General features: G+C 56.0%; 41 protein-coding genes, 1 tRNA gene and 2 pseudogenes. 18 read left to right on the forward strand and 26 right to left on the reverse strand.

Features of this window, described 5'->3' with window-relative positions; all coding sequences use genetic code 11:
- Positions 1-295 precede the first annotated feature (295 nt).
- From mtnP to VAE57_RS10520, 4 genes are all read left to right on the forward strand, one after another.
- A complete protein-coding gene (gene mtnP, locus VAE57_RS10505; protein WP_322821834.1) occupies positions 296-1,162 on the forward strand; it encodes an S-methyl-5'-thioadenosine phosphorylase in 867 nt (288 codons plus the stop codon).
- Positions 1,163-1,168: 6 nt separating this feature from the next.
- The gene (gene cofE, locus VAE57_RS10510) at positions 1,169-1,924 is read left to right on the forward strand and encodes a coenzyme F420-0:L-glutamate ligase (protein ID WP_322821835.1); all 756 of its coding nucleotides are present in this window, start codon (positions 1,169-1,171) and stop codon (positions 1,922-1,924) included.
- A gap of 4 nt (positions 1,925-1,928) precedes the next feature.
- Positions 1,929-2,531 (forward strand): nitroreductase family protein, encoded by a 603-nt coding sequence (locus VAE57_RS10515; RefSeq protein ID WP_322821836.1) that lies wholly within the window; start codon positions 1,929-1,931, stop codon positions 2,529-2,531.
- 312 nt (positions 2,532-2,843) lie between these two features.
- Complete coding sequence (locus VAE57_RS10520; RefSeq protein WP_322821837.1) at positions 2,844-4,757, forward strand: monovalent cation:proton antiporter family protein; 1,914 nt, start codon at positions 2,844-2,846, stop codon at positions 4,755-4,757.
- Positions 4,758-4,769: 12 nt separating this feature from the next.
- Here VAE57_RS10520 and VAE57_RS10525 read toward each other — a convergent pair whose 3' ends face one another.
- Together VAE57_RS10525 and VAE57_RS10530 are read right to left on the reverse strand one after the other, a co-directional pair.
- Complete coding sequence (locus tag VAE57_RS10525) at positions 4,770-5,687, reverse strand: ABC transporter permease subunit (RefSeq protein WP_322821838.1); 918 nt, start codon at positions 5,685-5,687, stop codon at positions 4,770-4,772.
- 394 nt (positions 5,688-6,081) lie between these two features.
- On the reverse strand, positions 6,082-6,981 hold the full coding sequence (locus VAE57_RS10530) for an ABC transporter ATP-binding protein (protein ID WP_322821839.1): 900 nt from the start codon (positions 6,979-6,981) through the stop codon (positions 6,082-6,084).
- 157 nt (positions 6,982-7,138) lie between these two features.
- Between VAE57_RS10530 and VAE57_RS10535 the strand changes: the two genes are divergently transcribed.
- Entirely contained in the window at positions 7,139-7,699 is a 561-nt protein-coding gene (locus tag VAE57_RS10535; RefSeq protein ID WP_322821840.1) for a hypothetical protein, read from the forward strand.
- A 150-nt stretch (positions 7,700-7,849) separates the two neighbouring features.
- On the opposite strand, the gene VAE57_RS10540 is transcribed toward VAE57_RS10535, so the two are convergent.
- Positions 7,850-8,974: an FAD-dependent oxidoreductase gene (locus tag VAE57_RS10540; RefSeq protein ID WP_322821841.1), complete on the reverse strand. Its 1,125-nt coding sequence runs from the start codon at positions 8,972-8,974 to the stop codon at positions 7,850-7,852.
- Positions 8,975-9,234: 260 nt separating this feature from the next.
- Between VAE57_RS10540 and VAE57_RS10545 the strand changes: the two genes are divergently transcribed.
- The 5 genes from VAE57_RS10545 to VAE57_RS10565 are packed head-to-tail and all read left to right on the forward strand — an operon-like array spanning position 9,235 to position 13,068.
- On the forward strand, positions 9,235-10,266 hold the full coding sequence (locus VAE57_RS10545; protein WP_322821842.1) for a lysylphosphatidylglycerol synthase transmembrane domain-containing protein: 1,032 nt from the start codon (positions 9,235-9,237) through the stop codon (positions 10,264-10,266).
- Positions 10,263-10,670 carry an HIT family protein gene (locus VAE57_RS10550; RefSeq protein WP_012259444.1) on the forward strand — a complete coding sequence of 136 codons (408 nt, stop codon included), beginning with the start codon at positions 10,263-10,265 and terminating at the stop codon, positions 10,668-10,670. The genes VAE57_RS10545 and VAE57_RS10550 overlap by 4 nt, the downstream gene beginning before the upstream one ends.
- A gap of 10 nt (positions 10,671-10,680) precedes the next feature.
- On the forward strand, positions 10,681-11,541 hold the full coding sequence (locus tag VAE57_RS10555; RefSeq protein ID WP_322821843.1) for a hypothetical protein: 861 nt from the start codon (positions 10,681-10,683) through the stop codon (positions 11,539-11,541).
- A gap of 28 nt (positions 11,542-11,569) precedes the next feature.
- The gene (locus VAE57_RS10560) at positions 11,570-12,040 is read left to right on the forward strand and encodes a hypothetical protein (RefSeq protein ID WP_322821844.1); all 471 of its coding nucleotides are present in this window, start codon (positions 11,570-11,572) and stop codon (positions 12,038-12,040) included.
- A 29-nt stretch (positions 12,041-12,069) separates the two neighbouring features.
- The gene (locus VAE57_RS10565) at positions 12,070-13,068 is read left to right on the forward strand and encodes a ribose-phosphate pyrophosphokinase (protein WP_322821845.1); all 999 of its coding nucleotides are present in this window, start codon (positions 12,070-12,072) and stop codon (positions 13,066-13,068) included.
- A 44-nt stretch (positions 13,069-13,112) separates the two neighbouring features.
- On the opposite strand, the gene radC is transcribed toward VAE57_RS10565, so the two are convergent.
- The 4 genes from radC to VAE57_RS10585 all read right to left on the reverse strand — a co-directional run bounded on the left by radC (position 13,113) and on the right by VAE57_RS10585 (position 18,050).
- Entirely contained in the window at positions 13,113-13,802 is a 690-nt protein-coding gene (gene radC, locus VAE57_RS10570; protein ID WP_322821846.1) for a RadC family protein, read from the reverse strand.
- Positions 13,803-13,877: 75 nt separating this feature from the next.
- A complete protein-coding gene (locus VAE57_RS10575; protein ID WP_322821847.1) occupies positions 13,878-15,590 on the reverse strand; it encodes a universal stress protein in 1,713 nt (570 codons plus the stop codon).
- A gap of 114 nt (positions 15,591-15,704) precedes the next feature.
- A complete protein-coding gene (locus VAE57_RS10580) occupies positions 15,705-15,905 on the reverse strand; it encodes a hypothetical protein (protein WP_322821848.1) in 201 nt (66 codons plus the stop codon).
- Positions 15,906-16,451: 546 nt separating this feature from the next.
- Positions 16,452-18,050: an NADH-quinone oxidoreductase subunit M gene (locus VAE57_RS10585; RefSeq protein ID WP_322821849.1), complete on the reverse strand. Its 1,599-nt coding sequence runs from the start codon at positions 18,048-18,050 to the stop codon at positions 16,452-16,454.
- 626 nt (positions 18,051-18,676) lie between these two features.
- On the opposite strand from VAE57_RS10585, the gene VAE57_RS10590 reads away from it, so the two are divergent.
- Both VAE57_RS10590 and VAE57_RS10595 read left to right on the forward strand, forming a co-directional pair.
- Positions 18,677-19,468, forward strand: a complete 792-nt coding sequence (locus VAE57_RS10590) for a TatD family hydrolase (RefSeq protein WP_322821850.1) — start codon at positions 18,677-18,679, stop codon at positions 19,466-19,468.
- Positions 19,469-19,473: 5 nt separating this feature from the next.
- Positions 19,474-21,861: a transglutaminase TgpA family protein gene (locus VAE57_RS10595; protein ID WP_322821851.1), complete on the forward strand. Its 2,388-nt coding sequence runs from the start codon at positions 19,474-19,476 to the stop codon at positions 21,859-21,861.
- Between the two features lie 429 nt (positions 21,862-22,290).
- On the opposite strand, the gene VAE57_RS10600 is transcribed toward VAE57_RS10595, so the two are convergent.
- The 9 genes from VAE57_RS10600 to VAE57_RS10640 form a co-directional block, all read right to left on the reverse strand.
- Positions 22,291-22,785 carry a cyclic nucleotide-binding domain-containing protein gene (locus VAE57_RS10600; RefSeq protein WP_322821852.1) on the reverse strand — a complete coding sequence of 165 codons (495 nt, stop codon included), beginning with the start codon at positions 22,783-22,785 and terminating at the stop codon, positions 22,291-22,293.
- 27 nt (positions 22,786-22,812) lie between these two features.
- Positions 22,813-23,862: a lysylphosphatidylglycerol synthase transmembrane domain-containing protein gene (locus VAE57_RS10605; protein ID WP_322821853.1), complete on the reverse strand. Its 1,050-nt coding sequence runs from the start codon at positions 23,860-23,862 to the stop codon at positions 22,813-22,815.
- Between the two features lie 121 nt (positions 23,863-23,983).
- Positions 23,984-24,262, reverse strand: a complete 279-nt coding sequence (locus VAE57_RS10610) for an acylphosphatase (protein WP_322821854.1) — start codon at positions 24,260-24,262, stop codon at positions 23,984-23,986.
- Positions 24,263-24,447: 185 nt separating this feature from the next.
- Positions 24,448-24,852, reverse strand: a complete 405-nt coding sequence (locus VAE57_RS10615) for a hypothetical protein (RefSeq protein ID WP_322821855.1) — start codon at positions 24,850-24,852, stop codon at positions 24,448-24,450.
- Positions 24,853-24,901: 49 nt separating this feature from the next.
- Positions 24,902-24,976 (reverse strand) — tRNA-His (locus VAE57_RS10620).
- Positions 24,977-25,031: 55 nt separating this feature from the next.
- A complete protein-coding gene (locus VAE57_RS10625; RefSeq protein ID WP_322821856.1) occupies positions 25,032-25,859 on the reverse strand; it encodes a class I SAM-dependent methyltransferase in 828 nt (275 codons plus the stop codon).
- Positions 25,860-26,323: 464 nt separating this feature from the next.
- Positions 26,324-26,716, reverse strand: a complete 393-nt coding sequence (locus VAE57_RS10630; RefSeq protein WP_322821857.1) for a response regulator — start codon at positions 26,714-26,716, stop codon at positions 26,324-26,326.
- Positions 26,713-28,377, reverse strand: coding sequence for an ATP-binding protein (locus VAE57_RS10635; protein ID WP_322821858.1), 1,665 nt, complete (start codon positions 28,375-28,377; stop codon positions 26,713-26,715). Before VAE57_RS10635 ends, VAE57_RS10630 begins: the two co-directional genes overlap by 4 nt.
- Before the next feature lie 2 nt (positions 28,378-28,379).
- Entirely contained in the window at positions 28,380-29,468 is a 1,089-nt protein-coding gene (locus VAE57_RS10640) for a PstS family phosphate ABC transporter substrate-binding protein (protein ID WP_322821859.1), read from the reverse strand.
- A 214-nt stretch (positions 29,469-29,682) separates the two neighbouring features.
- Here VAE57_RS10640 and VAE57_RS10645 point away from each other — a divergent pair, with 214 nt between their 5' ends.
- The 4 genes and pseudogenes from VAE57_RS10645 to VAE57_RS18800 form a co-directional block, all read left to right on the forward strand.
- Complete coding sequence (locus tag VAE57_RS10645; RefSeq protein ID WP_322821860.1) at positions 29,683-30,066, forward strand: metalloregulator ArsR/SmtB family transcription factor; 384 nt, start codon at positions 29,683-29,685, stop codon at positions 30,064-30,066.
- Positions 30,067-30,148: 82 nt separating this feature from the next.
- Positions 30,149-31,477, forward strand: a complete 1,329-nt coding sequence (locus tag VAE57_RS10650; RefSeq protein WP_322821861.1) for an FAD-dependent oxidoreductase — start codon at positions 30,149-30,151, stop codon at positions 31,475-31,477.
- Entirely contained in the window at positions 31,468-32,691 is a 1,224-nt protein-coding gene (locus VAE57_RS10655; RefSeq protein ID WP_322821862.1) for an MFS transporter, read from the forward strand. The genes VAE57_RS10650 and VAE57_RS10655 overlap by 10 nt, the downstream gene beginning before the upstream one ends.
- A 120-nt stretch (positions 32,692-32,811) precedes the next feature.
- Positions 32,812-34,091, forward strand: a pseudogene (locus VAE57_RS18800) (FAD-dependent oxidoreductase); the annotation flags it as partial.
- Between the two features lie 152 nt (positions 34,092-34,243).
- On the opposite strand, the gene VAE57_RS10670 reads toward VAE57_RS18800, so the two are convergent.
- The 4 genes from VAE57_RS10670 to VAE57_RS10685 all read right to left on the reverse strand — a co-directional run bounded on the left by VAE57_RS10670 (position 34,244) and on the right by VAE57_RS10685 (position 38,227).
- Positions 34,244-34,495, reverse strand: coding sequence for a hypothetical protein (locus VAE57_RS10670; protein ID WP_322821863.1), 252 nt, complete (start codon positions 34,493-34,495; stop codon positions 34,244-34,246).
- Positions 34,496-34,607: 112 nt separating this feature from the next.
- A complete protein-coding gene (gene rpoD / locus VAE57_RS10675) occupies positions 34,608-35,804 on the reverse strand; it encodes an RNA polymerase sigma factor RpoD (protein WP_322821864.1) in 1,197 nt (398 codons plus the stop codon).
- Positions 35,805-35,879: 75 nt separating this feature from the next.
- Entirely contained in the window at positions 35,880-37,028 is a 1,149-nt protein-coding gene (locus tag VAE57_RS10680) for an acyl-CoA dehydrogenase (RefSeq protein ID WP_322821865.1), read from the reverse strand.
- Positions 37,029-37,054: 26 nt separating this feature from the next.
- Complete coding sequence (locus tag VAE57_RS10685; protein WP_322821866.1) at positions 37,055-38,227, reverse strand: carboxylate-amine ligase; 1,173 nt, start codon at positions 38,225-38,227, stop codon at positions 37,055-37,057.
- 366 nt (positions 38,228-38,593) lie between these two features.
- On the opposite strand from VAE57_RS10685, the gene VAE57_RS10690 reads away from it, so the two are divergent.
- Together VAE57_RS10690 and VAE57_RS10695 are read left to right on the forward strand one after the other, a co-directional pair.
- Positions 38,594-39,778 carry an MBL fold metallo-hydrolase gene (locus tag VAE57_RS10690; RefSeq protein ID WP_322821867.1) on the forward strand — a complete coding sequence of 395 codons (1,185 nt, stop codon included), beginning with the start codon at positions 38,594-38,596 and terminating at the stop codon, positions 39,776-39,778.
- A gap of 184 nt (positions 39,779-39,962) precedes the next feature.
- A complete protein-coding gene (locus tag VAE57_RS10695; protein WP_322821868.1) occupies positions 39,963-40,574 on the forward strand; it encodes a biotin transporter BioY in 612 nt (203 codons plus the stop codon).
- A 962-nt stretch (positions 40,575-41,536) separates the two neighbouring features.
- Here VAE57_RS10695 and VAE57_RS10700 read toward each other — a convergent pair.
- The 6 genes and pseudogenes from VAE57_RS10700 to VAE57_RS10725 form a co-directional block, all read right to left on the reverse strand.
- On the reverse strand, positions 41,537-41,842 hold the full coding sequence (locus VAE57_RS10700; RefSeq protein ID WP_322821869.1) for a hypothetical protein: 306 nt from the start codon (positions 41,840-41,842) through the stop codon (positions 41,537-41,539).
- A complete protein-coding gene (locus VAE57_RS10705) occupies positions 41,839-42,090 on the reverse strand; it encodes a hypothetical protein (RefSeq protein WP_322821870.1) in 252 nt (83 codons plus the stop codon). Before VAE57_RS10705 ends, VAE57_RS10700 begins: the two co-directional genes overlap by 4 nt.
- A 97-nt stretch (positions 42,091-42,187) precedes the next feature.
- Positions 42,188-42,700, reverse strand: coding sequence for a CRISPR-associated protein Cas4 (gene cas4, locus VAE57_RS10710; protein WP_322821871.1), 513 nt, complete (start codon positions 42,698-42,700; stop codon positions 42,188-42,190).
- Entirely contained in the window at positions 42,697-42,924 is a 228-nt protein-coding gene (locus VAE57_RS10715; protein ID WP_322821872.1) for a hypothetical protein, read from the reverse strand. Before VAE57_RS10715 ends, cas4 begins: the two co-directional genes overlap by 4 nt.
- Positions 42,924-44,090: a M50 family metallopeptidase gene (locus VAE57_RS10720; RefSeq protein WP_322821873.1), complete on the reverse strand. Its 1,167-nt coding sequence runs from the start codon at positions 44,088-44,090 to the stop codon at positions 42,924-42,926. The genes VAE57_RS10715 and VAE57_RS10720 overlap by 1 nt, the downstream gene beginning before the upstream one ends.
- Positions 44,091-44,252: 162 nt before the next feature.
- Positions 44,253-44,572: pseudogene (locus tag VAE57_RS10725) on the reverse strand (hypothetical protein); the annotation flags it as partial.

Below are 44,572 nucleotides of genomic sequence, written 5' to 3' on the forward strand. Positions count from 1 at the left end.
ACGATCTGGCACGTGTCACGTCGTTGACCCGGCTGGTCACGCGGGTGCCGGGTGTGCTCGTCACGATCAAGGAATCGGTCGGCAATGAATGAGATACCTTCATAATAGATGTTTTTTGAAACAGGTTCTCGTCACAGGTGCCATCCCCTCGTGCGCACAGCTTCTCTGCCACCCGCAGGCAATCGTAGCACGGCACCACCCCGGTCACGGTACTTCACCCCGTCACCTTGTCACCCCGCGCCCCCTGCGGTATACTGCTCTATGGCGTAGTCTGCTAGACAAAGGAGCATTCCCCATGCATAGCGCAACAATCGGTGTGATTGGTGGTAGCGGTCTCTATGCCATGCCCGACCTCAAAAACCCGGAAGAGGTTCGCCTGACGACACCGTTCGGCGATCCGAGCGATGCGTTTATCATCGGTGAACTGGAAGGGCGACGGGTGGCGTTCCTGCCGCGGCATGGGCGTGGTCATCGCCTGAACCCCAGCGAAGTGCCGGCACGGGCGAATATCTATGCGTTTAAGCTGTTGGGAGTGCGGGCTTTGATCTCGGTAAGTGCAGTTGGTTCGCTCCGCGAGGATTATGCCCCCGGCCACGCCGTGATCCCCGATCAGATTTTTGATCGCACCAAGGGCATTCGTCCAGCAACCTTCTTCGAGGGCGGCGTAGTGGCGCACGTAGCCTTTGATCGCCCCTTCTGCCCTCATCTGAGCAATATTCTGCTGCACGCGGCACAGGCTGCCGGTGCGGTTGTGCACCAGGGTGGAACACTCGTGGTCATGGAGGGGCCGCAATTCTCGACCAAAGCTGAGAGCGAAGAGAACCGTCGCCGTGGTCATAGCCTGATCGGGATGACGGCACTTCCCGAAGCAAAGCTGGCCCGTGAAGCCGAGATCGCCTACGCCACTCTGGCCATGGTGACCGACTACGATGTCTGGCATCCCGAACACGATGCCGTGACTGCCGATCAGGTGATGAAGGTGCTGAGCACAAATGTAACCCTCTCGCAGCAGATTGTGCGTCACGCTGTGGCCCAGATTGATGAGCACTTTACCAGTCCGGCGCATGATGCCCTACGCTATGCTATCGTTACTCATCCCGATTACATTCCGGCAGCCGTGAAAGAGCGTTTGGCCCCAATCGCCGGACGCTACTGGTCGTGAGGCGTTATGCAAGGTGAGATACGGATTTTGCCGTTGCGCGGGATCGGTGAGGTGCGGCCGGGTGATGACCTGGTGGCAATACTGGCTACGGCTATCGATGCCGCAGGCGGCCTGGAACAGGGCGACATTCTGGTCGTCACGCAGAAGATTGTCTCGAAGGCTGAGGGTCGCCTGGTCGATCCATCAACCATCGAGCCATCACCCTTTGCGCAAGAGATCGCCCGTACCGCGAAGAAAGATGCCCGTTATCAAGAGGTGGTGCTGCGCGAGAGTAAGCGCATCGTGAAGATGGCGAATGGCGTCCTCATCACCGAAACCCGTCACGGTCTGGTGTGTGCCAACAGTGGGGTTGACGAGTCAAATGTGGATGGTGGGCGGCGGCTGGCGTTGTTGCCGCTCGATCCCGACGCCAGTGCCGCGGCCTTGCGCGAAGGGTTGGCCCAACGCTACGATTACGCACCGGCTGTGATTATTACCGACACCTTCGGTCGGCCATGGCGCGAGGGGCAGGTGAATGTGGCGATTGGGGTTGCCGGAATGCTGCCGCTCCACGATTTTGCTGGCGTCGCCGATCCGTATGGATATACGATGCAGGCAACGTTAATCGCTGTTGCCGATGAACTGGCTGCCGCCGCCGAGCTGGTTATGGGCAAGATTGATCGGGTGCCGGCGGCGATTATTCGTGGCTATCACTATCTACCCAGTCAGACTGCTACTGCTCGTCAATTGATCCGCGATCCGCGGTTTGATCTCTTTCGGTAAGCCAATGGATTTTTTTACGCTTGTTCAGATCCGGCGGACGGTGCGGTCGTTCCGTCCCGATCCGCCGCCGCGTGCGGCGATTGAGCAAATCCTCCTCGCCGCCAGTTGGGCACCATCGCCACACGGTCGCCAACCCTGGCGCTTTGTGGTAGTTGAGTCGCTCGAACGGAAACAGCTTCTGGCGCAGGCGATGGGGGCAGCCTGGCGTCATCACCTGGCCCTCGATGGTCTTGATCCGGCAACTATCGAGGTGCGGTTACAACGCTCGCAAGAGCGCGTGCTGAACGCGCCGGTCATTATTGTGCCCTGTCTCTACCTGAACGATCTCGACACCTATCCCGACGCTGAGCGTCAGGCTGCCGAGACGACGATGGCGATCCAGAGCCTGGGTTGTGCTGTTCAGAACATGTTGCTGGCCGCGTTTGCCCTTGGCCTGGCCGCAGGCTGGATGTGTGCCCCGCTGTTTGCACCGGCAGCCGTGCGTACTGCACTAGCCTTGGCCGACGATCTGCATCCCCAGGCGCTGATACCGATTGGCTACCTTGCCCACGAACCAAAACGGCGTCCGCGCCGTCCGCTGCACGAGTTGATCGTTCAGTGGTTGTAATGCTCTGGCTGGTTACGTCGCGGTCTAACCGAAGATGGTGATGATCGTCGCAGCATACAGCTTAAACATCGTCGAAATCAGCACTGTATGGCGTAATCGCACAAACAACGTGGTGAGCAGCCAGTTGCCATAGACGTGCTATGTTGCGTCTCACGGCAGCAACCTGGGTTCTACCCATCCTCTGTGTCCTCCGTGTCTCTGTGGTGACAAAGGTAGCAACTTGGGTTATGGTAGGCGCTCCGCCTATACTCATCCAACATCACACGTCTGATCGTGCCCGATGTTCAGTTTTTTGCAAAGGAGGTTACAGGATTGCAGACACTGATCTACCTGGCAGGTTTTGCTCTGATTTGTCTCGCATCGCACCGTATCGGACAGTGGTTTGCTCGGATACGCCTGCCGTACATTACTGGCTATCTCTTTACCGGTGTATTGGTTGGCTCATTTGGCTTACAACTCCTGCCCTCAAGCGCTGGCGAGAACCTGCGTTTCATCGATCAGATTGCGCTGGCAGTGATTGCATTTGTCGCCGGCAGTGAGTTGTTCTACAAAGACCTGCTCAGCCGTCTGCGATCTATCCTGTGGTCGCTGGGCATGATCGTTGTTATCGCACTGGGCTTCATCGGCACCACGCTCTTTTTCCTGCTCGATATTATCCCGTTCACGCAGGGGCTGAATATCGGTGACAAGATCGCCGTCGCACTCCTGGGATCGACCATTCTGCTGGCGCTCTCGCCACCGTCAACCATTGCGGTCATCAAAGAGCTACGTGCGCGTGGCCCGGCAACTCGCCTGATCCTGGGCCTGACCGTGGCAATGGATGTTGCCATCATCGTCATCTTTGCGATCAGTTCGTCGTTTGCCGTAGCTCTGGTTGAGGGTAGCGGAGTTAATCTCGCCTTCCTCGCATTGTTACTGCTCGATCTGATCCTGTCGGGTATTGCCGGTTATGGTGTCAGTCAGGTGCTGCAAGTTATCTTACGCCAAAGCTGGTCGCGATGGTTGAAGCTGACGCTTATCGTTGCCCTGGGGTACGGCATCTTTGCCGGTGCTGACTGGCTCAAGACGGTTTCGGCAGCGAGCTGGTCGATCAAAATCGTGATTGAGCCACTCCTCGTCGCGTTGATCAGTGGTTTCCTGATTACCAATTTCTCGCCGTACCGTGATGAGTTTGCTGAATTATTGCATGATATTAGTCCGGTCGTGTATGTTGCATTTTTTACAGTGACCGGTTTAGGGCTGAAGCTCGATATTCTGTTGACGGCACTGATCTTTGCTGTGGTTATCTTCCTCGTGCGTGCACTGGCAATCTTTAGCGGGAGCATGCTGGGCTTAACGATTGCCGGTGAGCCGGCACGTTTTCGGCCACTCCTCTGGCTGGGCCTGATCACACAGGCCGGCATCGCACTGGGTCTGGCGCGGGAAGCCTCGCTGCTGCTGCCGATGTTGGGCGATGCCTTTGCCACCTTGATCATTGCTGTGATCGTGCTGAATGAAATCTTCGGGCCGCTTACATTGCGCTTTGCCTTACAACGCCTGGGCGAAGCCAATCTGCCCGAACCCGGCATTCGCGAAGATGTTCGTGATGTACTCATCCTCGGCGTCGAGCAGCAATCTATCGCCCTGGCTCGCCAATTGAGTGCGTGGGGCTGGCAGGTACGGGTGGCGGATACGGATCGCGATCACGTGCAACGTCTGGCAGCCGAGGATGTAGACGAGCGCTACATTCCAGAGGTTAGTTTGCAGACGTTGAGTGGTCTGATTACACACGCCACCGATGCAGTGGTGGCTCTGTTGGAAAAAGATGAAGACAATCTGCGTGCCTGCCAGATCGCACTGGAAAAGTTTGGTGTGCCGCGTCTGATCGTGCGGCCCAACCGTTCTGAATTACGCGAGCAGTTTCGCGAGTTAGGTGCGATCATCGTCGATCCGGCTACGGCGATGGTGAACCTGCTCGAACAGGCGGTCCGTGCACCCCAATCCCTCTCGCTCCTCCTGCATACCGATCCGGTGTACGACGTGGTACAGATGACCGTCACCAATCGCGAGATCGATGGTCGTCTGGTGCGCGATCTGCGGCTCCCACCCGACGTATTGTTGCTTGAAATCAGCCGTGACGGTCAGGCAATCGTTCCTCACGGCTACACCCGGCTACGCCATGGCGACGAGCTAACCATTGTCGGCAAGCCTGATAGTCTGCGTGAAGTTGGTCTGTGTATTGGTTGACAATAAATATTGTTAGTTCGCCCCACCAATATCTTGCCGGGAGAGCGTGCGGTAGGCGCTGTAGCCAAAGATAGCACTGTAGACTGCGACAATGATCAGCGCCTGCCACTGCGATGGCAACAGACTGAGGTCGAGTGCCGAGGTCAGCACACTTTGATCGAGGCCGAACATTCGACTATTCTCGACGACCAGTCGGTTGATATTAGGCTGGAGCAAGAGATTGACCAGCGTGCGAATAAGCGGATCAACTACGCCGATGGTGTTGAGCGAGCCGGCACTCACATCAAAGGCAAGAAAGATCAAACCGCCACCGACGCCGGCGATCACCGAGCGGCCAAAGATAGCGCTGGCGCCGGCAATCAGGGTGTAGGGCAACATTACCACCAATGCCCGCAAGATACCGACCGGTACGAGGAGCACCTCTAAGAACCCGATGCGTTGTGGCAAACCAAGTACCGCACCGAAGAGCAGTGCCGGCAGGGTGCCGAGAACAAGCGTGATAAGAATCGCGACCAGCAATGCCAGTTGCAACGCTACCAGTTTGGCCAGCAAATAGGCACCTCGATGCGGCGCTCGCGTCAACAGAATACGCAGCGTTCCCCAGTTAAAATCGCTCCCAAAAATCCCGGCGGTGAGGATAATCGCCAGAATGCCACCGGTGCCGTTAATCGCACTCAGCATCGCTCCGAACACACCGGGCAAACTGAGCTGGAGTTTGATCTGTGCAATCGCTGCATCACCGAGCAGATTAAAGGTGACCTGCCCACCGCTGAACACACCCTCCTGCAACGCCACCACCAGAAACCAGAGGGTCTGTTGCAGCGCGGTCAGCAACAGAAAGATGCCCAACAACAGCAGTGCCATCGGTCGGCGTGAAATCTTGAGCCATTCCGCCGCCAGCAGATTCACAAACATGGTCCGAGTATTCATAAGCGATGACCCAATGTTGTATCTATCTTTATTCCGTCACTACCTGTCGGTAGTGTTGTGGTCTGTCTCCAGCAGATGAACCCCTGTCTGAGTTCGGGCAACGCTTCGTCTTGTAGCAGCACTCTCCCGTGTTGCCGATAGCCGTGGTGATCTGCGTACCAGATACTCGCGTTACCGGTGGCAGCACTGGCAACCATCACAATCACTCGCCGGGTTGCTTGCCTTGCCTGCCCGTCATGCGCGTTTCGCGTCGTGTGGCGTGCGGCAGCCATGCTGCTGCACCAGCCGTGCTCACGATCCGGTGCGTGTCACACTGTTAACCCTGCCGGTCACGGCGATGATGGGTGTACTCGTCGCGATCATGTCAATGCATGAGAGATTTGACATCACACCCCTACTCAGCTTTAGTCACAGTCAAGAAAAATTCCTCTAGCGAGCTGTGACTGGCGCCAATCTCGGCTACGACAATATCGGCCCGGATCAAGAGCGCATTGATCTCTGCTGTTCGATCTGCAGGGGCATCGATCAGGATCGCGTCTCCCTGCACGGTTACGCTATTGACCCACGACAACGTGCGCAAGAGACTTACTGCCGGCCCTGGATCGCCTTGCACTCGTAGTCGTACCCCTTGCCCACGGTGCAGCAACGTTGCCACATCGCCAGCGGCGATTAACTTGCCCTCTTTTAAGATGGCTACCCGGCTACAGAGCTGCTCAACTTCGTACAGCAGATGACTACAGAGCAGGATCGTTCGGCCACCGGCGGCCAGTTCACGGATCAAATTGCGAATTTCAACCGTACCTGCCGGATCGAGGCCATTGGTTGGCTCATCGAGCATGATCAATTCAGGATCGGGTAATAGAGCAGCCGCAATCGCCAGCCGTTGCTTCATACCCTGCGAATAGGTTGCTACCTTATCGCGGGCACGGTCACTCAATTCAACCGTTGCCAGTACCTGACCAACCCGCTCAGCCGGAATACCGCCGGCACGGGCCAGAACGTGGAGATTGTCGGCACCACTGAGGTATGGATAGAACGCTGGTGCCTCGATCATTGCCCCCACCCGGCGCAACGCCTCCGCCGGTTCCCGCTGGACATCGTGTCCAAGCACGATAGCCTGTCCCTTCGTCGGTCGCACCAGCCCCAACAGCATGGCGATGGTCGTGGTCTTGCCGGCACCGTTGGGGCCGAGAAAACCGAACACTTCCCCTTTGCCGACCGTCAGATTGAGCCGATCAACGGCAAGCCGTTTACCATACCGTTTGGTGAGTTCGATGGTTTCAATCGCATTCATATGACGTGTTCGTTGGCAATCTTGCTTTGTTGCATAATAACACACTCGCACCGGAATAGTATAAAAGTAATGTGTCCGTCGATTGACGATGACGGTTCGCGAAAGATATACGTTGTCTCGGTTAGTGCTCCCGTCTATACATATAGAAAGGAAAAGCATGAAACCGGGGCTTATCCTGTCTCTCCTGTTCCTCTTGTCGTTCGGTTGGTTGTCGTCTCCGATCCAGTCCGCTTCCCCCACTGCAACGGTAGCTGCTCTCCTTCCCGGTGATGATCCTTGTGTTTATCGCCCCTCCGTTCTCCGTTTTTTCTGTGATACCAACCGTAGTGGTGGCGATGCTGAATTTGTGCTTGTGTTCGGAATTGCCGGTGATACGCCCCTGCTCGGTGGTGTAAATGGTGATGGTCGTGATGACCCGTGTGTCTATCGCCCCTCGGTGCAGCGTTTCTTCTGCGATACTGCTCGCAACGGTGGTGACGCCGAGCAAATCATCATGTTCGGGATTCCTGATGACATCCCCTTACTCGGTGATCTCTACGGTGATGGCCGTGATGAGCCGTGTGTCTATCGACCCTCGGTGCTGCGTTTCTTCTGCGATACCGCCCGCGATGGCGGTGATGCTGATCTGATTATTGCATTCGGAATCGCCGGTGATGTACCGCTGATCGGGAGCGTTGCCCGTCAGTTCGGGGTTTATGTACCAATCGTGACCCGGTGAACGTCTCTTGTGCGCTTGCTGATCGGTTGGGCCGGGTAGCGATCTGTCGCTGCCCGGATCTGGCTCCACAGTGAGGATGGCCAGTTTCGACTCGTTATTGGTTGTAGGGGCAACTCAAGCGTCGACCCTACTGTCATACCGATGAGCAGATCAGCCATCTCTCCCCAACAAATCCAGCAACTGCGTTTGTCCACGGATCGCGGCATATGCTACCGCACGACCACAGAGCGCACCGATCACGTTGCCGGTGCCATTGTAGGCACCGATAGCCCACACGCCGGGGCGAACCTGGCGGGCAATCGGCAAGATGCTATCGCGACGGTATGCCACCTGAGCGGCCCAGCGCCGTTCAATCGCTGCCTGGCTACCGATCCGTTCCCGCAGTATCTGTTCGAGCGCGGCCTGGACTGCCGGCGAGGGTTGTGGCGGCGCATCCCATTCGCTCTCCGCAAAGCGGTCACGACAACCGCCCAGCGCAATCCGACCATCGGGAAGTTGCTGCCAGTAGTCGTAACCCCAGCGGGTGTACACGGGCCGGGGAATAGTGCAATGCGGATCGGGTGCTGTCGCCAGCATTTGGAGGCGGGTGGTGCGCACGGTATCGCGGAGTTCGGGCAGTAATCGCTCAAGACCACCGTCAACGGCGACGATGACTTGGCGGGCATGGATGGTGCCTTGCGGACAATGAACCGTTGTCCCGCTGATATCTAAAGCTGGTGTGTGCGTGAACAAGAGCACACCGCCGCGCTCGGCCTGCCGGGCTAGCCAGATGCAACGGTGTAACGGCTGGAATGCACCATCGGTTGGTATCAACAGACCCTCGCCTTCCGGCCCCCGATACGCTTCAACCGGCAGATCATCGGCACGCATTGCTGCCATCTGCGCCGTACAATCGGCCAGCTCCTCTGGCGACACGGCGATACGCAACGACCCCACTTGGCGCACAATCGTCGGCATCAGTGCTGCCATCCGTTCGATTTCACTGATTGTTAAGCGATAAATGGCAGCCGCCCGCTCACGACCGAGTTTGGCTACTGCGTCGTGGTAGAACGCGGCCAGACCGGCAAGTAAAAAGCCACCGTTCCGCCCCGCCGCCCCACCACCGATAGTCGAGGCATCGATACCGGCCACACGAGCGCCAAGGGTCAGCAATTCATAAATACAGCTTAACCCCGACCCGCCCAACCCAATCACACATACGTCAACCGCAATCTCATCGTTGAGTGCCGGAAAAGAGGGAATTGTCCCATCATTCCAAATCGGTTCGTTGTGCATCAGCGGCTCCATTGCTTCCTGCGCAGGGTTCCTTCTCCCTGAACCTGATGAAAAATTATACGCGATGATGACCGGGTGGCCCGGCAACGCATCCGGTCTGAGGGTGCGCAGGTTGCCCATGGCGCGGGCTTCCAGCCCGCATGCCAGCATCCTCGCCATCGCCGTCAGGTAGTTAAAGCCTGATCACTCACCCCGTTCGCACGCGCTGGTATGTCAACAGCACATGAACATCATAGCCTCTATGCTATAATTGAGCCGCTATGGAACAAAAAGCACCTGCAACTTCGCTGCGCACTAGCCTGCGCAAATCAATTCTCACCTCGCTTGCCATCGGTTTGGTGGTCGTGATCGCGATCAGCCTGTTCAGCGACCTACGGGCCGTCGGCAACGATCTGCTGTCATTCGACTGGATGCTGTTGCCGCTGATCCTGGTTGGCACCATCATCAATTACTGGCTACGCTGGCTGAAATGGGATTACTATCTACGCTACCTGAAGCTTGACCGCAATATCGACCGCTCGACCAGCGGTCTCATTTTTACTGCCGGTCTGGTCATGTCGGTAACCCCGGGCAAGATGGGGGAAGTCTTGAAGTCATTTCTGCTACGCCAGCGCAACGGCACCGCGATCAGCCGGTCGGCGCCGATTGTTCTGGCCGAGCGTTTGACCGATGGCATTGCCATGCTTCTCTTAATGGGATTGGGGCTCACGCTCTACCCGCCAGCGCGACCACTGTTTGTCGTTCTGGTACTGCTGACAATTGTCGGGATAGTGATTGTACAGCGTCAGTCGCTGGCGCTCTCGATCATCAGGTTCGTTGCCCGCTTACCATTTGGGCAACGTGTGGCCCCTCGTCTGGAAACAATCTACACAACCACCGCGCAATTGTTGCATTGGCGCATTCTGCTGGTTTCTACCCTGATCAGCGTGGTTTCATGGGGTTTTGAGTGTGTTGCTTTCTTCTTCGTGTTGATGGGAGTAGGCAGCGATCCCTCGTGGTTATTACTGTTGCAGGCAACGTTTATCTTTGCTGCCAGCACCCTCTTCGGCCTGGTCTCATTTCTGCCCGGCGGTTTGGGTGCATCAGAAGTCAGTAGCGTCGGTTTACTGGTAGCTCTGGTTGGCTTAAGCGCCAGTGCCGCAACGACGGCGACGATTGTGATCAGGTTCTGTACACTGTGGTTCGGGGTATTGTTGGGAGTGATTGCACTGGCCTGGCTGAGCCGTCGTTCAGCCACAGCAGGTGTGCAAGACGATGTAGCTTCGCTGAGTGATGTTTCGGAGGTGCTATGACATCGGTCTTTACGCGAATTGTACGCGGTGAAATTCCGGCGTTCAAGCTGTATGAAGATGATCTGACCCTCTCGTTTCTTGACATCAATCCAGCAGCACGCGGTCACGCGCTGGTGATTGCCAAGCCCGAATTACCCGGCCTCCTCGACTTACCTCCTGAGTTAGTCTCTGCCGTGGCTCTCACAACGCAACGTGTTGCACGAGCAATTGTTGAGGCGCTCAAACCGGATGGTTTCAACGTCATTCAAAATAACGGCGCAGCCGCCGGGCAGGTTGTTTTCCACTATCACGTACATATTATTCCGCGCTGGGAAGGGGATCGCTCGGTCAAGCTGTGGCGTCCCGGAACGATGAGTATGGACGATCTGCGGGCCGTTGCTGACGAGATACTCGCTCATATTTGAGGTGTGGCCGATGAGCGAACCTGTTTCTCCTCCGCCATCGTCAACGAAAACTGAACCGAATAGTGCTACGCCGTCCACACCGGCACCGGCGGCCGAGGCTGCGGCAACAAGGCCGTTGCGGCAGCGTCCGGCCCGTAACAATCGGTTACGCACCGGCATGGTCGTAGCACTGGTTGTGCTCTTGTTCATCATTCTGGCACTGATCATCGCCGGGATCGGTGATTTTCGCCGTCCATCCTCTGCCCAAAACCGGCTCACACCACGCGATCTGATTTTGCAACCGACGACCCTTGCCACCACTGTTGCTCTCCAGTCAAGTGCATCAACTACCGTTGTTGACATCGCCCCCCGCTTTGCTGCTGCCTACGAACAACTTGGCGGTTTGCGCCGGCTTGGACTACCGATCAGTCCCATGCTGCTGTTAAACGGGCGTGAGGTGCAGTGGTTTGAACGGGCTAGAGTGGAATACTGGCCTGAGCTGGCCGGTACACCCTATGAGTTTCAGATTGGCCTGGTGGGCGTAGAGTACGTTGCCGGACGCACCTTCTTGCGCCCCGAACCGTTTGAGTCACGTCCAGATTTACGCTATTTTCCCGAAACCGGCTTTGGTGTTGGTGGTCTCTTCCTTCAGTTCTGGGAAGAGAACGGCGGTCTGATGTCGTTTGGGTATCCTATCAGCGCTGAATTCGACGAGGTGCAACCAGATGGTCGGGCGTTTCGAGTCCAGTATTTCGAGCGTGCCCGCTTTGAACTGCATCCTGAAGCTGCCGGTACACCCTATGTGGTGCAATTAGGTCTCTTGGGTTCGGCTCTCTACTTTGGTGAGCCGCGGCCACAGACTGTGCAACCTCGTCCGACACCGGTACCGTAATACCTCTACGAGCGGGAACGGAGCAGGTATGGCGTCAGCACAACTCGATCTGGCTATTCTGGCGGCTGTCGTGCGGCAAGTGGGAGGCGAATCAAGTCAGGTTGCGCATGTGTTAGAATTGTTTCGCCGCCGGCTCATCGCCGATGGTCAACAACCAGTGCAGACGCTGTATGTCTATCGTTCTGCCGGTTCGGCAGAGCGTTCATCGGCGCCTCCTGGCCCTGATGCAATACCGCCTGCCCGGCCACGGCTGCTGCTCGCGTTTCTTAGCGCCGACGCTGCTGTCGGTTTTGCCCAACGCACCGGGCTGTCACGTTCACCGCGGTTGCTGACCATTTCACCAGCACGTGCACTGGCAGTTCTCCTGCAACAGTCGGGATTGAGTGCGTTGCATATCGCATACGATGATATGCCGGCTCCTGATGGACTACCGGTAGGCTGGCGATTGTCGCGGACTGAGCTGTTGGCGATGTTTGCAATCGACTCAGGCGTTGTTTGAAAGGTACCTCGCAGGCTAAGGAGGAAGGAATGGGAAGCCGCTTCGACGAGATGCGGATTTTTGCCGGCAATGGTAATCTACCACTGGCCAGGGCCATCAGTGAGCGCCTCGGCGTTCCGCTGGGTGATGTTACCATTGTGAAGTTTAGCAATGAGAATATCTTTGTCAGGCTTAATGAAAGTGTCCGTGAAAAGGATGTCTTCGTTATTCAATCACTGTCAATGCCCGATCTCAGCGATCGGATTATGGAATTGCTGATTTTACTCGATGCCTGTAAGCGTGCCTCTGCCGGGCGGATTACCGCTGTCATTCCTTATTACGCTTACGGGCGTACTGATAAGAAAGATCAGCCCCGTGTACCGATTACCGCCCGCTTGCTGGCCGATATGATCCAGGTTGCCGGTGCGCATCAGGTGATGACCATTGACCTGCACGCCGGGCAGATTCAGGGCTTTTTCTCGATCCCGATGGATGAACTGACAGCCATGAATCTGCTGGTGCGCTATTTTGCCGATAAGGGTTGGAACGATTTGATAGTCGTTTCGCCCGATGTCGGTTTCGCCAAGCGTGCCCGCAACTTCGCCGAAGCCCTGAACGCGCCGCTGGCGATTGCTGAAAAGCGACGGCTGCAACACTTTGATCGAAACGATGGTTCACTCACCGTTCCAGAAATTCTGAATCTGATCGGTGATGTGCGCGGCAAGCGTTGCCTGATTGTAGACGATGAAATTGCAACCGGCAGCTCGATTCTCGAAGTCGTGCAGTTGCTCGAAAAGGAGGGGGCGAGCGAGATTTATGCCTGCTGCGTTCACCCGGTGTTCGCCGGGAATGCTATCGAGCGCCTGCGAGCAAGCTCGATCCGAGAGGTTGTGGTGACCGATACATTACCGGTTGCTCCGGAACGACGCTGGCCCGGCCTGACAATCCTCTCGGTCAGTACGTTAATTGCTGAAGTCATCCAGCGCATCCATAGCGGCGTGAGTGTCGATACGATATTTCAACATCGTCGCCATCCAGCATTAAGCTAAGATTGCAGGGTGCGACCTCATATACCGGTGTCGCACCCCTGTGCTTACTCGAACCCCAGACCTCGTTCACGTAAACTGACGTAGCGACCATTTCCGATAATCAGGTGATCGACTACGTCAATATCCAGCAAACGACCGGCGGAAACTAATTGCCTGGTGATCTCGATATCTTCCATCGACGGTGTCGGTTCGCCTGATGGATGGTTGTGGACAACGATGATTCCTGCACTGTTACGCCGCACCGCCTCTTTGAATACCTCGCCGACACGTACATTAGCCGAATTGAGGCTGCCAATATACACCGTGGTGATCTGTTGCACTCGATTCTTGGTGTCGAGTAAAATCGTGCGCAGATGCTCCTGATCGAGATGACTCATTTCGACTAACAGCAATGTCGCCACATCAGCCGGTGAGCGGATGGGAAACCGCTCTTCGATGGCGCTTCTGGCCAGGCGACGCCCGATCTCAAGCGCGGCTTTGACGCTGGCCGCTTTACTCACCCCCATCCCATGCAGCCGACAAAGCTCTTGAAAGTCCAGGCGTTGCAGTCCTTGCAGCCCACCACTTTCTGCGAGCAGTTGTTGCGCCAACTGTAAGACGTTGGTGCCACTGGTGCCAACCCGCAATAGGATCGCCAGTAATTCGGCATCGCTTAGTGACCCTGCCCCCTGCCGGGCCAGCCGCTCTCGTGGTTGATCGTGGATCGGTTGTTCGTGAATTCGTAGTGAGATCATGCATCCCTCGCGCTGAAATGACGGCTCTATTATATATACCGTTGAGAGATGCCAAAAGGTTCACACGAATTTTTTTCACTGGCAGATAATTGTCGGTAGCCGACGGGTACGCAGTAGGGCTTCGGTGGTTGAGCCGATTACCAGATCACTTAGTGGATCGCGATGACCGTAGCCTCCCATCACCACCAGATCACTGCGGGTCTGCTCGGCAGCACGGATAATCGCTGTCGCCGGTTCACCCCGTTCAAGGATATAACCAGCGGCAATGTTATACCGTTCGAGATAGCGAAATGCCCGTAATCGTACCTGTTCCGCTTCAGCTTTCCCTTCAAGAATAGTGACCACATTGAGTGACAATTGCCAGCGTGCAGCCAGGTACGTGGCCAGGTATAACGCTTCTTCAGCTTTGCGACTACCATCATACGCCAGCAACAGCCGCTCAATATGCTCTACCGCATGCGGCACTGTCAACACCGGGCGCACCGAGCAGCGGAGAATAGTGCGTAGACCAGACGTCAGCCTGGCCAGCGGCGAGCGTCCGGGTGGGTGATTGATCTGAATCGCTACCAAATCGACCAGGCGGGCACGCTCGCGAATAGCCCGGTCGATAGTACCGACGTCAATCGCACACTCGCCGTGGACACCGGCAGCAGCGCAGCGTTCGATAAACTCACGGGCTATCGCCTGAGCGGCTGCTGAATTGCGTTGATTGACACTACGTACCACGTGAAGGCCGAGTGGTCGTATCGGTTCGCGTTTTGCCCAGGCCAGAATCTGTTCGAGAACCTGCCACCCATCAGGTGTGCCGTTTACCGGCACCAGCACCTCGCGGAAGAGCCAGGATGCCGGATCGAGAGTACGGTTTCGTCGCCAGACACCGGCTGGAACTGCCGGTTCGAGGTTGTCGGGGATCATCCGATCAAGCAGTTGTTCAGCCCGTCCTGGTGAATCTACCAGGTCTTCGATTGCCTGAGTAAGGCTAATGTCCCAGCCCAACTGTTTGCTCAGCTCATCGCGGTGATCGCAGAGCCAGAGATAGAGGTCGGTGGTGCTGCGCTGTGGAAAATCGCGCAACAGACCGCGCTCGTGAATCAGATCGGCTATTGGCCGATAGACCTGATCGTACCAGACGCATGCCGCTTCAGAGAGCGATGGTGTGTAATCGGATGTCGCTAATCGCTGTTGAATGTGCTCGATCTGCTGGCGCAACTTGTCATACTGACCGGCAACCGTGACCCGCAAATCACAGCCGGGACGTAGTTCATCGAGGCGTGTAGCTTCGAGAAAATCGGCGTATTCACCGGCAATAATGATCTCTTCCAGAGTCATCGACGGGTCAACTGGCGCTCGTGCTTTCAATGGCACAACATACGCCTGGATGTGATCCATCCCTATCTGACGGGCAACGGAGACTCGGTGATTGCCATCGATAACGAAGTAGGCGTCGCCAATCTGGTAGACTTCAATCGGTGGCCAGCCGTGCAAACTGTCGACGGCTGCCATCACCCGCGACCAGCGTTGCCAGTCATCATCGCGACGTGGCAAAAAACTGCGGTTGAAGTCGTGATACCGACCAACACTGCCGACAATCGCATTCAGAGGAATCTCGCGCAGTTGGCGTTCACCGGCCAGTTTCGCGTGTACACGTTGGCGCACTTCTTCAAATGACAACAAATCGTCTGACCGGCCTTGCAAACGGGCCAGCAGATGCTCAAGATCGGCACGCCAGCGCAAGCGCTGAAAATCGTATAATGCCGCAACAATGCGTCCATCGGCTGATTCTTCCATAGCAGGAGATACTATACCATAGAACGTTGCTGGAGTAACCGGGTGCCACTTATTCAGAACGTAAGAGCCGTGTTGTTGTGCTCCCAGACGTTCACCCAGGCGCATGCACGCCTGTCAATCGCCAACGACAGTATATCCTGCTCCCAGGCTGTCGGTATCGCAGCGAGAAGTGCTACCGCCAATCGCCGGTGCCATTCCATGCCGGATTGGTTGTCTTGCCCGTTCATTATGCGTACGTCGCCCAGTATGGAGTGCGGCAGTCACGCTGCCGTAACTGGTGTCAACCACGTGCGGATCAGCGGGTATGACCGCCATGGGTGCTGCCTTAGGCGACTGACCCGGTGGCAGCGCACCGCTCCAGCCGTGCCAGCACGTGCGGGATGAGGTGCCTTCCCCGTGCGTCATGCCCGTGTCGCGGCGTGTGGAGTGCGGCAGCCATGCTGCCGCAGCAGCCGTGCTTCCGATCCGGTGCGTGACACACCGGTACCCCTCCTGGTCACGGGGAAGCTGGATGTGCTCGTTTTGATCATCGCGTCGGGCAGGCATGCATACGATGCCTGCTCGTAGACGTGGTGTTGTAAGCGGTTCCCGCCTGCGCATCATCGGCCACGGCCGGCACCTGACGACAGTGGCGATGATGCCTGTACGCCGGCTGGCAGCCCACACCACGGAGAACGCTGTCGAGCACGCCCGTCCCCACTCCCCCAACGGGAACGGGGAAACATTTCATAAAAAACACCCTCCCCCAGCGGGGTATCCCTACATAAAAAACACCCTCCCTCAGTGGGGTATCCCTACATAAAAAACACCCTCCCCCAGCGGGGGAGGGCAGGGGTGGGGGCAATAACTTACAACCCGACGCTACCACCCAATCAACTGGGCTGCGGCCTGCACTGCCGGCGTCAAAGCGTCAACCATACCCTGAACAGAACCGGTAGTACCACTCAGCAGCAGGTTGGGGAACAGGCCGAGAACAACCATAGCCGCTGCCAACACACCCAGGGTCAGCAGCTCACGGCGCTGCAAATCCGGTAGATCGAGATGAGCGGTATTGCGGACTTCACCCATAAAGCCCATGTGGAACGCCCGCAGCGCGTAAACCGCAGCCAGAATAATCCCAATTGCTGCCCCGATGGCAAACGGCCATCCCAACAGGGGAGAGGTAAAGATGCCCTGAAGCATCGTGAACTCACCGACAAACCCGCTCAGACCGGGCAGACCGGCCATCGCCAGCAGGGTCAGTAATGTCAAACCGGCGTAGACAGGGGTCACCTGCCACAAACCGCCGAGGGTGCTGAAATCGCGGCTATCACGGCGCTCCTCAATCACAGCCACGATCAGCAAGAGCGCAGCCATCATAACACCGTGGGCCACCATCTGGAACAACGCTCCATTGATACCGATGGTATTCAGTGCCATAACGCCGAGGGCCACAAAGTTCATGTGGCTGATCGAGGCATACGCGATCATCCGCTGCATATCGCGCTGCGTGAAGGCGATCAATGCGCCGTAAATGATCCCGATCACGGCCAGTACAGCGACAACCGGGGCTACCCAGGACATTACTTCGGGGAATAGGGTGGCATTGAAGCGGATCAAACCGTAGACACCGAATTTTGCCATCAAACCGGCCAGAATAATTGCGACCGGAGTCGGGGCCACGCTGTAAGCATCAGGCAGCCAGGTGTGGAATGGCCAGAGCGCCAGTTTGATTGCAAATGCCACAAAAAATGCCCCGAACAGCAAACGGGCAACCAGCGGGTCAAGCGTGAAGAGACCGGCCCGCAGATCGGCCACAATCTGGTTCAGCGCGAACGTACCGGTGTAACCCGGCTCAACCGCTGCTATCGCGTTGCGATGCAGAATGTGCAGACCGATAATCGCCAGCAGCATCAGCAGTGAACCGCTAAAGGTGTAGAGGAACAGCTTCAAAGCTGCTGCGGCTCGACCGTGGCCACCCCACATCCCAACCAGAAAGACCATCGGGATCAGGGCCAGCTCGTAGAAGACGTAGAAGAGCAGCATGTCCTGGGCAAGAAACACACCCAGAAACGCCGTCTCGGCCAGGAGCAGCAATGCCAGCAGCAAGCGCAAGCTGCGCGTTTGTCGTTGCCAGGTCGCTGCAATCGCGAATGGCGCCAGAAATGCAGTCAGACCAATCAGCCACAAATTGATCCCATCAACCCCAATGAAATAGCTGGCGCCAAATGCCGGTAACCATGCGACTGAGTCGACAAATTGCAGTGGTGGGCCTACGACGACACCGGAGGCAGGGCCGTATGGGCCAGTGTATAATAGACCAATAACAGTTCCCGCAACAACGAATGTCGCCAGAGCTGCACTCATCGCTGTCCAGCGGTAAAGAGCAGGACGACCAGCCGGCTGCAACAGGATGATGAGAGCACCAAGCGCCGGTAACCAGAGAAATAGTGATAGGATGGGTAGGCCGAGCAGATTCATGACGCCAGACCTTCTTTCTTTTACATAAAAAACATAAACCTACGCTGCGACCGAAGTACGATGTCGCAAGTCAACAGCTAACGCAGCTTCGTTACCTCATTAGGACAGCTTTGTCGAGGGAAAAAATTGTGTTGTGTGTAGAACAGTGTTGTCAGTTTGATACTGGTATCGAGATACCAGACGCTGTGTTCTACCACTGTGATATGAGGCTAGACCAAGGCAGCCACTCCCTTTTGTGATAAATATCACGTGTGCATGCCGCCTGTAGTGTTATACTCCAATTCTGCTTTCTTGTCAACTACCTTCTTTTCGGTTCTGTACGGTTCTCTGAGAGAGATTTAGTGTCAAGACATGATTTAAAGGGTCAGAACGGTTCATTAAATTGTGACCGTTGTCACAACAATCTTGCGAAAGATTAATGTCTTTGAGAGATATACGCCGCTGTCGCTGTAGAATGACTATACCCCGGCTATCGGTGCATCTGCTCACGTTCGTGTAATCATCACGATTCGGCACAGTTGCTTATGTGCTCTGAGTCGGGCTGTGCTTCTGCACGTCTTACCGTCTCCCGTTATAATACGCCTGATCTGGTATGGGCATGTATGCTACAATGATGTGGGATGCCTATGAAATCTACACTACGCTTAATTGACGCCCATCTCCACCTCGCATCGGAACAATTCAATGAGGATCGCAGTGCGGTCATCTTGCGGGCCATCGATGCCGGGGTCGCAGTGATGATCGAGATTGGCTACGATCTGGCATCCAGTCACGCAGCAGTCGCGCTGGCGAATGCGCATCCGGCGGTCTTTGCGGTTGTTGGGATTCAGCCCAATCATCTGCACGATCTGCCAGGGGATTGGATTGACCAGATACGCAGGCTGGCCGCCCATCCAAAGGTGGTCGCGATTGGTGAGATTGGTCTCGACTACTATTGGATGAAATCGCCACCAAGTGAGCAGGATGCGGCGTTTCGCGCCCAACTGACGCTGGCCAGTGAGTTGGGCTTGCCAGTTGTGATCCACGCTCGGGATGCGATGGCCGAGACGATTGCCGTGTTGCGCGATGCCGCTCGTGGGCCGGGGATCATGCATTCATTCTCAGGCGATTGGGCTGCTGCACAGGAGTGTTTGGAATTGGGCTTTTATCTCTCGCTGTCAGGCCCGCTGACGTTTCCCAAATCTGTTGCATTACACGAAGTGGCTCGTCTGGCACCGGCGGATCGGCTGTTGATCGAGACCGATAGCCCTTACCTCAGTCCCCATCCACACCGTGGGCAGCGCAATGAACCGAGTCGACTGGTGCATATCGGGCAGAAACTGGCCGAACTGCGTGGGCAGACGCTGGACAATCTGGCACCACAGCTCTGGCAGAATACGTTACACGCATTTCCCCGTCTGTCCACTGCTTTAGGATAGCAAGTATGAACCGTTCTTCGTTGTCAGTTTCAACCGGTTCGCTGAACATCTGGTGGATGCTACCGGGTCTTGGGCTGATCGGGTTTTTAACCGGTTCGGTTATTCGTAGCCTGACTATCTCCGGCTGGGCTGCAGGGCTGTCGATTTTGCCCGCGGTCGGCACGATGGCGTTCGTGGTTAGCCTGGTGTTGGTAAACTGGCAACGTCTTCATCGCTGGGCGGCCCACACGGTCTCGTTCCTGTTGGCGTGGGTCTGGATTGTGCAACAGGTCGGCCCCTTGCTCGATGAGCGACTGACCAGTTGGCGCGATCAGGCTGCCGAGCTGGTCATTCGGATTATTGGCTGGGTCCGTGTGCTCGCCAGTGGTGGTCGTGGCGAAGATATTGTGCTGTTCGTCGTCGCACTTGCCTTTCTCTCCTGGTGGCTGGTCTACGCAACGGTGTGGGCAGTCTTTCGCCAACGCCGTCCCTGGCTGCCTGTGATCGTGAACAGTACGGTATTTCTGGTTAACTATACCTATGTCCTGCCTAAACCGGATACAGAAGCACTGGTGTTGATTGCCAGCGCTTTGTTGTTGCTGGTGTATCACCACGTGATGCAGCGTCGGGCTGTTTGGGAAGCCCAACAGATCAGTTATCCAGACCTGTTGCCCCTCCGGGCAATGTGGGCGGCAACGGTTGTGGGGGTAGTGCTCATCCTGCTGACGGCTTTTCTTCCCTCGACCATCACAAGCGAACGTGCAGCGCAAACATGGGAGACGCTACGCATCCCGTTTCGCATAGCTCGTGCCGTGTGGGAAGATGCCTTTAGCACCATTAATGCCCCACCCGGTGCCGGGAGCATCTCGTTTACTGCCCGCACGGCGCCGCTCGGTGGGGCGCGATCACCGGGTCTCGATCTGGTGATGACGGTACGCTCATCACGCCTTGAATACTGGCGAGCTGTTGCGTTTGATCGCTACGACGGTTCGGGCTGGGTTAATACGACGGGGGAATTGGCTCGTTCGGCCCTGGGTGTCGCTACTGCCGAACAGGCGCGGACACCACTGGCTGCCGGTGAAACGCTGCCGGTGACAGATCGGCGAGCGCGGCGATTGATTACTCAAACGATCACGCTGGCTCAAGAACGGAATGATGATCTGCTGTCTTTTGGCGGGACACCATTACAATTCAGCTTGCCGGCTCAGGTTGAGCACCTGGTTGGCCGTGACGAGAATGGCGGTATCACGCCGATTTACGATGATGTGTCACTGGTCACCTCGCTGACGCCACTCAGCGCAGCAACAACATACACGGTGACAGCGTTGGTTTCGGTTGCTGATGTGCAGAGCCTGCGGAATGCCGGTACCGATTACCCGCAATGGGTTCGGGAACGCTACCTGCAATTACCGCCTAATTTGCCGGCGCGCGTGCGGGCTGAAGCAGCGCGGGTGATTGCCGCAGCTAATGCCGAAACGCCCTACGATCAGGCGATTGCGATTCAGGATTACCTGCGCCGTCTGACCTACAGCGAGGACATCCCTCCGCCGCCCAGTAATGTTGATCTGGTCGACTGGTTCCTCTTCGAGCAGCAATCCGGCTATTGCGACTACTTTGCCTCGGCGATGGTGGTGATGCTGCGTTCGGTTGGGGTTCCGGCGCGGTGGGTGCGTGGCTACGCCAGTGGTGATTACGACCCTGAACAGGGTATCTACCTGGTACGCGAGAACGTTGCACATAGCTGGCCCGAAGTCTACTTCCCCGGTATTGGCTGGGAACGATTTGAGCCAACAGCAGCGAGTTATACTTCGCTCCCAGAGCGGCCGTTGCAATCGGCGTTTGGTGATGAAGAAGAGGGGGTTGCCGGCAGCTTTAGCGGAACGGTGCCAGACCCAGGTCGCTTCGAGGAGCTTGAAGACGATTTCACGGCCACTGGTGTGAGTAGTGGCGCGGCTAGCTCGACAGCAGCGAACAATCCCTCTTCGGTTGGCAGTAGTCCACTGACCAGCTGGTTTTCAGTGATACTGGTCATATTGATGGGGATTGGCCTGATTGTGATCAGTGTCCGGTTGTGGCTTGCGCACGAAGTGCGCGGTCTGCGCCTGTCTGCTGCGGCCTATGCAGAGATGGGCTGGCTGGCCAGTATTGCCGGTCTGGCTCAACAACCCTGGGAGACGCCTTCAGAATATGCGCATCGCCTGGCCCACCTGTTTCCCGAACACGCAACGACCATTTACGGTATCGCAACTGCCTATGTTGCCGAGCGTTACCGACGTGGTGCGGTTGCCCGTGTACCAGGCGAAGACCATCGTCAGGCATTGCGACGGGCACTCACTCGTTACGCTGTTCAAAACGCTTTACAACGCCTTTGGCTGCCGTTACACAGGGGAGATCGGGTGGCAAGGCGACCGTAGTAGAAGTCATTGCCGCTATGTACCGCCACCACGCGGCGTCCTTAAGCGATCCATCGGTGTACGCAAGCCGGTATGCCCTGGAAGTACGTGCGTGCGGCGACCGGTGGTGTGGCAGACGCACCACAGCGACACAGAGAACACAGAGCGGTGAGCGATCTTATGCACCGTCCGGAGGGGCAGGTGCTGAACCTGTCCCGCCGGAACCTGCCTATCTGTATCATACAGGTGATCACCATAATCGTTACGTCAGATCGGTTATCGTGCCCGTTTGTCATGCGCATGTCGCAGCGTGTGGAGTGCGGCGGCCATGCTGCCGCACCAGTCGTGCTCACGAGCCGGCGCGTGTTATGCCGTTGACCCGGCTGGTCACGGGGATGCTGTCCGTACTCGTCCGATCATGGCGTCTGTCAGTAATGAATGAGCTACCTTTCAACGCTTACCCAACTCACCCTGCTGCCAGCGAATATTGCCGCGTAGCAGCAAATTCGATGAGCGAAGCTTATACGCGAGATCGGCAGCCATATTGCGCATCACCAGATACCCGATCCGCGGGTTACGTTCGCACAACGTGGCAAAATCGCGTTCACGAATGACCAGTAGCACGCATGGATCAACACAGACCACCGTTGCTGAGCGCGTGGCACCTCCGAGAAGTACCATCTCACCAAAACTCTGACCACTGTAGAGCAGATTGATGGTTGAAGGCGTGAAAGTTCCGTCAGGGCCACGCGTGTTGATCACAATGCGCACACAACCCTCATGAATGACGAACAGCTCATCACCTTCATCACCCTCGTTGAATACGTGCTGGCCGCTGGCAAGTCGTCTCACCTTACAGATGGTCGCAACCTGCAACAGCTCTTCATCGCTCAGACCGCTCAACAGCTCAACCCGCCGCAGATTCTCGACGACACTTTTGTGCATAACCCCCCCTGTGCGTCGGCTGGTCATTTAGTCGTGTGACGATACCTCTAACGAACCGGTACGCACTTTTGAACTGCGTACCAGTGGTGTTACAGGCTCGTGCATTAGCCAGTGGTAACAAATTGCGGCAATAGGAGCGGCCAGCCAGTAGTTGAAGAGACGGAAGATGATCGCAGCCGGCACTGCTGCCGGGCCTACTCCCATCTGGCTCAGTACGGCTACCAGCGCAGCCTCAACCGTACCGCCACCGCCGGGCAAAACATTAAATGTAGAAGTTACCAGTGCCACCCCAAACGCTGCCAGCACTACCGCAAAACTGACATCAGTCCCCAGCGCATGCAACACGATCAGCATCGCCAGACTATGACCGCTGAGGGCGGTTAACTGGATCAAAACCAGCAGCATGACATCACGGCGACGATGAATGAGCAGGCTGCGACCACGGGCCAAATCGGCAACGATGCGATCAATCCAGGCACTACTCCACTGCTTGCCGATGAGGCGGCCAACCCGATATTGCAGACCACCGAGCCATTGGCGTAGTGTCTGTTCACTACGGGTCAAGACAAAGATCGCAATACCGATCACCGAAAGACCCACCAGACCGGCGATATAGCTGGCACCGGTCGCTTCAAGGCCACGCCAGGCAAAATAGCCGAGGCTAAACGAGAAGACCAGCAGCATGGCAACCACATAACTTAGTGTCTCTAGGGAAGCCAGTAGTGCCGACTCTCCGGCACGAATGCCACGGCGGTTGAAGTTACTCATGAGAAACGCATAGCTACCAACACCACCGGCAGGTACCGACTGACTGATGATAATCGCGGTGAGAGCAGTTGCCCAGAGACGGAGGAGACCTATGCGGTAGCCAAGTGAACGAAGCACGAGATTAAAGACCTGTGCGCTCATCAGGTAACTGATGGCTATCAACACCAGTGCCACCAGGAGCCAGCCATGTTTGGCTTCATTCAAAAGGCTGAACGCTTCTACGATCCATTCTCGGTTAAGGATCGCCAGGGTAGCGACACCGATGCTGATCAGGGCACTGGTAATCAGTTTCCACCGTTTGACTCCCATATGTGTCCTTTCACGCCGCGGAGTCTCTGTTTTAATGCTGACAGGGGTAACAGCGTTATGCGGAGAGCGCTTTTGTGTCTGTACAATCACTCTTCCCCGTTTTATTGTGCGGCGTTTCTCTCTACCAGACAATGGTAAAGATCCCTTCTTTACCGGTTGGCTCTTCCCAATGAACTTCGACCCGTTCGACTTGCGCTTGACTGGGGCCACTGTAGCACCAACTGATGAGTTTTTGAACGGCTGGTCGTGTTCCTTCAAAGACTGCCTCCACGCGACCATCGCTCAGGTTCCGTACCCACCCTTTGACTTGCGCTTCGCGCGCCCGGTCGCGTGTGTACGCCCGGAAACTCACCCCTTGTAGGCGACCGGAAATAAAGACATGAGCACGAACAAGATCCACAAGTCACCTGTCTATAACTATACGATACGCTTCTTACCCGGCTATTGCTGAGTATATCGCACTCGGAGCCGCTACGCAACTGAACCTGGGTAAAAAGTTTGTCAGAGTGCAGTGTCGGCAGGACACCATGACCGGTCATGACTGTTGCCCGGATTTCGTGCGTATCGCACAGTTAGCGCCACTGTTTATCTGACGTTGCCGGAAAGGATGCAGGTTGCAGCTTCCTGCACTGATAGGTGCATACGTACACCACATGCTGCCGCAGCCTGGTTGAAGGCACTGACCACGCCATTAGCCCACGTGTCAGCAGCATCACCGATGCGGGCGCTAGTGTGAGCGACAGCGATTGCCGGAATACCAGCGGTATCGAGTAGCTCCAGGCCGGCAATACCGGCCTGCTCTTTGCCAATCCCGGCATCGTTGAAGACAACACCACTCAGTGGTACAGCGAGCGCGTAACGGGCCGAGCTGATACCACCGTGCGAGCCACTCACCACGAATAATCCCTGATCGTGTTCGTTGAGGTATGAGATTGAGTCCATTAATACGACCAGGGCATTCTGGAAAGGAATAACGGTTTTGTGGGCCATAGCGTCTGGTACAAAAAAAGCCGGGATAACCCCCAGCTTTTCGCTCGTGTGGGGTGCCTGATGGGATTCGAACCCACAACTTCCTGATCCACAGTCAGGCGCTCTGCCGTTGAGCTACAGGCACCGTACAACGATTATGAATATAGCATAACCGGCCCTTCTCGTCAAATAGATGAGCATTACTGGAGCACACTGAACACCACAATCCCGTATTGCCACTGGGCGCGCAGACGCAGACCGGCGGCAGTGAAGGAGTGGTTCAGGTCAGCAAGCGTAGGAAACTGAAGCCCGCCACTTGCCAGGAGTTGCTGAATCCCTTGACCAAGCGGTGTGGATGCTGCAACCAGGCTCATCATCACACCGCGTCCTTGCTGACTCAAGAGCCGACGCCACTCCGATAGTGCCGCTGGAATGTCGCCGATTTCATTAAGGCTACCACCCATAACCAGCGCATCGACGGTTCCATCGGCAAAGGGCATAGCCTGGGCGCTGGCACGAATAAAGCTGATCGAAAGCCCCTCGCGGTAGGCACGTTGCTGGGCTTCCTGGAGCATTGCCATACTCAGGTCAATCCCAACCACAAAACCACTGGCGCCACTCTGGCGGCGAACACGTTCCAACGCACGTGCGTATAGACCATTGCTACAACCAACGTCAATCATCAGACCTCCCCGCTCGGCGCCCGCCAGACCGGTAATCAGTTTGAGTTCGCGGGGAAGGGGAAAATGCTCACCGCTGAGTAAGCTGAGTGCGAATGGCCGCCAGGTGCGTTCGTAAGCCCATGCGGCGACCGGTACCTCGTTGACCACCTGCGCAGCGCTGGTTGGCCGGTGTTGCCCGATCATGTCGAGAATGCCGTCTTTAATCAGATATGTCGTGGCACACACCGGACAGCGTAGCCGTCCAGACACAATCGTACCGTTGACTACACGCTCGACCTGTTCTACTGTCAACGTCACTGTTGGGTGGCGTGGACAGCCAAGCAGAGGTAAGATTCTGGCATCCATAATTTCATCGTATCACAACACGTACACTAAAACTTATTTCGTAAAGACTGTGCTGTCATGATCCCAGACGGTCGCACAGGCGCATACATGCTAGCCAATCGCCAACAATGGTATATCCCACTCCCAGGCTGCCGATATGGCAGCGAGGAGGGCCGCCGCCCATCGTCGGTGCCATCATATGCTGGATTGGTTGCCTTGCCCACCTGTCATGCGCGTGTCGCGGCGTTTGGAGTGCGGCAACCATCTGGTGCAGGTCACGCTGTTGACCCTGCTGGTCGCAGCAATGCTGTGAGTGCTCATCACATTGATAAAGTCCGTCAATAATGTATGTCTGTAGCGTCGAGGACTCGCTGATGGTCAGGCGCAACAGATATCGAGGTAGGGGGGCATGGCCGTGCAATAGAGGTTTGCAGGCCACGCTCCTTTTCTCGCGGCTGGTCAGGCGATGCTTGGGGCCGATACGTTCATGGTGTGTGCGAAGAAAAACGAGATGCCTGCCCGGTGTAGCGACGGGCAACATCGATGAGCTGTTCGTAGTCAATCGGTTTGGCTAGAAACTCGATACATCCCGCTCGCTTTGCCCGTTCGATATCGTTGCGGGTGACGTGACCACTCACAGCGACAACCGGGATTGAGTGTAATTCTGGATCATGTCTGACGTATTCGGTTGCCGTCCAGCCATCAAGACCGGGCATCGATAAATCCATCAGAATCAGATTTGGGCGTCGTTTTCGGGCGATCTGAAGTGCAGCATGGGCATCTGCAACTAATTCGACGGTAAAGCCACTAAATTGCAACATCTGTCCGATAATATGACGATTATCGACATTATCGTCAACAACGAGAATATAGCTCATGCGAGTTCTCCTATCAGATGTGGTTGCAGTGGTAACGATGTGGAGTCTGCCGCAGCAAGAGGTGCAGTGGGCAGCCAAACGGTAAAAGTTGAGCCAACACCAATGTCGCTCTCTACGTCAATTGTGCCACCAAGGGCCAGTACAATTTGCTTGCTGAGTGCCAGACCGAGACCGGTGCCTTCATAACGACGGGTGACCGACTCGTCAATCTGGCTGAACGGTTTGAAGAGTTTGTCCTGCTTATCACGTGGGATACCAATCCCGGTATCAATAACGTCGAAGCGAATGCCATCGATCCCGTTGCGCTGCTCTCGCACAACGTTAAGCCGAATTGTTCCCCGTTCGGTAAACTTAGCTGCATTACCGAGGAGATTGATCAAAACCTGCCGTAAGCGGCGTTCATCGGTCTCGATAGTGCAAATGTCCGCCGGGTAATGGGTAATCACCTGATTGTGGTTGCGTTGAGCCAGAGGTAACGTCATTGTTGCCACGTCTTCGACCAGTGGTGCGATAGCAACCTGTCGGTATTCCAGTTCGAGCGCTCCCTGTTCAATACGGGCAAAATCGAGCACATCGCTGATCAGGGCGAGCAAATGACGGCCAGACGAGAGAATGCGCTCCAGATAGTCAGCGTGCGGCTCACTCACGGCCTTACTCAGATGCAGCAACTGCGCGTATCCGAGAATGGCATTGAGCGGAGTACGTAATTCATGGCTCATTGTCGCCAGGAAGGCACTCTTGGCCTGACTGGCGGCCTCTGCGGCGGTGCGCGCACGCTCTGCTTCAGCCTCAGCCTGTTTACCACGCACAATCTCTTCCATCAACTGAGCCTGACGTGCGAGACTCTCTTGCAGTGCGCGATTGCGTTCTTCCAGTTCGGCACGTTGTGCCCGCAGGCTGCTCAACATCTGATCGAATGCCTGAGCCAGATCGCCAATCTCATCACGAGTCTGCTCGTTGATAGAACCGACAAGGTCACCGGCGGCTACCCGATTAGAAGCATGAGCCAATCGCCGCAACCGACGGGCAATGCGGGCAGACAGGAACAAGCCAATCGCCGCTGAGATGATAATCGCAACCGCCGTATCGAACAAGATGAAGGTGCGCGCAGTCGCATAACTGCTGGCAACAACATCGAGTGATGCCCGTGCCTGTTGCTGGTTCTCTTGTACCAGCAGATTCATTTCTCGATCAAGCGTAGCGTAAACGGGATTCATGCGAGAATAAAACGGTTGCACACTACCATCACTCACCAGGCGTACAGCCGGTATGAAGCGCTCGTGATTGGCGCGCACCACCTCGTGCCAGGCTGCCTCAACGGCATCTAATTGACGACGTTCACGCTCGGAGCCGCTTAGAGCACGGTACGCCTGCACGTAGTCGGCCATTTCGGTTTCAATCACACGCATCTGATCGAGGATGCGGGCGCGATCGCCGTTGTTGGTATAAATCAGAAATTCGAGCTGGCGAGCACGATAGCGATTGATCGCTGCTGTCATATCACCGACTGTGTCAAGTGATGGAATCGTATGACGCTCGATGAAGACAGCACGTTCATTCATTACGGCCATCTGATGTGTCGCAAAAGAGCCAAGGATCATCATTAGCAGGAGGTCGATGGCCAGTGCTCCTAACAACTTTACGCGAATCGGAAAGCGCATCGCTAGCGATCCTCTAGTTGCAACAACTGCTCGATTGATAGACCGACCTGCGACCCGCCGGTGAAGACGGAACCGGTGATCCGTTGCTCCACCCGCTGCAAGGCAAGCTGATAAACAGTTTCCGGTAGGGGAACGTACAGGGCTTGCTCAGCAAACGTAGTGCCATTTTGTAAGTAGAATCTGATAAATGCTTCGATCTGTGGTCGATTCAGACTATCGGCGCGAACATAGATAAAAATCGGGCGTGCGAGCGGTTGATAACTCCCGTCAACAATTGTTTCAACCGTTGGTGCAACACAGCCCCGACCGTTATCGATGGCAACTGCACGTAATTGATCGGCGTATTCAGCGTAATAGGCATAGCCAAAAAAGCCTAAACCTAGCCGGTCAGCAGCAACATCCTGGGCCAGGAGATAATCATCTTCGCTGGCAGTGTAGTCGTTCCGGCTTATCCCTTCCACACCCACAATTGCCGAAGTGAAGTAATCGTATGTTCCGGAATCAACACCGGCACCGTAAAGATGCAAAGGCTCAGCGGGCCATTCGGCCCGAATCTGATTCCAGCGCGTGATGTGATTGGTTGCTTCAGGCGCCCACATCAGATTCAGCTCAGCGACGGTCAGGCAGTCGGCCCAGGTGTTTTGCGGATGCACAACTACAGACAGGCCATCGAACGCGACCGGTAATTCGATAAAGTTGACACCTGATGCAACGCAGGCGTCAATTTCTTTCTGCTTGATGGGACGCGAAGCGTTCGAGATGTCAGTCTCACCGGCGCAAAAGCGGGTAAATCCACCTCCAGTACCGCTCACACCTAGACGGATCGTAACGTTGGGTGCCAGGTCGCCAAATGCAACTGCTACCCGTTCAGTGATCGGAAAGACAGTACTCGATCCGTCGATCTTGATGTCGCCGGTAAGTTGGGCGAGATCGGTGTCCGGCAAGCGAAACGCCGCTGTGGGGGAGAGCAGCGGCGCTTCGGTAGTTGGGTAGGGGGTGATTTCTAGTCGCTCGGCAGGCGATACACCAGTACCACAGGCAACAAGCAGGAGCAGGATCAAACTAAAGCAAATGATACGTAATAATCGCATACGTGGCTGTGTTTATGCTTTGATGCCGTCATTCTGTTCTACCGCACAACCCGCCTTATTATAGCGCTCTGATGCTGTGTCGTTGGTTAAGGAAATATTAAGATTGGCTGAAGTCTTGGTGCGAAGGCTTCACTCGGAGATTACCACACACAGCATATTGACAATTTTCAATATACTGCTATACTACACGTGTCGAGGGGTCCAGGGAGGTAGTATGAATGCACAGTCTACAGATCAGGAAACATCAGCCGTGCAGATGATGCCGTGCTGTGCACCGGCGATCAGGGTCACGCTCGGCGATGCTGAGGCTGTACAGCTTGCCGATGCATTGTCGTTGCTCGCGCATCCGATCCGTCTGCGCTTGCTGGCCATCCTGGCCCGCAACGCCGGTCACGTCTGCGTTTGTGATCTTGAAGCGGCCCTTCCTGTCAAGCAGCCAACCGTTTCGCACCACCTGCGGTTGCTGCGTGATGGTGGTCTGATTGAGGGTGAGCGGCGCGGGCAGTGGATTTACTACGCGGTTCGCCACGAGGCACTGGCAGCCGTGCGGTTGTTGATCGATCAGTTTTTTGCCTCTCTTACGCCGGATAAGGCTTGAGCTGAATAGGGTAAGAGAGGCAATTTTTTTGTATTTTGCATATCGATAATCTTCGATATGATAGTAGAAAGGAAGCAACGTTATGCCTCTCCCAATCGCGATTATCGGTGCCGGTCCGGTTGGTCTGGCTGCGGCCGCTCATCTCGCTGAACGTGGTACATCGTTTGTCGTTCTGGAAGCCGGTGATAAGGCTGGTGCTTCTGTCTCGCGCTGGGGGCATGTGCAGATGTTTACGCCGTGGCGCTATTGTGTTGACTCCGCAGCCAATCGTCTGCTCACTGCTGCCGGTTGGCAGATGCCGCCGGCTGACAGCTTTCCGACAGGTGCCGAACTGGTTGAGCGCTATCTGATGCCGCTGGCCGATCTGCCAGCGATGGCCCCACATATTCGCTATCGTCAGCGGGTCGTGGCGGTTGCCCGCCGTGGACATGACCGGCAGCGCGGTCGTGATCGCCGGCGTGTGCCCTTTCAGGTGACAACCGTTAACGATAACGGACAAGAGTCGTTGCTGCTGGCGCGAGCTGTGATTGATGCTTCGGGTACCTATCTCTCGCCTAATCCGTTAGGCGCAGCCGGGGTACCGGCGATTGGTGAGCGTAATGCTGCTAACCACATCTTTTACGGCATTCCCGATGTTTTGGGTCGGGATCGTGTGCGCTACGCGAACCGGCGAGTGCTGGTAGCCGGGAGTGGGCATTCGGCGTTCAATACCCTGCTCGATCTGGTCAGGCTCAGTAAGACTGCACCAGATACCCAGGTGATCTGGGTGGTGCGGCGTGATTCGACTACGCTCGAACGCATTTTCGGTGGTGGCGAGGCCGATGCACTGGTGAAACGGGGGCGATTGGGCCAGCAGGTACGGGCGCTGGTCGACTCGGGACGGGTGAGTCTGGTCACGGGCTGGCACACCGATCAGATTCAGCGTACTGCCGATGGGTTGATTGTGCGTGATGGTGAACGCACCCTACCGCCGGTTGATGAGATTGTCGTTTGTACCGGGTTTCGACCCGATCTGACACCGGTGCGCGAATTGCGGCTGGCGCTCGATCCAATTGTTGAGGCGCCGGTTACGCTGGCCCCATTGATCGATCCCAACCTGCACAGTTGTGGGACAGTACCACCGCACGGGATTACAGAATTACAGCATCCAGAACCGGACTTTTTCGTGGTCGGGATGAAGAGCTACGGGCGGGCACCAACCTTCTTGCTTCTGACCGGCTATGAACAGGTGCGTTCGGTGACTGCGGCGCTGTGTGGTGACTGGGAAGCTGCCCAACGGCTTGAGTTGACATTGCCGGAAACGGGTGTTTGCAGCGGGCCGGATGGTGATGGTAGTGTATGTTGTACCACCATTCCACATGCTTTCTCCGCCACAATTGAATTGCAGCCAACATCACGCTCATGCTGTTAAAACGCTTCCACTCCGGTCGTATCTACTACGGCTGGGTCATGCTCTTGACCGTTTCGATCACGGAGGTTATTTCGTGGGGCATTTTGTACTATGCCTACAGCGTCTTCATTTTGCCGATGAGCCGTGATTTAGCGGTCGATCAACTGGTCATCGCAACCGGTTATGCAGTGGCGCTGCTGACCAATGGCCTGGCAGCGCCACTGGTAGGCTGGTGGCTCGACCGGGCCGGTAGTCGGTGGTTGATGACGGCAGGGTCATGTCTGGGATGTGGTCTGCTGGTCGTGTGGTCACAGATCACGACGCCAGGGCAGCTCTACCTGGTGATGGCTGGGATTGGTGTGGCGAGTGCTGCTGTGCTCTACGAGCCGGCCTTTGCGATTGTCGCAACCTGGTTTCGCCGCGAACGGGGTCGGGCCTTGCAGATTTTGACCTTTTTCGGGGCGTGGGCCAGTTTCGTCTTCATCCCGCTTTCCGGCTGGCTGGTCGATTGGCTTGGCTGGCGTTCGGCCCTGATCGTCCTGGCGCTGATACTCTCTCTGACCATACCACCGCACGCACTGATACTGCGCCGTCGTCCGGCGGATCTTGGGCTGGAACCTGATGGTGTATCTCAAAACACCTATCTCAATCATCCACCTGAACCTTCGTTACAATGGCGAGCGGTGATTGCCAGGTCGCGATTCTGGCTGATCAGCCTTGCGTTTGCGATCAGCAGCTTTGCAACGGTCGCTATGACCGTTCATCTCATTCCGTACCTGATCAGTCGCGGTGAGCAGCTTACCTTTGCCTCGGCAATGGCTGGTCTGCACGGCTTGATGTCACTCCTCGGTCGGCTGTTGCTCGGCCCTCTCGGTGAACGCTGGCCGCGCTGGCTGGTCACCGGCGGTCTGTTTGGGTTGCAGATGATTGGTCTGACGATTCTGGCACTCTCAAACCATCCTATCGCTGTGCTGGTCTATGTTGCGCTGTTCGGAGCGGGAGCCGGTACCCAAACGATCATGCGGGCAGCGCTGATTGCCGAACAGTACGGGGTGGCAAACTACGGTGTGATTAGCGGATTGCAAAACGCGCTGCTGACCGTGGCCCGAACGATAGCGCCGGTGGGGGCAGGGGTGCTGGTAGGATGGATCGGATATGACGGCATGGCGTGGTGCCTGATCGGGTTGTTGGGACTTGGGGTACTGGCACTGGTGGGGAGCGGAAACGTAACCTGATCGATGACAGATGCATCTTTAAATAGAGGTATTTTCTGTTCAGAAACCTGGAGGAGTTGAATGGGGCGACGGGTGGTCGTGATCGGTGGTGGGGCAGCAGGCATGAGTGCAGCGGCCAAGGCGCGACGCACTGATCCAACACTTGAGATTGTGGTGTATGAGCGGTCGGGATTTGTTAGCTACGGTGCCTGTGGCTTTCCGTATGCTATCAAGGGCGAGATTGCGCGGGTTGAAGACCTGATCGTGCGCACGCCAGAACAATTCGCCAGGCAAGGCATTCAAGCCCTGGTGCGACACGAAGTACTAGAGATTGAACCAAACCGACAGACGGTGCGTGTGCGGGATTTGCGCAGCGAACGCGAGTTTGTAGACCATTGGGATGAACTGGTGGTGACGACAGGTGGCAACCTGGTCGTCCGCCTTTGCCGGGCATTGATCTTGCCGGTGTCTTTACGCTGCGTCAGGTTGAGGATGCGCTGGCAATTAAGGCATGGTTGAACGAACAACGACCGCATACCGGCGTGATTATCGGGGGTGGGTATATCGGGCTAGAGATGGCTGAAGCGCTGGCCGCGCATGGCATGTCGCTCACCCTGATCGAACGGTTGCCTCAAGTGCTACCGGGTATGGATGCCGATCTGGCAAGTCAGATCGAGGCAGAGCTGATCCGACAGCGGGTGGATCTGCGTCTGAACCAGACGGTGCAGGGGCTTGTCGGCCATGAACGGGTACGTGCGGTTATTGCTGAAGGGCAGACCATCCCGGCAGAGATCGTGATTCTCGCCGTTGGGGTCAAACCAGGCATTGCGCTTGCCCAGGCTGCCGGAATCGAGTTGGGGCCAACCGGGGCGATTGCCGTCGATGATCATCAGCGTACCAATCTTCCGCAGGTATGGGCAGCGGGTGATGTGGCTGAAGCGTGGCATCGGGTCATGCAGAAACCGGCATGGATGCCGCTCGGTACTACGGCCAATAAACAGGGGCGCGTAGCGGGCGAGAATCTGGCCGGTGGTGATGCCCGGTTTGGTGGTATTGTCGGTACGGTAGCGGTCAAGGTCTTTGCGCTAGAGGCTGCAATGAGTGGTCTGTCGCTGGCGCGGGCGCAGGCTGAGGGGTTTACCGCCGAGGCTGTTCAGGCAACTGCTGGCTCGCGGGCACACTATATGCCGGGCCATCAGCCGATTACCGTTTCGCTGGTATTTGATCGGAATACACGCCGTTTGCTGGGTGGTCAGATGGTTGGTCGCGAAGGTGTGGCGAAGCGAATTGACACGATTGCGGCTGCGCTGCAAGCTGGCTGGACGATTGATGATCTGGCTGAGCTTGATCTGAGCTATGCGCCACCGTTTGCGCCGGTTTGGGATCCGATCCTGGTGGCGGCTAATCTGGCTCGGAAGTAATACGGCGGTAGCGAGGATGGCTGGGCGCGGGATTCTAGCCCGCGCCACGGGGAGCATGTAGTTTGTCTCTGCTATCGAGGGCTGGTTGGGGGGGCATTCTGCCTTTTATGATGGCCATCATCCTGTGGTAAAACCTATTTCAAGAAGTTATTTCATTCATTACTGATTGTGACAGGCAAACACAGCATCCCTCTGACCGGTATGATCAACAGCGCGACACGCGCCGGATCGTGACCACGGCTGGAGCGGCAGCCTGGCTGCCGCACTCCAAACGCTGCGCCACGGGCATGATGAGCGCCAATCCAGTGCGTGATGGCTATGGAGATGGTCGTCAATACTCCTCGCTGCCATCCCAGCAGACTGGGAGTAGGATACGCTGTCGTTGGCGGTTGGTAAGCGTTCATGTACCTGTGTGACAGTATGAGCGTGCGACAGCACAGCTTTTATGAAATAAGTTCTGGCTTGCCAATAAAATATGGGGCACGTCGCGACGTGCCCCGGCGTACCCGCTAACGCTCAAATTTGATCGAGGTAATCCTTCAGCAGCTTGCCCAACCGTGGATGGCGTAATTTGCGCAGCGCCTTAACTTCAATCTGCCGCACCCGCTCGCGGGTGACGCCGAACGCTTTGCCGACCTCTTCGAGTGTGCGTGGCTGCCCATCAGCCAGGCCGTAACGTAACTCAAGTACCCGACGCTCGCGCTCACTGAGCTGATCGAGAGCAGCCGTAATCTGCTGGCGCAGCATGCCGCTGGCAGCAGCATCATCGGCATCGAGCGCATGCGGATCGGGAATGAAGTCGGCTAGCGTACTGTCAGCCTCTTCGCCGACCGGTGTAGCCAGCGATACCGGGTCCTGGGCAGTACGGCGCAGCTCGCGCAGCTTCTCCTCACTCATTCCAAGATGGTTCGCCAACTCGGTATCGGTTGGTTCACGACCGAGCGATTGGGTGAGTTGTCGACGGGCCGCCTGAATGCGGTTGAGCGTTTCGCCAAGATGAACCGGTAGCCGCACCAGACGGGACTGATCGGCGAGGGCCCGGGAAAGTGCTTGCTTGATCCACCATGTGGCGTATGTACTGAACTTGTAGCCCTTGGTGTAATCAAATTTTTCGATAGCACGCAGCAATCCGAGGCTGCCCTCTTGAATGAGATCGAGGAGAGGCAGTCCACGGTCACGGTAGCGCTTGGCAATACTAACCACAAGGCGCAGATTAGCGGCTGCCATTTGCTGTCGCGCTTCCTCACCTTTCGCCTTCAATTGTTTCAAGCGAGCTGCTTCCGGGCTATCAGGTGGCAATGTCGCCAGCTTGCGCTCGGCTTCCTGACCCTGCTCGATCAACTGCGCGAGTCGCTTCTCTTGTTCTGCGGTAAGCAGTGGAACCTGACCGATTTCGCGCAGGTAGAGGCGGACGCTATCGCTGAGCAATGCGTCTGACAACTCGTCATCGAGATCGAGGTCCATTGTGGCAGGTGATGATGGCTCATCGTCCAGAGCCGTTTCATCACCTTCCTGCACCGGAACACCGGCCTCGGCTAATGCGGCATAGATGGAGTCGATCAATTCAATCGACTCATCAGGGTTGGGAACCAGCCGCTGAATATCCTCAAATGTAACGAAGCCTTGTTGCCGTCCCTGCGCGATCAGTGCCTGCAAATCTGCGGGATTAATTGCAGGAGCGGCGCGGTCGGTCTCGGGCTGGCTCTGCGTCATACTACTTCCTCGTCTGAGACCTCACAGGCAATAGCAAGCTACTATCGTTGGCTCTTCACATTGTAGCACAAGCTGCTATCCGCGCAGGCCAAGAACGGAATGTGCGATAACTCCACGCAAGATTTCCGACGTCCCTTCGCCAATGGTCAACAGGCGGGTATCACGGTAGAGACGTTCCACCGGATACTCCTGGCTGTAGCCGTAACCACCGAAGACTTGAATGGCGTCGCGACAGATGCGCTCTGACGCTTCCGAGGCAAAGAGTTTGGCAATCGCTGCCTCGCGGGTATAGGGGCGACCGGCATCTTTCAGGCGGGCCGCGCCATAGACCAGGGCTCGTGCGGCGGCCAGATCAACCGCCATATTGGCGATCATATTCGCAACCGACTGATGAGCACCAATCGGTTTGCCAAACGCCGTTCGTTCGCGAGCATACGCTACCGCAGCCTCGTAGGCGGCCTGAGCCAGGCCAATCGCCATCGCCCCGATCCCAATCCGACCACCGTCAAGAACCTGTAAAAACTGGATGAATCCGCGTCCGCGCTCACCAAGCAGATTTTCCCTAGGGACGCGCACATCGTCAAGCATCACGGCGGTACTTACCGAACCACGTAAACCCATCTTCGGTTCGTGCTTTCCGAAGCTTAGCCCTGGGGTACCACGGGGAATGATAAACGCCGAAATACCCTTCTTGCCCAGATCGGGATCGGTCACGGCGGTCACGATGATGTGGCCGGCGATGGGGGCATTCGTGATCCACATCTTCTGGCCGTTGATCACCCACTCGTCACCGACCAGGCGGGCAGTGGTGCGGGTAGCACCGGCGTCTGAACCAGCGTGCGGTTCGGTCAGGCCAAACGCTGCCAGATACTCACCTTTAGCAGCCGGTACGAGAAAGCGCCGTTTCTGTTCTTCAGTGCCGAACATCGCAATTGGGGCACTGCCCAGACCGAGATGGGCAGCGTAGGCGAGCGCCGTGCTGCCACAACAGCGAGCAACCTCTTCAATGGCAATCGCAGTGCTGAGACTATCGGCACCGGCACCGCCGTACTCTTCGGGAAACGGCAGTCCCATCAAGCCGAGCTGGGCCATTTTGGCGAAGGTTTCGCTTGGAAATGCACTATGTTCATCGACATATCGCGCTTTCGGCGCGATCTCTTTTTCGGCGAATTCACGCACCGTTTGCCGGATAAACTGCTGTTCTGGTGTTAATTCAACATCCATGTTGAAATCCTCTCTAGTATGCTGGCTTAGCTATGCGCTGCCTGGCTTTGCACATCCGTCTCAAATGCCATCACCGGCACACCTTCCATCGTCTCCTCCATCAAATTATCAACCACTGCCTTGAGATCATTGGTTTCGGCGAAGATGCGCAACTGCCGATCAGCGCTGGTGCCGTTTTCGACAATCTTGAGCAGATATTCTACCTCACGTCGCGATCCCAGTATGTCAACCACATCGTCGACCAATTCGACAATCTCGTGCACCAACGCCTTTGTTTCAACCTCTTTCCGTTTGCCGAAATCGATCAACTTCCCGTCTAACCCCCAACGCTGAGCGCGCCACTTGTTCTCGTTGATCAGGGCGCGGCGATAGACGCGGAAGGTCGTGTTCTCTTCAAACATGGTATAGAACTTCACGATCAGCGCCTGCATGGTGGCGGCAAGGGCCAGACATTCTTCGACTTTCGTGGCAATGTCGCAGACGCGAAATTCGAGTGTGCCAAAGAAGGGGTGCGGGCGGAGATCCCACCAGATCTTCTTGCCGTTATCGATGCAGCCGGTATTGACCAGCAACTGAACGTACCGTTCAAACTCGCTAGCTGAGTGGAAGGTTGGCGGAATCCCGGTGCGTGGGAAGGTGCTGAAGATAACACTGCGGTAAGACTTAAAGCCGGTATTGCGTCCCATCCAGAACGGTGACGAGGTGCTCAGGGCCAGCAGGTGCGGGCAGATATAGCGGGCTACATTCATCAGCTCAATTGCAACCTCGTTATTTGGCATCCCGATGTGGCAGTGCATGCCGAAGATCAGCAGTTGTAACGCTGCTTCTTGCATCTCGCCCACGACCATATGGTAGCGTTCATCGGGTGTGATCTCTTGCTGCATCCATGAGGAGAAGGGATGAGTACCGGCAGCGACAATCCGCAAATTATGACGCGCCGCCAGGCCGGCAATCGCACTACGCAGACGAACAATTTCCGCTCTTGCCTCGCTAATTGTGCGACAGGGGTGTGTGCCTACCTCGACGATACTCTGGTGCATCTCTGGCTTGATCTGCTCGCGCAGAATGGTACGGCCCGGCTCAAGAATTTGCGTAATGTAACTGCGCAACTCGCGTGTTTCGGGATCGACGATCTGGTACTCTTCTTCGATCCCAAGCGTAAACGCAAAATCGGCATCATTGGGATTATAGACGCTCACCGCGCACTCCTCACTGATTATGAGACTGATCTCCGGTACTCTGTATTATATCGCGTCTTTGCGATATATGGGGTGACTGCATGAGAAACTGGCAGGGCTTGGGCTGGAACAGGTATAGGTTTTGCTGCCATTCTGAGCGGTGGATTGTGTTCAGGTGAGGTATGCGGACGGTCTGAGGCACAGTTTTGCCGGGCTGGTACAGCGACGGGTTCCCGAACCTGCTAAGCCGGTTCATTTGCCCAATAATACATTCGAGAAACAAACGACAACTCAGGTCACCTGGATTGTACTTGTTTCACAATGTTGCAACCTCTACACTTATCTTTGTATACGCCTACACAATCAATCAGCGCAAAGGAGCGTACAATGACAACCCTTAATTATCCGCCATCCGGGCTTAGTATCTTAGAACCGGCGGAATTGTATGCCGAACTTCTGACCGAACAACCGCTATTTATTCTTGATGTACGGAATGAGCTGGAATATGCCCGTCATCGAATTCGCGGGCGATACCCTATACCAACCCTCAACATTCCGTATTTTGCGTTTATCGAAGATGAAGAGAGTGCGGTAGCTCAGGTGCCGAAAGATCAGCTCCTGACAGTTATCTGCGCTAAAGAAGGTTCATCGCAGTATGTCGCTGAACTGTTGGCCGCTCGTGGGATTGCCACCCGCTACCTACGTGGCGGATTTCAAGCCTGGCTTGATTTCTACGACGTTCGCGATGTTGTTAATGCCAGTTGGGGACGTATTGTTCAGATTATCCGTCCGGCGCGAGGTGATCTCAGTTATGTGATTATCAGTGCCGGTGAAGCTGCTGTCGTTGATCCGGGACGCCATATTCACCTGTATCAGGAGGTGGTTGCTGCGGCTCACGCCGACATAACACGGGTATTGTTGACCCATCTCGCCGCAGGCCGGTTGTCGGGTGGCGCGGCACTGGCTGGTGAGAGTAGGGCGTTATTAGCAATGCATCCTTACGATGCCCTTCATCCACGAATCCTATCGCCAACCCATTTTACGTATGTTCCTTTGCCTGGCGGCGAACGGTTACCACTGGGGCAGTTGTTGATCGAAGCTCACTGGTTCCCCGGCCACACACCCGGTCATCTGGTCTACCGCGTGATTTCGCCAATGGGTGATCGTTTCTTGTTGACCGGTGACGCTCTACTTCTTAATGGATGTGGTCGCACCGACCTTGGTGGTCATGCTCAGGAATGGACGGCGTTGCTCTTCCGTAGTTTACAGGATGTTCTGCCCACGCTGGTCGATGATCAGACACTGATACTACCATCTTCATTCCTGAGTCTGGCCGAAATCGGATCCGATGGCGTCGTAGCTGCACCGTTTGCCCGACTTCGCGCACAGCATCCGGCGTTGCAGGTTGACAGTGCAGCTTCGTTGCTACCAATGGTGACCACGAGATCATCAGAACTACCGGCAGCAGTCGATACATTCTGGCGTGTCAATTTGGGGCTGCAACATCTGACTGATGAAGAGGCTTTCGAGCTGGAGGTTGCGCCATCGTGGTGTGGATTAAGCGAGTATTGAGGTCAGGAACATGATCTGACACTTACCTCTCGGTAGCATGCCTGTTACTACACCGGTACAAGATCGGATATACTATTAGCACCGATGTGATGTACCTGGTTACCGGTGGTCATAAGATAGTGTGCTATCGGGTTATCAGGTCTTTCAGAGCGGGAAGAAGTACGCTGTACTGAGTGGAGGTGTCATGAATCAGACATTGACCACAACAGGGACACTGGCGCAGGCGGTTTTACCGCGTCGAGGCTGGCTGGCAAATGCCTGGGTCGCTGATACGCTGCTGGTTGTGCTGGGAAGTTTGCTGGTGGCATTGAGTGCGCAGATCCGCATCTCGCTGATGCCATTCTCACCGGTGCCGATTACTGGTCAGACATTTGGGGTTTTGCTGGTCGGGAGTCTGCTGGGGCCACGATTGGGACTACTGGCACTCTTGCTCTATCTGCTTGAGGGGGCAATTGGCTTGCCTTTCTTTGCCGGTGGTTCGAGCGGATACACGCACCTCGTGGGGGCAACGGGTGGTTATTTGATTTCTTTCCCGCTGGCGGCAGCACTGTGTGGCTGGCTGGCCAACCGTGGCTGGGATCGTCGCTTTATGCCGGCAGTAGCCGTCATGGTGTTGGCAAACGTACTAATCTACGCGATTGGTGCAACGTGGCTGGGCTTCTTTATTGGGTTTGAAAACGCCCTGTTGAAGGGTGTATTGCCGTTCCTGCCCGGCGATGCGCTCAAGATCGTCCTTGCTGCCATTGCCCTGCCGGGTGGCTGGCAGATGGTCAAATGGCTCCGCAAAGGGGAGTAGCCGCTACTACGTAACTACCAGGATAGCAGTGATATAAAATGTGGGCGAAAGCTAAGCCTTCGCCCACATTTTATTGTCCTACTTAACCCAAGTTGCTCCCTTTGTCATCACAGAGACACGGAGCACACAGAGGATGGGTATAACCCGAGTTGCTGACTTGAGATGTGACGTAGCGAGTCCATAGGAACCGGCTGCTCTCCCTATCGTTATGCGGCTTACACCACCCCGTATTGAGGGCAATGCCGTGCTGTTCGTCCTGGTAGTCAGCCTCCATGGCCTGCTCACAGCATAGATGGCAACTTGAGTTGCATTAATGTGATGAGGGCAATGCCAGATTCACATACGTGCAACAATGCGGGTACCTGGTATGGAGATCGCAAAATCTGTCAAGAAGTGGCGATCATGCTCACTCTGCCGATGGTGTTGGTGGGAGGATAGATCACAGAAATACGAGAACCTGTTTCAAAAACCTCTGCTAGCAGTTATCTCATTCATTCCTGACCGACTCTCTAATCGTAACGAGCACACCTGGCATCCTCGTGACTAGCAGGGTCAATGGCGTGTCACGCACCGGATCGTGAGCACTGCTGCTGCGGCAGCCTGGTTGCCACACGCCAAACGGTGCGACACCGGTATGACAGGCGAGCAAGGCAACCAATCCAGCGTATGCCAGCACGATCACTGAAGCTGTTCTCTGACAACGGGCCAGAAGCAGGGCAGGCTGTTGTTGGTGATTGGCATGCGTGCATGCTATGAGCAGGCCGTAGAGGTTGACTACCAGGATGAATAGCACAACGTGCCCGCGACACTGTATGGCATAACCGCACGGACGATGTGGGGAGCAGCCAGTTCCTATGGATGTGCTACGTCACGCCTCACGGTAGCAATCCGGGTTATCCCCATCCTCCGTGTCGCTGTGGTGACGAAGGGAGTAACGTAGGTTAACATAAGTTCTGCTACGCTCATTCCGCGTCAGGCGGCAGACACTGAATACACACCCGAAAAGGAATGCCCTGCTCGCTCACCACCCGTACACCGTCACGTGTACCACAGTAGCGGCAAACCGACAAATTCTCGATTTCATCGGCTCGCCACAACTGTGGTGTGTGACTCAGCTCCATTGGCGTCTCGGTGGAGAGGACGCCAATTCGAACACAGACAGCGGCTGGAAAGATATCGGCTACTTTTGCAGCCAGATTGTAGTGGTATGAATAGACTTCGTCGCCGACCATCATGCCGCGTAAGCGGGGATGTGGTTGGATTTTCATACCTGTGCCAATCGTTCCATCAACTGTTGTAATTCATGGGATGATAATGAACAGACATCGCTATCGGCAAACATTAACTCGTCCAACACCTCGCGAATCAGCGTCTCTTCACCGACCGGAACTGTCACTTCACCCTGTTCGAGGCTGTAAAAGTGATCGAACGCCCATTCAGCTAACTGCTCAATTGATAAACGTCCGGCAAGATGTTCAGCAATTGCCGCCATGACATTGTCACTGGTAAGATACATAGGTTTCCCTGTCGCTAACTATATATACTGCGCTTCATGGTAGCACAAAGTTAGCCAAAAGGTGGTATCTGATTGTGAGGAATTAGCCCGCTATTCGTTAGACGAGAGCGTCCTCACATTGCGAACGAAAACCGCATCCCCGACAACGAGCGGCATCATCGTGGTTGCGCACAACATCGACCGCTGAAAGCAGATCGCGCATGTCAGCCAGGGTGGCTAACACCTCTGCGCGTACCGCCGGTGTATAGCGAAGCCTGAACGTTTCCTCTGCATAGCGGAGCAGGCCGTAGGGAGGCGCAACACCGGTTGTTTCTTCAAGTAATACCAGATATGCAGCCAGTTGCATCAGATCAGAGGGGTATGGTTGCGGAGCACGGCGATGAGGTTTTACTTCAACCGGGATCAAGTGATCCCCCCGTTGCAGGATATAATCTGGCTTGCCGGTCAAACCCAGGCGGGCACTAAAGAGCGGGCGAGTCAGCGTCCGTGTCTCGCCGACATCGGTACTGACCACCCGCGCCCAGGGTAATCCGCTACGTTGACGCAGGATGATGGCTATCAGCCAGACGACCAGCGCACAAAGAATGAGAGCAATGCCCAATCCTATCATCGGATTGCCCACCAGACGAGACCTGCACCGCCAAGCAGGAGAGCGCATCCAATCCAGAGCAGCCGCTGGCTGGCGTGTACCAACCGACCGTGTCGTACATGTCCTAACGTACCGAGTACACGACGCTCTGCGCCGTCTGGCTCAATGCCTGCCACCCGTCGTAGCCACCACGACCGTGCACAGTAGTAATACTCGCCTATTTCACTGGCTCGAATGATGTCCATCAGCGTCCAAAGATCGGTGTCCCCTGCACCGCATTCAACACATCATTCACCGTCAATAGCGCCATCAAACCCATCAGTGCCATAAAGCCGAAGGCGTGAACCAGGGCTTCCTTCTCTGGTGGCAGCTTCTTCCCGCGCACCCATTCGATTAGTGCAAACAGAATATGGCTGCCGTCGAGGGCCGGGATTGGCAGCAGGTTCAGGATGAAAAGGTTCAGGCTCAGCACCGCCGTGAGCGACCAGAATGAGACAAAGCCGTCAGGTTGCCGAATCACCTCACCGGTGGCGCGGGCGATTCCAACCGGCCCTAGCGGCTCTCCGGTTGGGGGTGGTGTTGGACTGAATAGTCCGGCCAGGGCTGCCGGTAAATCGGCCAGCATCATCACCATCCGACCGGTCAAATCAACGCTGTGCATCAAACCAGCACCGAAGGCGGCAAGCGGATTGATCGGCTGATTCTCCACTTGTGGGCCATAACTGAAGCCAAACCCGGCACTGAACTCTCGTCCGTCAGGAGCCGTCCATGGGCCAGGGGTGACCTGTAGCGTGACCTCTGTTCCGTTGCGCAGGACAACAGCCGCGATAGTTGTCCCCAGGCGGCGTTGGGCAACAGCACGGATGGTCGTTTCGTCGTATACCGGTTCGCCATCAAGCAAGATCAACTCATCTCCGGCCTGGAAGCCGGCTGCTGCGGCAGGAGTGCCGGGAAAGACATTGCTAATCAGCATCCGACCGGTTGGAGTTGGCACACCTACCGTTGCGAAGAGGATGCTGAAGATCACAGCGGCCAGCACAAAATTCATGACCGGACCGGCCAGCATGACCGGAATTTTACGCCACGGCGGGGCAGCGGCCAGACTACCGGTACCGTACACCGCATCTTTCTCGCCGTCCGTCCCGGCAAAGCGCACAAAACCGCCGAGCGGGAGCCAGTTGAGGGTATACTTAATCCCGTTTCGCTCAAACAGCACCAGCGCACGGGGCGGGAAGCCTATCCCAAACTCTTCAACCTTGATCCCCATTCGCAGACCGACCCACAGGTGTCCCAATTCGTGGACAATCACCAGCAGGCTGAGCATCAGCAGAAAAACCAACACGGTCAGTAAGGGATCAAGAATACTCCCTGCGACCTGTTGCCAGATAGAATTGACATCTGCTACGAGCATAGTTCGCTCCAATGGTAGAGTAATAACGGCGACGAGCCAACCGCCCGCCGCCGCTCGTGTGCATAGGTAGTTTACCGGATCGATCTGGTCACGTCAAGGGATTCGACTCAGTTTCAGCACACCACAGCACAACAACCAAAACGATGAAGCCTTGCGCCTGCCCTACGGTTTGCGCTTCAGATAGATGTTCTCAAAACCGATGTTAAGCGTCACAGTACCGCCTGATATAGCAGGTACAATCGGTGCGCCATCACGGGTATAGGCGGCGATAAACGAACTAGTCGGCAACGTAATCTGGCGCAACGTATCATCAACCGACCAGACTACATCGAGCACAAAGCCGTCGCCGCTGAAGCGATAGGCTTCAAAGCCAGCGCCGTAGCCGGTAAAGGATTGCGGTGGAATGCGAACTTCGTTGAGGCGTTCAATAGCCGTCTTCATTGCGATATATGCCGGACGTGGTTGTTGGCTACTGTCGAGCA

Source organism: Chloroflexus sp. (genome assembly GCF_034434295.1).
Classification (GTDB): Bacteria; Chloroflexota; Chloroflexia; order Chloroflexales; family Chloroflexaceae; genus Chloroflexus.

Excerpts from the sequence above, each read along its gene's own strand:
- VAE57_RS10640 (WP_322821859.1), bottom strand. The coding sequence starts at position 29,468 with ATGCGATTATTACGTATCATTTGCTTTAGTTTGATCCTGCTCCTGCTT.
- mtnP (WP_322821834.1), top strand. The coding sequence starts at position 296 with ATGCATAGCGCAACAATCGGTGTGATTGGTGGTAGCGGTCTCTATGCC.
- VAE57_RS10670 (WP_322821863.1), bottom strand. The coding sequence starts at position 34,495 with ATGAACGCTTACCAACCGCCAACGACAGCGTATCCTACTCCCAGTCTG.
- VAE57_RS10590 (WP_322821850.1), top strand. The coding sequence starts at position 18,677 with ATGAAATCTACACTACGCTTAATTGACGCCCATCTCCACCTCGCATCG.
- VAE57_RS10680 (WP_322821865.1), bottom strand. The coding sequence starts at position 37,028 with ATGGATGTTGAATTAACACCAGAACAGCAGTTTATCCGGCAAACGGTG.
- VAE57_RS10705 (WP_322821870.1), bottom strand. The coding sequence starts at position 42,090 with ATGTATCTTACCAGTGACAATGTCATGGCGGCAATTGCTGAACATCTT.
- VAE57_RS10525 (WP_322821838.1), bottom strand. The coding sequence starts at position 5,687 with ATGAATACTCGGACCATGTTTGTGAATCTGCTGGCGGCGGAATGGCTC.
- VAE57_RS10600 (WP_322821852.1), bottom strand. The coding sequence starts at position 22,785 with ATGCACAAAAGTGTCGTCGAGAATCTGCGGCGGGTTGAGCTGTTGAGC.
- VAE57_RS10515 (WP_322821836.1), top strand. The coding sequence starts at position 1,929 with ATGGATTTTTTTACGCTTGTTCAGATCCGGCGGACGGTGCGGTCGTTC.
- VAE57_RS10565 (WP_322821845.1), top strand. The coding sequence starts at position 12,070 with ATGGGAAGCCGCTTCGACGAGATGCGGATTTTTGCCGGCAATGGTAAT.
- VAE57_RS10580 (WP_322821848.1), bottom strand. The coding sequence starts at position 15,905 with ATGGCGGTCATACCCGCTGATCCGCACGTGGTTGACACCAGTTACGGC.
- VAE57_RS10555 (WP_322821843.1), top strand. The coding sequence starts at position 10,681 with ATGAGCGAACCTGTTTCTCCTCCGCCATCGTCAACGAAAACTGAACCG.
- VAE57_RS10595 (WP_322821851.1), top strand. The coding sequence starts at position 19,474 with ATGAACCGTTCTTCGTTGTCAGTTTCAACCGGTTCGCTGAACATCTGG.
- VAE57_RS10655 (WP_322821862.1), top strand. The coding sequence starts at position 31,468 with ATGCTGTTAAAACGCTTCCACTCCGGTCGTATCTACTACGGCTGGGTC.
- VAE57_RS10605 (WP_322821853.1), bottom strand. The coding sequence starts at position 23,862 with ATGGGAGTCAAACGGTGGAAACTGATTACCAGTGCCCTGATCAGCATC.
- VAE57_RS10650 (WP_322821861.1), top strand. The coding sequence starts at position 30,149 with ATGCCTCTCCCAATCGCGATTATCGGTGCCGGTCCGGTTGGTCTGGCT.
- VAE57_RS10700 (WP_322821869.1), bottom strand. The coding sequence starts at position 41,842 with ATGAAAATCCAACCACATCCCCGCTTACGCGGCATGATGGTCGGCGAC.
- VAE57_RS10630 (WP_322821857.1), bottom strand. The coding sequence starts at position 26,716 with ATGAGCTATATTCTCGTTGTTGACGATAATGTCGATAATCGTCATATT.
- VAE57_RS10720 (WP_322821873.1), bottom strand. The coding sequence starts at position 44,090 with ATGCTCGTAGCAGATGTCAATTCTATCTGGCAACAGGTCGCAGGGAGT.
- VAE57_RS10645 (WP_322821860.1), top strand. The coding sequence starts at position 29,683 with ATGAATGCACAGTCTACAGATCAGGAAACATCAGCCGTGCAGATGATG.
- cas4 (WP_322821871.1), bottom strand. The coding sequence starts at position 42,700 with ATGATAGGATTGGGCATTGCTCTCATTCTTTGTGCGCTGGTCGTCTGG.
- VAE57_RS10560 (WP_322821844.1), top strand. The coding sequence starts at position 11,570 with ATGGCGTCAGCACAACTCGATCTGGCTATTCTGGCGGCTGTCGTGCGG.
- VAE57_RS10530 (WP_322821839.1), bottom strand. The coding sequence starts at position 6,981 with ATGAATGCGATTGAAACCATCGAACTCACCAAACGGTATGGTAAACGG.
- cofE (WP_322821835.1), top strand. The coding sequence starts at position 1,169 with ATGCAAGGTGAGATACGGATTTTGCCGTTGCGCGGGATCGGTGAGGTG.
- VAE57_RS10585 (WP_322821849.1), bottom strand. The coding sequence starts at position 18,050 with ATGAATCTGCTCGGCCTACCCATCCTATCACTATTTCTCTGGTTACCG.
- VAE57_RS10550 (WP_012259444.1), top strand. The coding sequence starts at position 10,263 with ATGACATCGGTCTTTACGCGAATTGTACGCGGTGAAATTCCGGCGTTC.
- VAE57_RS10545 (WP_322821842.1), top strand. The coding sequence starts at position 9,235 with ATGGAACAAAAAGCACCTGCAACTTCGCTGCGCACTAGCCTGCGCAAA.
- VAE57_RS10625 (WP_322821856.1), bottom strand. The coding sequence starts at position 25,859 with ATGGATGCCAGAATCTTACCTCTGCTTGGCTGTCCACGCCACCCAACA.
- VAE57_RS10575 (WP_322821847.1), bottom strand. The coding sequence starts at position 15,590 with ATGGAAGAATCAGCCGATGGACGCATTGTTGCGGCATTATACGATTTT.
- VAE57_RS10615 (WP_322821855.1), bottom strand. The coding sequence starts at position 24,852 with ATGGCCCACAAAACCGTTATTCCTTTCCAGAATGCCCTGGTCGTATTA.
- VAE57_RS10690 (WP_322821867.1), top strand. The coding sequence starts at position 38,594 with ATGACAACCCTTAATTATCCGCCATCCGGGCTTAGTATCTTAGAACCG.
- radC (WP_322821846.1), bottom strand. The coding sequence starts at position 13,802 with ATGATCTCACTACGAATTCACGAACAACCGATCCACGATCAACCACGA.
- VAE57_RS10635 (WP_322821858.1), bottom strand. The coding sequence starts at position 28,377 with ATGCGCTTTCCGATTCGCGTAAAGTTGTTAGGAGCACTGGCCATCGAC.
- rpoD (WP_322821864.1), bottom strand. The coding sequence starts at position 35,804 with ATGACGCAGAGCCAGCCCGAGACCGACCGCGCCGCTCCTGCAATTAAT.
- VAE57_RS10695 (WP_322821868.1), top strand. The coding sequence starts at position 39,963 with ATGAATCAGACATTGACCACAACAGGGACACTGGCGCAGGCGGTTTTA.
- VAE57_RS10715 (WP_322821872.1), bottom strand. The coding sequence starts at position 42,924 with ATGGACATCATTCGAGCCAGTGAAATAGGCGAGTATTACTACTGTGCA.
- VAE57_RS10535 (WP_322821840.1), top strand. The coding sequence starts at position 7,139 with ATGAAACCGGGGCTTATCCTGTCTCTCCTGTTCCTCTTGTCGTTCGGT.
- VAE57_RS10540 (WP_322821841.1), bottom strand. The coding sequence starts at position 8,974 with ATGCACAACGAACCGATTTGGAATGATGGGACAATTCCCTCTTTTCCG.